Origin of the sequence: Sinorhizobium kostiense, assembly GCF_017874595.1 — a bacterium.
Taxonomy (GTDB): Bacteria; Pseudomonadota; Alphaproteobacteria; order Rhizobiales; family Rhizobiaceae; genus Sinorhizobium; species Sinorhizobium kostiense.
This window is the reverse complement of the sequence record NZ_JAGILA010000010.1, coordinates 115,343-173,013: the sequence shown is the minus strand read 5'-3', so window position 1 is coordinate 173,013 and position 57,671 is coordinate 115,343. Positions and strand designations below refer to the sequence as shown.

Annotated in this window: 46 protein-coding genes and 14 pseudogenes (2 of these 60 running past the window's edge); 28 read left to right on the top strand and 32 right to left on the bottom strand. The window is 57.7% G+C overall.

The features are described 5' to 3' along the window. From J2Z31_RS26990 to J2Z31_RS30080, 3 genes are all read left to right on the top strand, one after another. Nucleotides 1-306, top strand: partial view of a M81 family metallopeptidase gene (locus tag J2Z31_RS26990; RefSeq protein ID WP_209606466.1) — the end only. 1,176 nt of this gene lie to the left of the window's left edge; only the last 306 of its 1,482 coding nucleotides appear in the window; its start codon lies beyond the left edge, outside the window; its stop codon occupies nt 304-306. A 45-nt stretch (nt 307-351) separates the two neighbouring features. Continuing rightward, complete coding sequence (locus J2Z31_RS30085; protein ID WP_209606464.1) at nt 352-705, top strand: ATP-binding cassette domain-containing protein; 354 nt, start codon at nt 352-354, stop codon at nt 703-705. A gap of 119 nt (nt 706-824) precedes the next feature. Next, nucleotides 825-965 (top strand): ATP-binding cassette domain-containing protein, encoded by a 141-nt coding sequence (locus tag J2Z31_RS30080; protein WP_209606461.1) that lies wholly within the window; start codon nt 825-827, stop codon nt 963-965. A 138-nt stretch (nt 966-1,103) separates the two neighbouring features. Here J2Z31_RS30080 and J2Z31_RS26975 read toward each other — a convergent pair. The 5 genes and pseudogenes from J2Z31_RS26975 to J2Z31_RS26960 all read right to left on the bottom strand — a co-directional run. Next, nucleotides 1,104-1,768, bottom strand: a pseudogene (locus tag J2Z31_RS26975) (transposase); the annotation flags it as partial. A 167-nt stretch (nt 1,769-1,935) separates the two neighbouring features. Then, a pseudogene (locus J2Z31_RS30140) lies at nt 1,936-2,142 on the bottom strand (transposase zinc-binding domain-containing protein); the annotation flags it as partial. An 8-nt stretch (nt 2,143-2,150) separates the two neighbouring features. Next, nucleotides 2,151-2,905, bottom strand: a pseudogene (locus J2Z31_RS30075) (tyrosine-type recombinase/integrase); the annotation flags it as partial. 376 nt (nt 2,906-3,281) lie between these two features. Then, a complete protein-coding gene (locus tag J2Z31_RS26965; RefSeq protein WP_209606545.1) occupies nt 3,282-4,229 on the bottom strand; it encodes a MurR/RpiR family transcriptional regulator in 948 nt (315 codons plus the stop codon). Between the two features lie 224 nt (nt 4,230-4,453). Further along, a complete protein-coding gene (locus J2Z31_RS26960) occupies nt 4,454-5,302 on the bottom strand; it encodes a BKACE family enzyme (protein ID WP_209606455.1) in 849 nt (282 codons plus the stop codon). Between the two features lie 393 nt (nt 5,303-5,695). Between J2Z31_RS26960 and J2Z31_RS26955 the strand changes: the two genes are divergently transcribed. The 14 genes and pseudogenes from J2Z31_RS26955 to J2Z31_RS26885 all read left to right on the top strand — a co-directional run. Further along, nucleotides 5,696-7,054, top strand: a complete 1,359-nt coding sequence (locus tag J2Z31_RS26955; protein WP_209606453.1) for an aspartate aminotransferase family protein — start codon at nt 5,696-5,698, stop codon at nt 7,052-7,054. A 230-nt stretch (nt 7,055-7,284) separates the two neighbouring features. Next, nucleotides 7,285-7,894, top strand: a pseudogene (locus J2Z31_RS26950) (CoA transferase subunit A). Between the two features lie 15 nt (nt 7,895-7,909). Beyond that, nucleotides 7,910-8,530 (top strand): 3-oxoacid CoA-transferase subunit B, encoded by a 621-nt coding sequence (locus J2Z31_RS26945; RefSeq protein ID WP_209606451.1) that lies wholly within the window; start codon nt 7,910-7,912, stop codon nt 8,528-8,530. A gap of 55 nt (nt 8,531-8,585) precedes the next feature. Then, nucleotides 8,586-9,076: pseudogene (locus tag J2Z31_RS26940) on the top strand (thiolase family protein); the annotation flags it as partial. 31 nt (nt 9,077-9,107) lie between these two features. Continuing rightward, nucleotides 9,108-9,595 (top strand): annotated as a pseudogene (locus J2Z31_RS26935) (UPF0262 family protein). 215 nt (nt 9,596-9,810) lie between these two features. After that, nucleotides 9,811-11,150: pseudogene (locus J2Z31_RS26930) on the top strand (Glu/Leu/Phe/Val family dehydrogenase). Between the two features lie 336 nt (nt 11,151-11,486). Next, a complete protein-coding gene (locus J2Z31_RS30070; protein ID WP_408022067.1) occupies nt 11,487-12,095 on the top strand; it encodes a response regulator transcription factor in 609 nt (202 codons plus the stop codon). A 1,145-nt stretch (nt 12,096-13,240) separates the two neighbouring features. Continuing rightward, nucleotides 13,241-14,338 (top strand): serine hydrolase domain-containing protein, encoded by a 1,098-nt coding sequence (locus J2Z31_RS26915; protein ID WP_209606447.1) that lies wholly within the window; start codon nt 13,241-13,243, stop codon nt 14,336-14,338. A gap of 104 nt (nt 14,339-14,442) precedes the next feature. Then, on the top strand, nt 14,443-16,044 hold the full coding sequence (locus J2Z31_RS26910) for an ABC transporter substrate-binding protein (RefSeq protein ID WP_209606445.1): 1,602 nt from the start codon (nt 14,443-14,445) through the stop codon (nt 16,042-16,044). A 3-nt stretch (nt 16,045-16,047) separates the two neighbouring features. Continuing rightward, nucleotides 16,048-16,989, top strand: coding sequence for an ABC transporter permease (locus J2Z31_RS26905; RefSeq protein ID WP_209606443.1), 942 nt, complete (start codon nt 16,048-16,050; stop codon nt 16,987-16,989). A 1-nt stretch (nt 16,990) separates the two neighbouring features. Then, the gene (locus J2Z31_RS26900; protein ID WP_209606441.1) at nt 16,991-17,872 is read left to right on the top strand and encodes an ABC transporter permease; all 882 of its coding nucleotides are present in this window, start codon (nt 16,991-16,993) and stop codon (nt 17,870-17,872) included. 1 nt (nt 17,873) lies between these two features. Then, nucleotides 17,874-18,881 carry an ABC transporter ATP-binding protein gene (locus tag J2Z31_RS26895; protein ID WP_209606439.1) on the top strand — a complete coding sequence of 336 codons (1,008 nt, stop codon included), beginning with the start codon at nt 17,874-17,876 and terminating at the stop codon, nt 18,879-18,881. Next, nucleotides 18,878-19,954, top strand: coding sequence for an ABC transporter ATP-binding protein (locus J2Z31_RS26890; protein WP_234939700.1), 1,077 nt, complete (start codon nt 18,878-18,880; stop codon nt 19,952-19,954). Before J2Z31_RS26895 ends, J2Z31_RS26890 begins: the two co-directional genes overlap by 4 nt. 196 nt (nt 19,955-20,150) lie before the next feature. Next, nucleotides 20,151-20,567 (top strand): annotated as a pseudogene (locus J2Z31_RS26885) (ATP-binding protein); the annotation flags it as partial. Here the strand turns inward: J2Z31_RS26885 and J2Z31_RS26880 are convergent. Beyond that, nucleotides 20,563-20,736, bottom strand: a complete 174-nt coding sequence (locus J2Z31_RS26880; protein ID WP_234939714.1) for an IS3 family transposase — start codon at nt 20,734-20,736, stop codon at nt 20,563-20,565. The pseudogene J2Z31_RS26885 and the gene J2Z31_RS26880 sit on opposite strands and share 5 nt — an antisense overlap. A gap of 127 nt (nt 20,737-20,863) precedes the next feature. Then, on the bottom strand, nt 20,864-21,133 hold the full coding sequence (locus tag J2Z31_RS26875) for a hypothetical protein (protein ID WP_328243658.1): 270 nt from the start codon (nt 21,131-21,133) through the stop codon (nt 20,864-20,866). 475 nt (nt 21,134-21,608) lie between these two features. Here J2Z31_RS26875 and J2Z31_RS26870 point away from each other — a divergent pair, with 475 nt between their 5' ends. Both J2Z31_RS26870 and J2Z31_RS26865 read left to right on the top strand, forming a co-directional pair. Continuing rightward, nucleotides 21,609-22,607 carry a D-alanine--D-alanine ligase family protein gene (locus J2Z31_RS26870; RefSeq protein WP_209606434.1) on the top strand — a complete coding sequence of 333 codons (999 nt, stop codon included), beginning with the start codon at nt 21,609-21,611 and terminating at the stop codon, nt 22,605-22,607. A gap of 399 nt (nt 22,608-23,006) precedes the next feature. Next, the gene (locus J2Z31_RS26865) at nt 23,007-23,219 is read left to right on the top strand and encodes a hypothetical protein (RefSeq protein ID WP_209606432.1); all 213 of its coding nucleotides are present in this window, start codon (nt 23,007-23,009) and stop codon (nt 23,217-23,219) included. 431 nt (nt 23,220-23,650) lie between these two features. On the opposite strand, the gene panD is transcribed toward J2Z31_RS26865, so the two are convergent. The 3 genes and pseudogenes from panD to J2Z31_RS26850 form a co-directional block, all read right to left on the bottom strand. After that, nucleotides 23,651-24,079 carry an aspartate 1-decarboxylase gene (gene panD / locus J2Z31_RS26860; RefSeq protein WP_209606430.1) on the bottom strand — a complete coding sequence of 143 codons (429 nt, stop codon included), beginning with the start codon at nt 24,077-24,079 and terminating at the stop codon, nt 23,651-23,653. Nucleotides 24,080-24,620: 541 nt separating this feature from the next. Next, nucleotides 24,621-24,908, bottom strand: a pseudogene (locus J2Z31_RS26855) (transposase); the annotation flags it as partial. Nucleotides 24,909-25,110: 202 nt separating this feature from the next. After that, nucleotides 25,111-25,761: an MFS transporter gene (locus J2Z31_RS26850; RefSeq protein ID WP_234939699.1), complete on the bottom strand. Its 651-nt coding sequence runs from the start codon at nt 25,759-25,761 to the stop codon at nt 25,111-25,113. 80 nt (nt 25,762-25,841) lie between these two features. Between J2Z31_RS26850 and J2Z31_RS26845 the strand changes: the two are divergent. Further along, nucleotides 25,842-26,447, top strand: a pseudogene (locus tag J2Z31_RS26845) (IS110 family RNA-guided transposase); the annotation flags it as partial. Between the two features lie 31 nt (nt 26,448-26,478). Here the strand turns inward: J2Z31_RS26845 and J2Z31_RS26840 are convergent. The 4 genes and pseudogenes from J2Z31_RS26840 to J2Z31_RS26825 all read right to left on the bottom strand — a co-directional run bounded on the left by J2Z31_RS26840 (nt 26,479) and on the right by J2Z31_RS26825 (nt 29,408). Beyond that, nucleotides 26,479-27,063 (bottom strand): plasmid pRiA4b ORF-3 family protein, encoded by a 585-nt coding sequence (locus J2Z31_RS26840; protein WP_209606428.1) that lies wholly within the window; start codon nt 27,061-27,063, stop codon nt 26,479-26,481. A 2-nt stretch (nt 27,064-27,065) separates the two neighbouring features. Further along, nucleotides 27,066-28,698 (bottom strand): annotated as a pseudogene (gene tnpC / locus J2Z31_RS26835) (IS66 family transposase). A gap of 78 nt (nt 28,699-28,776) precedes the next feature. Continuing rightward, nucleotides 28,777-29,124 (bottom strand): IS66 family insertion sequence element accessory protein TnpB, encoded by a 348-nt coding sequence (gene tnpB / locus J2Z31_RS26830; RefSeq protein WP_209606424.1) that lies wholly within the window; start codon nt 29,122-29,124, stop codon nt 28,777-28,779. Next, the gene (locus J2Z31_RS26825; RefSeq protein WP_209606422.1) at nt 29,121-29,408 is read right to left on the bottom strand and encodes a transposase; all 288 of its coding nucleotides are present in this window, start codon (nt 29,406-29,408) and stop codon (nt 29,121-29,123) included. Before J2Z31_RS26825 ends, tnpB begins: the two co-directional genes overlap by 4 nt. 157 nt (nt 29,409-29,565) lie before the next feature. Here J2Z31_RS26825 and J2Z31_RS26820 point away from each other — a divergent pair. Beyond that, nucleotides 29,566-29,684, top strand: a pseudogene (locus tag J2Z31_RS26820) (IS110 family transposase); the annotation flags it as partial. 385 nt (nt 29,685-30,069) lie between these two features. Here J2Z31_RS26820 and J2Z31_RS26810 read toward each other — a convergent pair. Then, nucleotides 30,070-30,576 (bottom strand): EAL domain-containing protein, encoded by a 507-nt coding sequence (locus J2Z31_RS26810; RefSeq protein WP_209606417.1) that lies wholly within the window; start codon nt 30,574-30,576, stop codon nt 30,070-30,072. Nucleotides 30,577-32,444: 1,868 nt separating this feature from the next. Here J2Z31_RS26810 and J2Z31_RS26805 point away from each other — a divergent pair. Next, nucleotides 32,445-33,578 carry an MFS transporter gene (locus tag J2Z31_RS26805; protein ID WP_209606415.1) on the top strand — a complete coding sequence of 378 codons (1,134 nt, stop codon included), beginning with the start codon at nt 32,445-32,447 and terminating at the stop codon, nt 33,576-33,578. 604 nt (nt 33,579-34,182) lie between these two features. Here J2Z31_RS26805 and J2Z31_RS26800 read toward each other — a convergent pair. Both J2Z31_RS26800 and J2Z31_RS29885 read right to left on the bottom strand, forming a co-directional pair. Then, on the bottom strand, nt 34,183-34,977 hold the full coding sequence (locus tag J2Z31_RS26800) for a calcium-binding protein (protein WP_209606414.1): 795 nt from the start codon (nt 34,975-34,977) through the stop codon (nt 34,183-34,185). Between the two features lie 786 nt (nt 34,978-35,763). Then, nucleotides 35,764-36,054: a hypothetical protein gene (locus J2Z31_RS29885; RefSeq protein WP_328243657.1), complete on the bottom strand. Its 291-nt coding sequence runs from the start codon at nt 36,052-36,054 to the stop codon at nt 35,764-35,766. A gap of 1,020 nt (nt 36,055-37,074) precedes the next feature. Between J2Z31_RS29885 and J2Z31_RS26795 the strand changes: the two genes are divergently transcribed. Continuing rightward, nucleotides 37,075-38,265, top strand: coding sequence for a Gfo/Idh/MocA family protein (locus J2Z31_RS26795; protein WP_209606413.1), 1,191 nt, complete (start codon nt 37,075-37,077; stop codon nt 38,263-38,265). A gap of 231 nt (nt 38,266-38,496) precedes the next feature. Here the strand turns inward: J2Z31_RS26795 and J2Z31_RS26790 are convergent, their stop codons facing one another. Continuing rightward, entirely contained in the window at nt 38,497-38,946 is a 450-nt protein-coding gene (locus J2Z31_RS26790) for a DUF3846 domain-containing protein (RefSeq protein WP_209606412.1), read from the bottom strand. Between the two features lie 472 nt (nt 38,947-39,418). Here J2Z31_RS26790 and J2Z31_RS26785 point away from each other — a divergent pair, with 472 nt between their 5' ends. From J2Z31_RS26785 to J2Z31_RS26770, 4 genes and pseudogenes are all read left to right on the top strand, one after another. Next, nucleotides 39,419-39,892: a DUF2867 domain-containing protein gene (locus J2Z31_RS26785; RefSeq protein ID WP_209606411.1), complete on the top strand. Its 474-nt coding sequence runs from the start codon at nt 39,419-39,421 to the stop codon at nt 39,890-39,892. Between the two features lie 687 nt (nt 39,893-40,579). After that, nucleotides 40,580-41,686: a histidinol-phosphate transaminase gene (gene hisC / locus J2Z31_RS26780; protein ID WP_209606409.1), complete on the top strand. Its 1,107-nt coding sequence runs from the start codon at nt 40,580-40,582 to the stop codon at nt 41,684-41,686. A gap of 421 nt (nt 41,687-42,107) precedes the next feature. Then, nucleotides 42,108-43,130, top strand: coding sequence for an LLM class flavin-dependent oxidoreductase (locus tag J2Z31_RS26775; protein WP_209606407.1), 1,023 nt, complete (start codon nt 42,108-42,110; stop codon nt 43,128-43,130). Nucleotides 43,131-43,524: 394 nt separating this feature from the next. After that, nucleotides 43,525-44,008: pseudogene (locus J2Z31_RS26770) on the top strand (MucR family transcriptional regulator). A gap of 24 nt (nt 44,009-44,032) precedes the next feature. Here J2Z31_RS26770 and J2Z31_RS26765 read toward each other — a convergent pair. The 14 genes and pseudogenes from J2Z31_RS26765 to J2Z31_RS26700 all read right to left on the bottom strand — a co-directional run bounded on the left by J2Z31_RS26765 (nt 44,033) and on the right by J2Z31_RS26700 (nt 56,006). Further along, nucleotides 44,033-44,987: pseudogene (locus tag J2Z31_RS26765) on the bottom strand (AbrB family transcriptional regulator). 103 nt (nt 44,988-45,090) lie between these two features. Next, complete coding sequence (locus tag J2Z31_RS26760) at nt 45,091-45,405, bottom strand: hypothetical protein (RefSeq protein ID WP_209606402.1); 315 nt, start codon at nt 45,403-45,405, stop codon at nt 45,091-45,093. A 304-nt stretch (nt 45,406-45,709) separates the two neighbouring features. Next, complete coding sequence (gene nifT / locus J2Z31_RS26755) at nt 45,710-45,940, bottom strand: putative nitrogen fixation protein NifT (protein ID WP_209606401.1); 231 nt, start codon at nt 45,938-45,940, stop codon at nt 45,710-45,712. Beyond that, nucleotides 45,937-46,263: a nitrogen fixation protein NifZ gene (locus J2Z31_RS26750; RefSeq protein ID WP_209606399.1), complete on the bottom strand. Its 327-nt coding sequence runs from the start codon at nt 46,261-46,263 to the stop codon at nt 45,937-45,939. The genes nifT and J2Z31_RS26750 overlap by 4 nt, the downstream gene beginning before the upstream one ends. Before the next feature lie 76 nt (nt 46,264-46,339). Continuing rightward, nucleotides 46,340-46,534, bottom strand: a complete 195-nt coding sequence (locus J2Z31_RS26745; protein ID WP_209606397.1) for a 4Fe-4S binding protein — start codon at nt 46,532-46,534, stop codon at nt 46,340-46,342. Nucleotides 46,535-46,568: 34 nt separating this feature from the next. Further along, nucleotides 46,569-48,050 (bottom strand): nitrogenase cofactor biosynthesis protein NifB, encoded by a 1,482-nt coding sequence (gene nifB, locus J2Z31_RS26740; RefSeq protein WP_209606395.1) that lies wholly within the window; start codon nt 48,048-48,050, stop codon nt 46,569-46,571. Nucleotides 48,051-48,272: 222 nt separating this feature from the next. Next, entirely contained in the window at nt 48,273-49,934 is a 1,662-nt protein-coding gene (gene nifA, locus J2Z31_RS26735; protein ID WP_408022065.1) for a nif-specific transcriptional activator NifA, read from the bottom strand. A 161-nt stretch (nt 49,935-50,095) separates the two neighbouring features. Beyond that, nucleotides 50,096-50,389 carry a ferredoxin family protein gene (locus tag J2Z31_RS26730; RefSeq protein WP_071020096.1) on the bottom strand — a complete coding sequence of 98 codons (294 nt, stop codon included), beginning with the start codon at nt 50,387-50,389 and terminating at the stop codon, nt 50,096-50,098. 13 nt (nt 50,390-50,402) lie between these two features. Next, complete coding sequence (locus J2Z31_RS26725) at nt 50,403-51,710, bottom strand: FAD-binding protein (protein WP_209606393.1); 1,308 nt, start codon at nt 51,708-51,710, stop codon at nt 50,403-50,405. 10 nt (nt 51,711-51,720) lie between these two features. After that, complete coding sequence (locus tag J2Z31_RS26720) at nt 51,721-52,830, bottom strand: electron transfer flavoprotein subunit alpha/FixB family protein (RefSeq protein ID WP_209606391.1); 1,110 nt, start codon at nt 52,828-52,830, stop codon at nt 51,721-51,723. 17 nt (nt 52,831-52,847) lie between these two features. Next, nucleotides 52,848-53,699 carry an electron transfer flavoprotein subunit beta/FixA family protein gene (locus tag J2Z31_RS26715; RefSeq protein ID WP_209606389.1) on the bottom strand — a complete coding sequence of 284 codons (852 nt, stop codon included), beginning with the start codon at nt 53,697-53,699 and terminating at the stop codon, nt 52,848-52,850. Nucleotides 53,700-53,880: 181 nt separating this feature from the next. Next, entirely contained in the window at nt 53,881-54,264 is a 384-nt protein-coding gene (gene nifW, locus J2Z31_RS26710; RefSeq protein WP_209606387.1) for a nitrogenase stabilizing/protective protein NifW, read from the bottom strand. 127 nt (nt 54,265-54,391) lie between these two features. Then, complete coding sequence (gene nifS, locus J2Z31_RS26705) at nt 54,392-55,567, bottom strand: cysteine desulfurase NifS (RefSeq protein ID WP_209606386.1); 1,176 nt, start codon at nt 55,565-55,567, stop codon at nt 54,392-54,394. 118 nt (nt 55,568-55,685) lie between these two features. Further along, entirely contained in the window at nt 55,686-56,006 is a 321-nt protein-coding gene (locus J2Z31_RS26700; protein ID WP_209606384.1) for an iron-sulfur cluster assembly accessory protein, read from the bottom strand. Nucleotides 56,007-56,787: 781 nt separating this feature from the next. Here J2Z31_RS26700 and J2Z31_RS26695 point away from each other — a divergent pair. Further along, nucleotides 56,788-57,671: the 5' portion of a DMT family transporter gene (locus J2Z31_RS26695; protein WP_209606382.1), read on the top strand. 55 nt of this gene lie beyond the right edge of the window; the window shows 884 of its 939 coding nt (coding positions 1-884); it begins with the start codon at nt 56,788-56,790; its stop codon lies off the right edge, out of view.

Sequence of the window (57,671 nt, the reverse complement as noted above, 5' to 3'; positions counted from 1 at the left end):
GGGCGCGGAGCCAAAGTGGACCTCGGCCTGGCTGCCGTGCTTGATGTAGGAGGTATCGTCGTCAGTGTTACTACCAATCCCGAAACCGCCATTGATGAGGATCCGTTTGTCCAATTTGGTATGCGGCCGCAGGATTTCGCCATCATTGTGCTGCGCTCGAAGACGCATTTCCGAGCGGTCTATGAATCTCTGGCAGAGGAGATAGTCATCGTCGACACCCCCGACTGGGGGCCAGCGGACCTCACGACACTGCCGTACCAGCACGCACCGACCGCCACCTCCTATCCATTCGTTGACTGTGCCTAATATGCAACAACGACTTCTTTCTGTTCGCGAACCTCTCGGTCTCGCTTGCCGGACGCCGGGGAGGATCTATTCCAGTTCTTGACCGGCGTTAGCTTCGATGTGACCCCAGGCGAGGTTCTCGGGATTGTGGGTGAGTCGGGCTGCGGGACGAGTCTGACTGTCCTATCGGTCATGAGGCTATTGCCAGAGGCAGCGGTGGTGACGGAGGGGCAAATCCTGCACACGATCGAAGGTATGGTGCCGACCCCCGGAGATTGGCCAGCGGGATGCCGGAACCCTCGCTGCCCTTACGTGACAGCTGCATGTACGCGGGCAGTGCCCGAGCTGACAGCATATTCGCCAAGCCACAGTGTGGCCTGCGTCCAATATGAAGGTCCCCGGTCCCAAGCCTCGAGGTGAAACAATGATTGCTCAAGCCCCTCTGTTGACCGTCGCTGCCTCCTCCGAGGCCCGCTTCTCGAGGTGAAAGGTCTGGTAAAGCGATTCCCGATTCCCAAAAGCGGGATATTCTCTCGGGTATGGCGTTCGTCCATGCCGTCGACAATATCTCTTTCGACATTCGTAGAGGAGAAACACTCGGACTCGTCGGGGAATCCGGTTGCGGGAAATCAACGACCTCACGGCTTCTCGTTCGCTGCTCGACCCGACGGCAGGGGTAATCCGCCTTAATGGAGAGGAAATCGCGGGTCTGTCCGGAAGCGCGCTGAGGGCAAGGCGACGGGATTTTCAGATCATCTTCCAGGACCCTTATAGCTCGCTTAATCCTCGGATGCGGGTGAAGGAGCTCCTGGGCGAGCCGATGGCCATCTGGATGGAGCGAAACCCGCATAAAGCGGCGACCTGCCTTCGATTTTCGAAATGTCGGAACAGGCCTTCCGAACCCAGGATCACCGCAAACTCCGGACCGATTCCCTTGATGCCCGCCAGTAGGGCCAAGGGCGCGAGGGTGTCTGTCGTCGCCGAGGCTTACCAAGGCATCTCTCTCAACTTCCACAGCCTTGATCTGTTCGAGCAGCAACTCGAGACGGTCAAGTTCGCGGCAACTCTGCGCCCTGATATGCAGAAAATGCGGCCATCTCCCGTCTGAAGCTCTTCCAGGCGCTTGCGGCGGACACGATGCAGGGGTTCGTAGCCTTAAATGCCTTGGTTCAAGAGCAGTCCTTTGATGCGGTTGACGTGGAGAACCCGCTCGGCGACCAGCGCTTTACGCTCTCGGCAAATCCGGCGGCGATCCTCTTCTTCAGGCGTTGGCACCCTGGCCATCGAGCAAACCCGCGGCTCTCCACGTTTGTATGCCATCAACGTGCGGATCAGCGCCTTGCCATCAATTCGATCAGTCTTTGCCCGTCGGTGTCGGCGCGACACCGCAATCGACGCGGCGTCGACAACGTGACTCTCGATCCAGTCTTCACGATCGAGAAACCCGGTGGATCCAGAACCCGTCAAGCCCTGCTTCCCGGATGAATGCTCAGTTCCAACGAAACGAAAATTACGCCAGGATCGACACGGACAGCGGTCGGCGTCTCAGGTTGGACGGATAGATTCTCCAAGGTCATCTCCTGTTGAGCGAGTGCTTCAATGCAGCCTCACCCTGCCAGAGCGGCGGCCGCTGTTCACTCCACATGGGATCTTCGGGCAGTGGCGATTGCGGCAGGAATTATATGCGGGTCGTACCGCAATCGTCGCAGGCACCGACGTGGCCCCCAGCCCGGGCGTCTGGCAGGCTTCGATCGCCCATGACGCGTCGTTCGCCGCGGCCAAGATGACTGGCGTTCTCTCGCCTGTAGGGGGCCCCTTGTCGCCGAAAGACATCGTAACTTCGAAGGCGGAGCGCAACCGATTACAGGCGGCGTAACGTCCAGCCGCAACCGGTCAAGCGGACTTGCCGTGGAGCGGATCGTCCTGCTGGAAACTTGAGTATGTGTGCCCGTGCTCGACAGATGAGCGTGAGCAGGATTTGGATGATCCGGATATTGCTGCCATTCTCCAGCAGGTGGGTGGCGAAGGAATGCCGCAACGTATGCATGGTGGCGCTTTGAAAGACCGTCGCGGCAACCGCTGACCGACAGGCGGAATTCAACACTGTCGGTTCGATCGGCTTGTCAGGATCACGCCCTGGAAAGAGGAATGTCCATGGCCGCGCCAGACGCCACCACTAGCTGCGCAGGATCCCGAGCAGTTCTGCGAATAGCATGACGTACCGGGCTTTGCCGCCATTGCCATGGTGGACATGGATCACCATCCGGGAACTGTCGATATCCTCCCGCAGACTTCTCCAACCCTGACGCCGGCAGCATAGGCCTTAAGTGGCGGGTGCGTAGGGGATCCGCTCCGGGATCTCGTTCTGACCGAGCGTCACGCGGTAGAAGAACTGAAGAGCGCAGACGTTCTGATTTCAACGCCGTCCAGGATATCCCCGTTGAGACAAGGTGAACCTAGAAGCTGTGAACATCGTCAAGATCAAACCGATCGGGCGATCGGCCGAAATAGCGGCTGAACCTCCGCACAGCGTTGATATAGGATCGTTGGTTGCCGGAGAGAGATTGCGGACCGTCATCTCCTCGATCATCCGGCGGCGAAGAGGGCTGATGTCGCCCATTGGACCTCCTGACCGAAAGGTGGGGAAGCCCCCTCATCCTCTCAGTCAGGAGGCTCTCATCAAAGCTCGCCCAATTGCCGCGACTAGCGGCTTAGTTCAATCATTCGATTCCGGAATCCAATCCGCGCTCTAAGGCGCAAGTTCTTTATTGGTGATTGGTGGTGACCATGGCGGCGGCGCGCACATCTGCGCGAATGTTCACTACTATCGGGATCTGCAGCTGCAGAACGGTTCCCGCGCCGAATCTCACAGATTTTCCGCTGTACGGTTCAATCAGAAGCAGAGAGTACTGTGACGGTAGACCGCGGGATTTCTGGGCCATTTAAGTAAAGGGCTTCATCACGTTACTCGGAAAGGTCACGCATCAGATCAGTGGTTATTTCTTGCACCCTTTGCCATTTGCATTCCGCTTTGTAGGCGCAGCTGGCGGGGACGAGCCGACTTTGCGAGACGGCTTTGATTGCAAGTGTGCATTGAGATCCGAAAGATGAGCATCAAACCGGAGAAGGGCCTCACGAGCGGCGTCCGCGTTCCGACCGGCGATAAGCGCGCCGAGCACTTCGGCTACCGCGAATGCCGGCGCCATCGTGTGGAAAAATGAGGGGCTTTTTGTCTGAACAAGGACAAAGTCATCAGCAAAGCGGGTGAGCGGAGCGACCTCACTGTCGGTAATAGCGACAACTGGAATCCCGTGGCGGTGCGCGTACTCAGCGATCTCAACAGTGACCCGAGTATAGGGAAATACACTTGCCGCAACGAGCACGTCGTCGCTGTGGGCGCGGGCCAACATATCCGGACCAGTTCCGCCGATCGCGTCGAGCAGCACCGATGTCTTCCCGATCATGGACAATATATAGTGCAGATGCCATGCTACTGTATGGCTCGACCTCAAGCCAATGGAAAAGACGTGACGCGCAGTCGCAAGGCGTGTTGCGATCGACACCATTGCATCCAGTTGTGGCGAGTCCGCCAAGTGGCCGATTTCTGCCGCTTGCGCTCGAAGAATTTCCCGAGCAAGACCGTGGTCTCCTTTGCGTTTCTGGTTGATCGCCTGTGCGTCGGCCTTCCCAGCAAATCCAACATCCCCACTGCGCACAGCCTCGGCATATATTTGGCGCAGCTCATCGTAACCTGAAAGGCCGAGATGTTTTGCAAGCCGAATCATGGTGGCCGGTTGAACCCCGGCGAGTCGCGCTTGGTCACGCATGGACAGCAGCGCGACGTCATGGGGTTGATCGATTATGTAACGCGCCGCCAGTTGAAATTGCTCCGACATCTTGTCGAAGCTCTGAATGAGTCGCTCAGAAAAAGGTCCATCAGCCATAATGAGTACGTAGTGCATTCTTGGAGCATATGCAACAGATGTTACATCGTGAGCAGACTGCACATCTCTGGCGCTTTACGTTGGTCGTCCGGTGAGCCTCAGGCCCATCAAATTAAAGATTTGCCTCCCGCCCACTATCACTTTTCAAGTTGACCGGACGCTCGGCGACAGATTCAACCTTTGACCTGCCGCTGAGCAAACTTTGGGGCGATATCCAGGAATATTCAACCGAGTTGCCAAGCGCGGCGCAACTCGTCGGCGTTGGCTCGGCGCAGGCCCAGCTCCATTAGTATCTTCGATACACCTGCCACCAATTCGGCGTTGGATTTGGCAAATTCGCCACCCGGCAACTGACGATTATTCTCAAAGCCGACCCGAACATGGCCGCCCAGAAGAGCCGCAGCAGTAACGCATGCAGCTTCGCGCGCACCAAAAGCGCAAACGCTCCAATGAGCGAAATGGGACATGGGTCCATTGATGAAGGGCAATAAGTCTACAGGATTTGATTTTTGCACGGCAGAGTAACGTCCAAGCACAAAAAGAACTGGAACTTGGCTCCACGGAACGAGGCCGCGGCGGCAATATTCGGCCAAGCGAAACGCCTCTTCCGCGTCGTATAGTATTATCTGCGGTACGATTGCCTCAACCTTGAGCCAAGACAGGAACGACGAAAACTCGGTTTCGTGTGCCTCTGTTGGAACGAATTCGCGCAGCGCAAGCGATACGGCCTCTGGCCGAGTTTCCTTTACCACCGCAATCTGTTCCTGAGGACGGTAGCAACCGAGCGACTCGCTTGTGATCTGGATAACCATGTCATGGCCAACCTCCCCGCGTATAGCATCAATGACCTCTCGATACGAGGAGGCGTCTAGAAGATGCCGGCCCCCTCGATCACGCACGTGAACGTGAATAAGGGACGCTCCTGCATCGAGACAATCTCGCGCAGTTCGCGCTAGTTCAGCCGGCCCAAGCGGCAAAGATAGGTGATCAGCTTTAGTTAGCCTCCCACCGTTAGGTGCGACCGAAATCGTTGTCGCGCAATTGCAATCCTCATCTCTGCCCCTCTGTTGCATCAGCTCTCAACTCCCGCAAAACCCTATCCACGCAACCCCACTGATTGCATGCGCTTCGGCCACTATGATCGCCAAAGATGCTACATTTAGTGCACTGTAGCAATAATCGTTCATTCGAAGCGCCTGGACTTTCCGGAGCGGTGCTGCCTTTCGGTAACTACTCTGAGCCCTAGGCGCGTACCGAGCCGGCGATCATCAGAGATACTACCGAGCCGGAGCTTTCCAGATGAAATCGTGATCCACCAACAGCACTAGACGGCCTGGCCGTTAGAACCACGCGATTCACGTAGCCATAGAGTGAAACATATGTTGCAAAGCGGGCCAATTTTGTTATTGTCCTCTTAGGAGGGGCTTGGCCCTTGATCCAAACTCCGCGCTTGTTACGAGACTATCATGAGCAAGATTTTACACCGCTCGATCTATGCAAAACTACCAATAGCTGTTGGAGGTCGTGGGATTGAGTTATTTGACGCTGATGGGAAGGCTTACATTGACGCATCGGGGGGTGCCGCTGTGTCATGCATTGGCCACGGTCATCCGGATGTGCTCGCCGCATTGCACGCTCAACTCGATAAGCTCGCTTATGCGCACACGGGCTTTTTTACGACGGAGGTTGCTGAGCGCCTCGCGGATCGGCTTGTCGCCGACTCGCCTGATGGGATCGACTACGTCTATTTCGTCAGCGGAGGCTCGGAAGCAATAGAGGCGGCGTTGAAAATGGCGCGCCAATATTTTGTGGAAAGGGGCGAAAGCCGCCGGAGGCATGTTATTGCGCGACGTCAAAGTTACCACGGCAATACTTTGGGGGCGCTTGCCGTTGGGGGCAATGAATGGCGCCGCGCCAAATTTAAGCCGCTCCTGATCGAGACGCACCACATTGCGCCATGCTATGCATATCGGGATCGCTCGGATGCAGAGAGTGAGCTTGAGTATGGTGACCGCGTTGCCTATGAACTTGAAGCCAAAATTCTTGAGCTCGGCCCGCACGGAGTGATCGCATTCGTCGCCGAAACCGTCGTTGGTGCAACGGCCGGGGCAGTGCCGCCGGTGAAAGGGTATTTCAGGAAGGTCCGCGAGATCTGCGACCGCTACGGCGTTCTCCTAATCCTCGATGAGGTTATGTGCGGCATGGGCCGCACGGGAACTCTGCACGCTTTTGAACAAGAAGGCATTGTGCCTGACATTATGTCAGTCGCGAAAGGACTTGGCGGAGGGTATCAGCCAATCGGTGCCGTTCTGTTCGGACGTCACATCTACAACGCCTTTTCCTCCGGATCAGGATTTTTTCAGCACGGCCATACGTATATGGGACATCCTATGGCAGCCGCGGCCGCCCTTGCAGTACAGAACGTCATACGCGAGGAGCGCCTTCTTGATAACGTGATGCGGATGGGCGAACTGCTGAACCGCCGGCTTCGGGAGCGGTTTGACAGCCATAATCATGTTGGTGACGTCCGTGGACGCGGCCTCTTCCGCGCCATTGAGATCGTTGCCGAGCGCTCAAATAAAGCCCCCTTTGACCCGGCACAAAAACTGAATGCTGTCGTCAAGCGAGAAGCATTGGCACGTGGTCTGATGGTTTATCCGATGGGAGGCACGATCGACGGAGCTCGAGGCGATCATGTACTGCTTGCGCCGCCATTCACAGTCAATGCCGGCCAGGTGGACACCATCGTTGAGCGGCTGGGCGACGCTTTGGACGCTGCTCTCTCCAAGAGCGGCAGCCCAATCAACGTGGATCTCTTACAATGAAAACCGGCCTTCGCCTAGTATACCAGCTCAACAAATTGATCGTTGTTGCAGGATATTCACAACAATCCTGCTGGATTTTTTGAGATAATGTTGAAGTTACCCGAAAATCACCGACGTATATAAGCTATCCGGCGAAGTAGACGTGATTAACGGGTTCTGCCGAGGGGAGTAGATGAGGAGAGTTTTTTAATGATGCAGCTCAAGCGCTGGATGGATTGCTTCTTAACGGCATGTTCATCGCTGGGGGAGGCTTTGGCCTTTGCGGCATCCCGGAGCTCTTGATCGATGCAATCCGTGAGGCCGGAACCAAGGACCTGACGATTGACTCAAACAATTGCGGCGTCGATGACTTCGGTCTCGGCGTGCTGCTGAAGACGAAGCAGATCAAAGATCTCATCCTATGTCGGCGACAAGGCGGAATTCATGCGGCAATATCTGAGTGGCGAACTGGAACTCGAATTCAACCCGCAAGGAACGCTCGCCGAGCGCATGCGGGCGGGGCGCCGGAATCGCCGGCTTCTATACGAAGACAGGCGTGGGCACAGTGGTTGCCGAGGGCAAGGAGCACAAGACCTTCAACGGCGAGATATACATGCTCGAGACCGGCATCGTCGCTGACCTCTCGCTCGTCAAGGCCTGGAAGGCCGACACTTCCGGTAATCTCGTCTTCCGTAAGACGGCCCGCAACTCAACCCGCCGGCCGCCACCTGCGGAAAGATCTGAGTCGCGGAGGTGGAGGAGATCATGCCGGCCGGCAGCCTCGATCCCGACCAGATCCACCTGATCCAGGGCGAGCACGAGAAACGCATCGAACAGCGCACGACGCGTGCGGCGGCTTGAAGGCAGGGAGACAAGATGGTCTGGGACAGGAACCAGATGGCAGCACGGGCTGCCCGAGAACTACAAGACGGCACCTACGTCAATCTCGGCATCGGCATCCCGACGCTGGTCGCCGATTACATTCCGGAGGGCGTCCATGTGACGCTGCAGTCGGAGAACGGCCTGCTTGGCATCGGTCCGTTTCCGACTGAAGACAAGATTGACGCCGATCTGATCAATGCCGGCAAGCAGACGGTGACGGCACTGCCGCATTCGGCCTTGTTCGACTCGGCGCAGAGCTTCGCGATGATCCGCGGCGGAAAGATCGCCTTAGCGATCCTCGGCGCCATGGAAGTCGCTGAGAACGGTGACCTCGCCAACCCTGGCAAGCTTGTCGAGGGCATGGGCGGCGCCGTGGATCTGGTTGCAGGTGTCAAGCGCGTCGTCGTCGTCATGGACCACACCAACAAGGCGGGCGAATCCAAGGTGCTGAAGACCTGTACCCTTCCGCTTAACGGCAAAGGCGTTGTTGACCGGATCATCACCAACCTTGGCGTTCTCGACGTCGCCGACGGAGGTCTGAAGCTCGTGGAACTCGCGGATGGCGTGACGGATAGCGAGCTGCGTGCGGCGACAGACGCTACGGTCATCAACTGATCCGGAGCTTGTCGGACGGAAATCGGCGACCGGATCATCAAACAGCGGAGGAGCCATGAGCACCCCATCCATCGTTATTGCCAGCGCCGCGCGTACCACGGTTGGTACCTTCAACGGTGCTTTCGCCAACACGCAGGCGCATGAACTCGGTGCTGCGGTCGTCAAGGGCGTGCTTGATCGCGCCAGTATCGATGCAAGAGAAGTCGACGAGGTTATCCTGGGCCAGGCTCTGGCGCGGCCCGTGAGGGCCAGAACCCGGCGCGCCAGCCGGCGATGAAGGCCGGCATCCAGCAAGAAGCGACTGCCTCGGACGTCAACCAGCTCCGCGGCTTTGGCCTGCGGGCCGTCGCGCTCGGCCTGCAGCAGATCGTCACTGGCGATGCGAAGATCATCGTCGCCGGCGGTCAGGAGTCCATGTCCATGGCGCCGCACTGCGCCCACCGGCGCAACGGCACCAAGATGGGCGACACGAAGAAGATGATCGACACGATGATCAAGGATGGCCTGGACGGGCGCCACATGGGGATCACCGCCGTGGGCATCGCAATGTACGTGGAAGCCATTTGAGGGGTGTGCCATGAGCCGCGCCGAGTTCCGTCTCTGCGATGTCGCGCTCGACTGCTCGTTCAAAACCCGCGACCAACGAGTTGAGCGCGAACAGGCGCTAGCGGTTCTCGACCTCCTCGAGACGAGTACCTTCGAGCCCGCGGGCCATGACGGCGGCCCGTATCGCCTCAAGATCTCGATGGCCGCCGGCCGGTTGGCATTTCATATCGCCGACGATAAGGGAGTGCATGTCGTCAGCCACTATCTTTCGCTCGCGCCTTTCCGAAGGCTGCTCAAGGAGTACACCCGAATTTGCGAAAGCTACTACGAGGCCATGTGCCGCTCCCGACCCGAGCGACTGCAGGCGATCGACATGGGGCGACGTGGCATTCACGATGAGGCTGCCGAGCTACTCAGAGAGCGTCTCTCCGCCAAAGTCCACATTGAGCGCGTCGATTGTTCACGCTGATTTACGCGCTGCTCGCTCGCAATGCCGCCCATCAGATCCTTTTGAATTGAACAGCTATGCGATCAACGCCCACAAGCGGGGGGTTGGTCAGCGTCCATCAGAAATCGTAGGAGGAAGCACGACGTGAATGCAACATCACAGCGTCGGAGTCAGGCCGGCAAGACACACCATCTCGACGCAGCACTCCTCAAGCGGTTACAGGTGCGTGATGCAAACGAATTCAGCTGGCTTCCTTGAAAGCGTGGATCAAAACTTCCGCCATGCCATGTCGTTCCTTGATCTGCCGGAGGGGGTGGCAGAACGGATCATCCAGTGCAACTCGACCTACGCGGTCCGCTTCGGTGTTCGACTGCGCGGGCGCACGCACAGCTTCATCGGCTGGCGATCGGTACACAGCGAGCACCGCGAACCCGTGAAGGGCGTTCGCTATGCGTCAAATGCTGACGCAGATGAGGTCGAGGCGCTTGCCGCGCGGATGACCCTCAAATGCTCGCTTGTTGACGGGCCGTTCGGTGGCTCCAATGGGGCACTCAAGATCGACCCGCGAGAATGGACCCCGCAGGAACTCGAGCGCATCACCCGCCGCTTTACGCAGGAGTTGAACAAGCGCGGCCTGATCGGGCCAGGCGTCAACATGCCGGCTCCCGATATCGGCACGGGTGAGCGGGAAATGGCCTGGACGATGGACGAGTTCCGCCGCGCCAATCCTACCGACGTTATCAATTCGCATGCTTGTGCCACCGGTAAGCCGCTGTCGAAAGGCGGGATCGCCGGGCGAACGGAGGCGACGGGCAGGGGCGTTCAATTCGCCAACCAGAGCTTCCTTCGGGACACCCGCACGCCGAGCTTGGATGGCCGGCGCAATCTCAAAGGCGCCTCCACCGTTGTACAGCGGTTCGGCAATGTCGGCTATCACGCCGCCAAGTTCTTGTCCGAAGAGGATGGCGCACGCGTGACCGTTCTTGCTGAATGTAACGGGTATGTCGCCAATCCGGAAGGTCTCTCCATTGAGGCGCTCAAACAGCATCAGATCCGAACAGGCAGCATGGGCGCCAAGTCCTTTGCCGGCGATAGGTATGGCGTCGAACAGCCCTGCAACGTTCTGATCCCAGCGGCGATGGAAAATGCTATTCATGCTGAAAACGCGGAGCGCATCAAGGCACATCTCGTCGGCGGAGCCGCTAACGGTCCTGTCACCTTCGAAGCGGACAAGATCCTTCGCTCCCGCGGCGTGACCATTCTTCCCGATCTTTATGTGAATGCCGGCGGTGTCATCGTCAGTTACTTCGAGTGGGTGAAGAATCTGACGCACATCCCTTCGGGCTCATGGAGCGGCTGCGGCGGGAACGGCGCAACCACATGATCGCTACGGCCCTTGAGCGGATGACAGGCAAGAAGTTCCCCGCAGACATGCGCGACGAATTCCTCGAAGGCGGCGCCGAAATCAACCTCGTTCATTCCGGTCTGGAAGACGTCATGCGCAGCACCTAGTCGCGCATTGCCGACCTGATGGAACAGCAACCTAGACTCGGTGACTACAGAGCCGCCGCCTATGTCGCGTCTATCCGGCAGGTCGCTGACGCTTATGAGGCGATCGGGACATGACAGCCTTTCGGTTTGTACAATATGGGAAAGAGGGGGCGTGGCGAATAACATCGGGGGATATCGCACCATCTTCGATGGGAGCCGACTTTACGGCCATCACAGTCGAGTGCAGAGAACATGTGTCTGTAGACAAAGTGGCTTCAGCGCCACGGCGGGTTCAAAAGGGATACTACCACTCGCAGGTTGCCCAATGCGAGAGAGGCATCGTCCCGCAGCAGCTAGTATCGATCGCAGGTAACCTAGCCCCAATGGATATACTAGTTATTGAAGACGACCCGTTGATGGCCGAAACATTTCGCCTAACATGGGCCGGTCGCCTCCGATCGCCTTCGGTTTCTGTCGACCTACAAGCAGGCTGCACGCATCGTACACAGTACTGAGATCGACTACTTTGACGGGATAGTTATTGAGGTAAATCTGTCAGATGGTAACGGAATCGAAATACTGCAAGCAATTCGTTGTAACACGAATGTCCCGCTTATTCTAATTTCCGGGGCGGGGGACGGTGACAGTCGTGCCGATGCAATTGACCTCGGAGCAGACGATTACATCATGAAGCCGTTACATGTTCGGGAATTGCACGCCCGAATGAGGAGGCTCGTGACGCAAAGATCTGAACGGTCGGTACAGCAACGAAGGGATTTGGTCCCTTTGGGTCACGTAATCTGCGACCTCCAAAGAAGAGTAATGGCATGTAGTGGGAGTGAACTGCGGATAACGGATGCGGAAGCGCGGATTATTGAAGCGCTTTACAAAAATAGAAACCGAGTTTGCTCAAAGTCTTTCCTGTACAAGAACGTGTTCTTTCGCCAATTCGATCCCCATGACAAGACTCTTGATGTTTATGTCAGCCGCTTGCGGAAAAAACTAAAGCACCTAAGCGAGGAAAGTGGGGACTGCATTCAAACTGTTCGTGGTTCTGGATACCGTTACACCGAATTGTGACCGTTGTCCTTCCTTCGGAGCGCTCTCGAACAGCGAGCCTGGGGCGATCAGAGAACGACAGTCTCTCTGACAACGGGACTTTGTCTCACAAAGAAAAGGCGAGACCGCGCCAACGGCCCCGCCCTCTCGATTGGTCTGGTTGGCTCGCGACGCCGTCAGACTGATCGGCCTTGCGGAGTTTTACCAAGTCAACAGAGCGTTGGAATTTACTCCTAGAGGCAGTTTCATCAACCAGTCGCGGGAGTAAGTGCAATGAAAAGGCCCATTGGAACGACGGCTCGAACAGGAGAAATTTGCCCCGAGAGTGGAAACTGGGAGGTCGTCGGCTCGCCGACAACCACCGCTCCAATCGCGAAAGGTAACCGTATGCCCCCCTACGGCGGTAAGGCTGTTACCTGGAGACTCATCAGATATGCCTAATGAGTGAACGGAGCCCCTGCGAACACATCGCAGGGGCCAACCTGACACCGTCCCGGACGAGCGCACAGGAGATCCCGATGCAGGTCAAGAAGGCCCCAGGTTCTCTCCCTGCTCGGGCAGCCTAGAAGCGGTCCAGTATGGGGCACATCGCTGCCGTCGAGGGGGGTGTCCACCCCATCATTAGAGGGGCACAGATGTACGGTAGGAAGATCAAAGGGCGAACGAGAATGGGCATGATTGCAAGCTACCCGGGCGCCAACTCAGACAGCAAAATTTCTGTACCCCAGAGAATTGAGAGATTTCAGTCGCCGTCAATGCGAAGAATCCGAGAGATTACGTCGCCTTCAGCAGCAAGGGCGTCTACGGCTAGCGTGCGAAGTTGCGCCGACGATCGCCATCCGTAGCCGCGTCAGGATTGCCGAGCGTTCTCAAGCGGCTGCCCCTCACAGCAGGTCAATCGCAAAGCCGCCCACGATCGTCCCGCTGAAAACGTTTCGAAGGATACGTACGTCCATACAGGTCCTCCTCTAGCTGAGACATCAGCATTAAGTGGCACCCCAGATTTTTTCCACGCCCCAAGCTTGACCAAGACCCGCAATTAAAGGGCCAAGTGGCGGATTGACACAAATGGTTCATTAAAATAAATGTAGAACAATTGATGCGCTAGAGCTGGCGGAGAATGGTGGAAGCGGATTGCCCCTGCTTCGACAATTGTGGAGAGCATAATGAGCTTTGAAGCCATCCTGTACGAATCGAGTGAACGCTTCTCGCCTGCGTGGCCCGAAAGCGTGGGCATGTCGCCGCAATCCCTTGGGGACGCCGTCGAAACTGCTCGGGTCTGGGTGGACGAGGGCCGCATCGTTGGTGCGGTGATTCTGGTGATCCGCCGGAATCGGATCGTGTTGCACGAGGCGGTCGGCTGGAGCGACCGAGAGCGCCAGATTCCGATGAAAACCGACACAATCTTCATGATGCGCTCGATGACAAAGCCGCTCCTCGGCACGGCCATCCTGATGTTGCAGGAAGAGGGGCGGCTGACGCTCCAGGACAGCGTGTCCAAATATCTCCCGGCATTTGATAACGAGCGTTCGCGCGACATTACGATATACCAACTTCTCACCCACACCTCTGGAATCACCGGCTCGATCGTCGAGAATAACGGCTCCCGGTACGCCTCACTGCGGGAGGCAGTTGACGAAGTCGGTCGAAGAGGGCCTGAACGTCCGCCGGGCACGCGATATGAATATAGTGATCCGGGCTCGAGCACTCTTGGGGCGGTTGTCGCCGAGATCTCCGGAGTGCCTGTCGAAGACTTCATCAGGACCCGAATTTTGGAGCCGCTCGCGATGGGCGACTCGTTTTTAGACTTCAAGCTGCAGCCGGGCGATCCACGTGCAGGACGTGTGGCAGCAAGCTACTGCAGGGAGAACGGCGAGACCGGCCCCTGGACGAAGTCCTGGGATAACACGCAACCGGAGGAAGTCCCGTTTTTCCGCGCATCCGGCGGCCTTTTCGCCTCGGGAATCGATTATGCGAAGTTCTTGTCCTGTATGCTGGACGGTGGGCGCTTTGGTGAACGCCGCTTGCTGTCGGAGGAGACCGTCCGACTCGCCACGAGCCCAGGCTTGGTTTCGAAAGAATACGGTCTCCAGTGGCAAGTATTCGGCGATAATGTTTTTGGGCATGGCGGATTTCAAGGCACTTTATCCTGGGTTGACAAGGCAAATGACCTGATCGGCCTCTACTTGACCCAGTCGGAATCGACGGGGAACGCGACGCGCCCAGAGTTTAAGAAGCTGGTGGAGAGCGCAATCGTGAAATAGGCGAGCTAGTGCGCTCGAAAGGCATGGCCCTTAGGGGGCGATCCCGCCGACAAAGTTAGCTACGAAACTACTCAAAAGAAACTACTCAAACAGGGAGGAAACACATGATAATTTCTCGACGCGATCTCATCAAGCTGAGTGTATACGCCGGAGCCGCCTTGTCGGCTTCGTCTATCCTGCGCGCTCAGGCGGCTTCAGAAGACACGCGGGTGGTCCGCGTGGTGCTGGACCAACTCCCCTCGGGCTTCGACTCTCACAACACGACAAGCGCCAACACTGGAAATCATGCTCTAGCCATATATGACATGCTCTTTGCATTCGACTCCCAGCGCGTGCCGCGCCCGCAAATGATCGGAAACTGGGGGGTGTCCGAGGACAGGATGACCTATACATTCGCGCTTCGGGACGGCTTGGGCTTCCACGACGGAACCCCAGTCACCGCAGCAGACTGCGTGGCTTCGATTCGACGTTGGGGCGCGGCGTCCTCGGCTGGAAAACTGCTCATGGAAAGGACCAAGGACGTTTCGAAGAGGGATGACAAAACCTTTACGATCGTATTGAGGGAACCATTTGAGCTTCTGATCGAAGCGCTGGCCTCACCATCACAGATTCTAGCTGTAATGCGGGAGAAGGATGCGAATCTTCCCCCAACGGAGCAAGTAACTGCCAATATCGGATCGGGGCCGTTCAAGTTTAATCAAGATCTCGCCAAGCCTGGTGCGAGCTTCACATACGACCGCAATGAACGATACGTGCCCCGCAAAGAGGCGCCCGACGGACTGGCAGGGGGGAAGGTCGTAAAAGTCGATCGAGTCATCTGGGATAATATTTCCGATCAACAGACGGGTATTGCCGCGCTGCAGGCGGGTGAGATTGATCTGCTGCTTACCTGTCCCCCCGACTTCTATTCAACAATCGAGGGCGATCCCAACCTTGAGCTCCAGCTTGTGATCACGGGGGGGCAATGCATGTTCGCGCGAGTAAACTTCCTCCAGCCGCCGTTCGACAACGTCAAGGCTCGTCAGGCGCTTTTGCACTTGGTTGACCAGGAGGCGTTCATGACAGTCATTGCTCCCGATCCAAGATACCGCCACCCCATTACGTCGATGTTCGGCAATGGCTCGCCATACTCAAATGATGAAAACATGGGATGGTATAAGAAGGGCGGCGACCCAGAGAAAGCCAAGCAGCTCTTCAAAGAGTCCGGATACGCAGGCGAGAGGATGGTCATTCTCGACTCTACTGACTGGGCACAGGGCGACGTTGCCGCCCAGCTATTAGCGTCTGAGTTGAAGAAAATCGGCGTCAATGCCGAACTGGCCCCGAGCGACTGGGCTGGCATTACCGCGCGCCGAGCGAACAAGGGCCCCGTTGACGAGGGTGGCTGGAACATTCACATATCGAGTTGGCCAAATGGCGCTCTCTCCGATCCGATGGGGACCGCTCTCCTCCAAGCGAACGGCGAAAATGCTTGGTACGGCTGGCCGAAGAATGAGGAATATGAGGCTCTTCGGGCCCAATGGGCGGTTGTTGAAACGCTGGAGGAACGCAAGGCTCTGGCCCGTAGGATGCAACATCTTTGGTGGGATTTTGTCGGAGCGGTTTTCCTGGGTCAAGCGGTCTCGCCCTCTGCGCGCCAGAAGACGCTCACCGGCGTCATAAGCACTGATGGGTTGGTTCCGCTGTGGAACATGGAAAAAGTCTGAGCGATGGCTGGTTACGTCTTCCGCAGGCTGGTTTCGGCCATCGCCGTCATGGCGATGGTCGGAATTTTCGTTTTCCTTCTGCTCCGGCTGGCGCCCGGCGACCCGGCCGCGATCATCGCTGGCCAGTCGGCGACGGAGGAGATGATTGCCGCTATTCGCGAGCAATTGGGGCTGAACGATCCAATGCCGGTTCAGTTCATTCGTTGGGTGCGCGACATGCTCGGCGGCGATTTCGGCACCTCGATCTTTGCCGGACGGCCGGTTCTTGAACTCTTGTCGCAACGGCTTGAACCGACTGTGTCACTGGCAATCCTGACAATGATACTTGCGGTAACAGTCGGCGTCTCCTTCGGGGTCCTCGCAGCATGGCGAGCTGGAGGTTTCGTCGATCGGATTCTTACTGCATTTTCGGCACTAGGATGTTCCGTTCCGGTCTTCGTCATCGGCTTCTTCCTGATCTACTTTTTCGCCGTACGAACACACTGGCTGCCGGTCCAGGGATATGTGCCGATCGGCAATGGCATCGCACTCTGGTTTGTGCACCTGATCCTGCCCACCGTTGCCTTGGGCCTCGGCTTCATTGCCTTCATCGCCCGGGTCACGCGGGCCAGCATGCTGGAAGTTCTGTCGGAAGACTATATGCGAACGGCAGCTGCTAAGGGCGCATCGTCCTATGCAATGCTTTTCCACCATGCTTTGAAGAATGCCGGCGTACCGATCCTCACCGTCGTTGGCATAAGCTTCGCCTATCTGATCGGCGGCGTCGTTATCACGGAAACGGTGTTCAACATACCCGGTATTGGTCGTCTGGTCGTCGACGCAATCAACAACCGCGACTATCCCATCATTCAAAGCGTGCTCATCCTGACTTCGGGACTGTACGTCCTCATCAACCTCACGGTCGATCTAACCTATATGCTGATCGACCCGCGCATCCGGTACTGATATGACGCTCCCCGCCGCAACACTTGAAATAACGCCGACGGCCCCGCTGGAATTTTCCGGCCTTGCCCGCCTCGCAAGGCGGCATCCGCTGGTTCTTATCGGCGGTGGCCTGTTGGCGCTTCTGATCGTTCTGGCGCTCTCGGCCCCGCTTTACGCCGGCGATCCAGGGAACATGGATCCGTTCAAACGACTAAAGCCACCTTCGGGCGAAATGTGGTTCGGGAGCGACCATCTGGGTCGCGATGTGTTTGCCCGAACAATTTTCGGAGCGCGGATATCCCTGATGGTCGGGTTGGCATCGGCTGCTTGCGCCGCTCTTGTCGGACTCCTGATCGGCATTCTCGCCGGTTACAACCGCACCTTCGACAGTGTTATGATGCGGGTGATGGACGGTTTGATGTCGATCCCGACGATCCTGTTAGCCATTGCCCTTATCTCTTTGACCGGCCCCGGGATCGGTATTCTTATCGTGGCCATAGCGATCCCTGAAACGCCCGCGGTCGCGCGCTTGGTTCGTTCAGTAGTCCTCAGCGTGCGAGAACGTCCGTACGTGGAGGCCGCCCTCTGCGGCGGTGCGAGGCTTCACAAGGTGCTGTGGCGGCATATTCTCCCGAGCACTATTCCGGCGCTCATGGTCCAGAGTGCCATAGTCTGTGCCAGCGCGATTATTACGGAGGCGGCGCTCAGTTTCCTCGGCGCAGGTGTTCCACCCGAGATCCCCAGCTGGGGCAACATGATTGCCAGTTCGCGGCTGTATCTTGCCATGGCTCCACTGACGATCTTTGGCCCCGGGATATGTCTCGCCGTCACGGTGCTTGCGGTGAACCTTCTGGGGGATGGTCTGCGTGATATGTTCGATCCCCGCGCGAAGCGGAGGCGCTGACATGCAAATGCATAAAACGATAAGGCATGACGTACTTCTAGACGTTCGAAGCCTTGAAACGCATTTTTACGGGGAAGAGAGCGTCACTCGCGCGTTGGGTGGTATCAGTTTCCAGATAATGAAGGGCGAAACCGTCGGTGTCGTCGGGGAGTCCGGGTGCGGCAAGAGCGTTACCGCTCTTTCCATTCTTCGCCTACTGCCGAAGCTGACAGCCAGAACTGTAGGCGGCGAGGTCCGGTTCCACGGACAAGACCTTTTGAAGTTGTCCGAGCAGGAGATGCGAAAGATCCGCGGCGGAAAGATCGCCATGATCTTCCAGGATCCGATGACGAGCCTAAACCCGGTTTACACGGTTGGCCACCAGATTGCCGAAGCGGTACAGATTCATACGGGCGTTTCCCGCTCAAGTGCGTTGACGAAGGCTGAGGAGATGCTCCGTTTCGTCCGCATCGCAGACCCCGAGCGCCGTGTGAGCAACTATCCCTATGAAATGTCGGGCGGCATGCGCCAACGCGTCATGATCGCGATGGCCCTTGCCTGCTCGCCGGAAGTGTTGATCGCCGACGAGCCGACAACCGCACTCGACGTCACTATCCAGGCGCAGATCCTGCGGCTGATCGTCGATCTGAAGGAGCGCACCGGTACGGCCGTGATGTTCATTACCCATGACCTTGGCGTCGTGGCCGAGACATGCCAACGCGTTATCGTTATGTATGCCGGCCGGATCATCGAGCAAGCTTCCGTGATGGATCTGTTCGCGCGACCCATGCACCCGTACACTCAGGCCCTCATGCGCTCCGTACCTGATCGGCGGCGGGGCCGACAGAGCCGTCTGCCCGAAATTCCTGGAATTGTACCTAATCTCCGTGACCCGATTATCGGGTGCAGCTTTGCACCTCGCTGCCCGTTCGCAATCGACATTTGCCGCGAAAAGACGCCTGTGCTGCGAGAAATCGAATCGGGTCACACCGCGGCATGCTGGCGCTCAGAGGAGATTGTATGCGCATGAGCGGTCCCTTGCTAAAAGTCGAAAATCTGACCAAGCATTATCCCATTGGTGCGGGATTCCTGAAGAAGACCACCCCGGTGGTGCGGGCGGTGGAGGACGTGTCCTTCTCTGTCGAAGCGGGCGAGACATTATGCATCGTCGGCGAATCCGGCTGTGGAAAGTCCACCGTCGCCCGCCTGTTGATGCGGCTCGTGGATCCGACGGGTGGACGCGTCATGATCGATGGCACCGATATAGCAGGCCTTAAGAAGCACGAGCTTCGCGCGTATCGCCGTCTAATGCAGATGGTGTTTCAAGATCCCTACTCGTCGCTGAACCCGCGTCTTACCGCAGGACAGATCATCACCGAACCCGTCGAGAATTATGAGCGTCTCAGCCGCAAGCAACGTGAAGCCCTTGCCGCGGACCTTCTCCATAAGGTGGGAATGTCGCCCGAGATGATGCACAGGCTGCCGTCGGAGTTATCGGGTGGCCAACGCCAGCGGCTCGGTATTGCGCGGGCACTAGCGCTTAAGCCGTCAATTATCATCGCCGACGAGGCCGTTTCTGCCCTGGATGTCTCCGTGCAGGCACAGATTCTGAATCTGCTTATGGATCTTCAGCAACAATTGCGCATCGCCTTCGTCTTCATTTCGCATGACCTCGCTGTTGTGGAGCATCTGGGCCATCGTGTCGCGGTCATGTATTTGGGGCGGATCGTGGAACTGGCCACATGCGAGGCCCTCTTCGCGAAGCCGGTCCACCCCTACACCGAAGCGCTGATCGCGGCGGCACCTGTACCGGATCCCACGGGCGTTCGATTCGAGGCGCCCGTCGCGGGCGAGGTGCCAAGCCCGATCAACCCGCCGAGCGGGTGCACGTTTCATCCCCGTTGCCCACTCGCGGTCGAGCGTTGTCGAATCGAAGTTCCACCCTTGGTACCGATGACAGACGGCCGCGTCGTGGCCTGCCATGTACGGGCCCCTGCATCAGGCATGCAGGCGCAATCGGCTGCTGCGCGAGATTGTCCAACAGCTCGTCTGGCACGGGCTAATGAGCCTATTCGAGCATCGGAGAAACCAAACATTTCTTAGTCAGACCCGTAATCGTGAAAAGTGAGAGATCCTATGGATATTGGCGAGTCTGGTCACTCTGCGATCCCGCGGGGTGGTTACTTCGATACGGTCGATTCGATCAAAACAAGCGTTGCGGGCAGTTTCACGATAGCGGCAGTCGGCGACCTTCTTTAGGCGCGGCCTGAAACAAAAGAACCAACATCTTAGACGTTCCGTTCCGATCCTGTCGCAACTCCTCAAGGCCGAGAAGGCCGAACGGGAGGTCCGGTCGGTTGCTTACCAGCTCAAAGCCGCCCGCTTTCCGGCCTACCGGGACTTGAACGGCTTCGATTTTGCCAGCAGCGAGATCAATGAGGCGCTCGTGCGCCAGCTCCATCGCTGCGACTTCATCGGCGAGGCCAACAACATCGTGCTGGTCGGTGGTCCCAGCACGGGCAAAACCCACATCGCCACCGCCGTCGGTGTGCAGGCCATCGAGCATCACCACAAGCGGGTCCGCTTCTTCTCCACCGTCGAGTTCGTCAACGCCCTCGAACAGGAGAAGGTGCAAGGGCGTTCCGGGCAGATCGCCAATCGTCCCGTTCATTCCGATCTCGTGATTCTCGACGAGCTCGGTTACCTGCCGTTCAGCGGTTGGGACCGCTCGGGATGATGTCCTTTGCCAGGTTCGGGAAGATCGGGCCGTCGTGGTCGCTATCGATCGTGGCAATGAACCGTCGCCTGAACTTCGGCCGCAGGTCGTGTTCGCGCATGAGGCGGTGAATCTTCTTGTGGTTCATCACAATGCCCTGCTGCCGCAGGGCCGCACCGACGCGGCGATAGCCGTAGGACTCGAACTCATCGCAGATCGCGACATCGCTTCGACGATCGCGGTGTCGCCGGGCGGCCTTTCTGGGCGGTCATAATAAGTGGAACGCGCGATTCCCATTAGCCGGCATCCTTTCGCGATGGAGATGCCGCGGGGCCGTTTATAACGGATATAGTTCCGCTTTTCGGCGGCGGTGCGTTTTTCAGAGCCCCCTTTAGGAACTCCAACTCGAGCGCCTGCTTGCCGACCAGCCGCTCCAGCGCCGCGATCCGGGCCTCGTACTCCTGGATCAGATCGACGGCCTGCGCATCGTCGTCCGCCTTCTTCGTACTTCTGAACCCAGATGCGGTTCCATGTTTTTCAGATTTACCATGGCCGGTTGACGACATCTGTGTTCAGAACCAGACGACCCAGGCACTAGCGTAACGCTGGCAACGGCGAAACGCCTGACTTTGCGCTCCTGCTCGCAAATACGTTTGGTGGCATGCCAATTGCAGGTGCGCTGCCAGGATGCCCGTTTCGACCATAGGCGTCGCGCTGTCTTCAGCCAAGGAGTTCACATGATACTCGCTCAAACGACAAAGCCCAGCCCGACAGACCCTTCGACTGGCGCGTGAAGCGGTGCTACGCACCACCTTCGGCAAGGCGGACGGTGTGCCGTTCCAGCAGCGTGGCATACCGGCAGCTAAGCTGGATGTGTGGTGCCGAAGGTGCTGAGGACGCTGCTCGTCCGTGCTGCAAGGCTGGGCCCTAATACTAACGAGCTTGTCGCGTAAGTGCCAATCTGGTGATCGGGGTGCCGAGACCAAATCCGAACGAATGAACGTGAACGTGCCATCGGGCAGATTTTTAAAGGAGTAGCTCATGCGGGTAGCCATAGCGTGGAACCATGAACATGCGGGCGTGATCAATAGGTTCGGTCGGTCTTGTGCGCTGGACGACGACCACGGGACAATTCAAAGGGTGATGGCGGCACTGCAAGAGGGCGGCCACGAAACGCTGCTATGTGAAGGCGACATAGGACTGCTCCCCACGCTCGAGCAGTTCATGCCACCCGATCCACAAGCCCGCCCCTCCGGAATGGTCTTCAACATGGCATACGGAATTCAGGGCGAATACCCTTACACCCACATTCCGGCAATGCTCGAGATGGCCGGTGTCCCATATACCGGATCAAGCCCGCTCGGGCATGGGCTGGCGCATGACAAGGTTATCACCAAGCGGCTCATCCGCGATCGCGGCCTGCCGACGCCGAACTTTCGCGTGATGCGTCGCGGCACCGAAAGCACCGGCGACCTGCGATTCCCGGTGGTGGTGAAGCCGCGTAAAGAATCCACCAGCCGCGGATTGCAGCTCGTGCATGAGCCCGCTCGATTGAGGCAGGCCGTGGAAGTGATCGTCACGCAGTATTCGCAGGATGCGCTCGTGGAAGAATACATCGAGGGGCGGGAAGTCTCCGTTGCGCTGCTTGGAGACGAAGAGCTCGAGCTGTTGCCTTTGGTGGAGCAGGAGTTCGGGGACCGAGAAACGCGCCTTATGACTTGGGAAGACAAGATGCACATGGCGGTCGCGGCGCCACAGAAGATTTGCCCGGCGCAAATCGGGAGCAGACTTGCGACTATGCTGCGGGATATGTCGGTTGCGACCTTCCGTGCCTGCCAGTGTCGGGACTTTGGCCGGGTCGACTTCCGAATCGATCGCACCGGCCAGCCCTTTGTCCTGGAGGCCAACTCAATGCCCTCATTCGATATGCGCGACTCTTATATGCTGTCCGCGACGACCGCCGGATACAGCTTCTCGAGCTTGGTCAATCACATCCTCAATGTCGCCCACACACGCTATTTCGGAAAGGGCATCCCCTAGGCCGAACACGTCGAATTGCAGGCTCCGGAAAGGTCGCTGACACGCATTCCAGTGGATCGCGGACAGCGATATCACTGCGATTACGGTCAGGCCCTAACTCGCTTTACGGTGCAGGCCGCCGAGTTCACCGTTTCTCGCGGTGCGAAACGCTAATCGCATTAACCGACAGCGAACTGTCTCCCATCGCTAACCTTTCCAAGATTGCAATCAGCGTTTAGACCGAAACGCCTGCGTTCTTCACACCATGGCTCCGGCATTCGCGGCAGTGGAATGTCTCGTGGAACTGATCGCGGTCAGACGAAGAGCCGCGCGCTTCAAGCTTTAGCGGCGAGCGAAACACATCTTGCAGAATTCGACACATATGTCCTGCAGAAAACGCGCAAGCGTAAGAGGTGATCAATGGCGCCAGTGCTGTTTCTCAAAGTTCGCTTAGCTCATGTGTACATCGCCGCAAATCGGACGCTGCTGCCCGCTGCCTTTCACCGGCGGCTCGCCCGCGACGAGGAAGAACCATCCTCGCTCAGCACATTTACAAAACAAGGGCGTCCACTGTGGTCAGCTTCTCTTGTGTCGAACGGCGTGGCGAATGACGAGCATTGCCACGTCGCATGAAATGGTGGCTCGCGTCCAGTCATCGACCACACTATCGGATATGATCTTGTCCTCGCAGCGTGAACGCTCGCGGACATGTAGTCGGGCCAACCGCTGATGTTATGCGTATCCGCCGTCCTGCATTCCTCACTAACCGGGGGGGGTCACACCCTCGATGCTGTTCTATGGGTCTCCAGATACCCGCCAGACGTAACGCCCTAAAAGACCGCAGATTCCGACCATCAGAATCTGATCCGCTGGTCTATATAGGACGTCCGGCGCATCGCTACCAGGCTTGCCCAGCGCCGCATTCAACCCCGCATACGTCATCGCATGGTCATGCTGGAGACGCCATCAGGCGGCCGTCGACGTCATCTGAAATATGAATGCAACTGTGATGTTAGGCTGATTTCGGTGAGCTTTCAGCTATTGAAGCCGACTTGTTTACTTCTTTAGAGGTTGTCACCAGGAGAGCCTTTGCGAACCGCGAATGTCATTCTTCCATCATCTTTGACTCCAGCATCGTAAAACATGCGGTCGCGGACAGAATTGTCCCGATTGAACGTCAGCACTCGCGTTTTGATTTCCGTGATCCGGTGTTTCTCAATGTATGCTGAGGAGCAAACGATTAATTCATCTCCAATCTGGCATGTGCGAGCAGCAGCTCCGTTCAGCACACAGCAACGAGAACCCCTCTCACCATAAATGACATACGTGCTAAGTCGCGCCCCTGAAGCCTTATTCCAGATGTCGACGTACTCCAGCGGGAGAATACCCGCCTCATCGCAGTGATCTGGATCCAAAGTTATTGAGCCGTGGTAGTTTAGATCCGCATCTGTTACGGTGATGCCATGAAGCTTGGCGGCGACGACTTTTCTCATCTGGAGGCTCCTTTTTCGCGGTTGGGGATTTCCAGGCCGGCGAGGGACCGCAGCGGCTTTAGTCGCATGGACGGGATTGATCGATGTGCAGCGTTCAGAATAGATCGGTAATTGTGACAGAGATCGCGGCCACCGTACGCCAGCAGGTGGAGACCTTGAGGCGCATGTTGCCCCGCAATGAGGCGAAAGGCATGCCCGGCCTCGCCGATGGCAGCGTTACTGCAGAATTTAATCTGAAGCAGACCTGACATGTTGCTTGCCTCGTTTCATCGTGCGATGTTGCCCGCGACATGAACGCCTGTCGGCAGTTCACTCGACTTCGAAGTGGTTGAACGCAAACCTCATGCCAATTTCGCTGATCCAAACGAAGAATGAAATTCTGTAGGCTTTTCAACTGCGTAGGCTGGAAGTCGGACAAGAGATTGCTCAACAAGGCCGTGTCGCGGGCGCGACAAACCGACTATGTCGGTAATGGGCCTACCCATTCGGCCCCTGTTTCGACTTCTTCATTCTAGAAGCCTGACTCGAAAAGACCTCAGCGCTATCCGTATCTTGCGAGCCGCCGTGTGAGCATGCGGATGTGGGCGATAGTGATCCATGCCTCAGCGGATGCGATCGTTTTCTCCCAATCCTGGCCAGTCTACAGCAGCGACCGAGCGTTCCGCTCCACCAGCCACCGGCGGCGCGGTAGGATGGTGAAGCCCTCGATCTTGTCGGAACGCTTGACTATTTCCATCGTCCATCGGCCGATCTTCTCCGGTCTCCCTTTCAACTTGTCGCCCGCATAGCCGCCATCGGCGAATACATGCCGAAGTCAGGGCCAGCGGTGATGGCCCTTGCGCCATTTGATCAATGCTCTTGGAGATGGAGCCGGACGAAAACCTATGAGGCTCAGCCAATCACGAAGCCGGTTATACCTCAACAGTTATGACCATCAATGCCGATCAAGCCACCTGTTGCAATCGGCCTCTCGATATCGCGATCGCTACCTTCCGGCCGCGGGGCTGCATCGGGAGGGATGGAGACGGTTGCTATGGCTGCAACGACAGAGGCGCTGCCAGCCAAACGAATGTGGCTAACAAGGATTGCGTGACTGCTGTCCCCGCAATGGCTGAGCCCAGCGGGAAGCCTGCGATGTTCAGGCCTATCGAAATGGACATGACGCGGCCAAGCTGTTGCGGATCGGTGCGCCGTTGGCGCAACGTCAGCAGCGCGACAGTGATTGGGCCGGACATCGCGCCGGCGAGCATCAGGCCGATTGCCAGACCGCAGATACCGAACTCCGCCGCAAGCGGCCATGCTGCAAAGCCTGTGATGAGCATTCCGGCGGCCATGACACGTCTCTCGCGTCCAGTGGTGCGCACATGCCCAGCGACGAGCGCACCCACACCTCCGGCAATACCCGTCGCAGCCCACAAAAGCCCCGTTACTGAACTGCCGACCGCCGTGGCGTAGCGATCAGCCACGAACACCGGAACCGCCACGTAGAGGGCGCCCCACGTGATCTCATACAGTGAGCAGGAGAAGGCTAGGCCGCGGAGCGTCGGCTGCCGCGATACCAGCTGAATGCCTTCGATCGCTTGGCGCAGGAAAGATGTCTGTGTGGAAGCCAACCCCGGCAAGTATTGCACGCGAGACAAGCAGATTGCCGCACCTGCATAGCCTGCGGCGATCATGGCCATCGCAGCTTCCGGCCCAAGCCAAGTTACGACCACGCCCGCCATCGCCGGCCCAACGACATCGACGGTGGTATAGATCACCTTGGGCGAGGGAGATTGGTAAATTTGGCCACACTGTTAGATTGATCCCGCCGGCCTAGAAGCCGTTCGTGAAGCGACAAAGAACGACGTGGCCGACCCCGCCCGAGGCAATTTGTGAGGCTGCCTAGCGTCCGACGATGCGTTTCATCGCTATAAAGAGTGAGAATGCTCAGGCAAGCGCCGTTGTGTTTCGGGCTCGGGACTTGCTGGTGCGACAGCGAACGCAAGTTATCAACGCGCTCCGCAGTCACCTCGCCGAATACGGCTTCGTCACCGCTCAGGGTCCATCGCATGTTGCCGGGCTCATCGGATGCGTGACGGATGATAAGAACACTCTGCCGGACGCAGCTCGTCTTGCGCTCGCCATGTCGGTCGATACCCTGCGATCTCTAGAGGACCGAATCAGGCGGCTCGACCACGAGGTCGCACGTCGCGCCCGGGAAGACGCGGACGCTCGGCGGCTTGCGACGATCCCAGGTGTAGGGCCGATAACAGCGACGGCATTGATAGCTTTGGCTCCAGCGGCGTCGACCTTCAAAAAAGGACGTGATTTTGCCGCCTGGCTCGGCCTGACGCCACTTCAGCGATCTACTGGCGGAAAACGTAAGCATCCGGCGAAGACCGCAGCCTGAAGGACTTTCAGATTTTTCGGCGTGATTTGCGGGCCCACTTTGCGGCCAGATCATCGACGGCTTTGTTGAGCTCGGCGAAGTTGGCCTTATCCGGATCGTAATCCTCGCCGCCCCACCATTCGACGAGCTCGGCGTGCCGCTCGTGGGTCGGATCGGCGAGAGCCTCGCGGAACTCCTGGCAGCCCCATGGCCCGCCGATGTCCTCGGGAGGGCAGCGTCCGGTTGCTTCGAGGAGCATTGGCTCTGCAAGGCCGATGACGGGGAAGGTGCGCTCGATCTTGATACTGTGCGTCCAGCCGTCGCCGAAGTCGTAAAGGTACTTGAACGATCTCGCGCCGATATCTTCGATTGCCGCAAGCAGCGAGATCTTGCGCGCATCGAGCGGGCCATCTCCCCAGTCCTGATCAGCCGGACCAAAGCCGACGTCGCGGATGCGGAATTCGTAAAGGTGGCTGTTGCTCCAGCCCATCGCCGCCTGCAGCACCTCATGAAGGCGATGGAGCTTGATGCGGAACGGCACCACAACGCGCCGCATCACCGTCGGTTCCACATGGTCGAGGGTGACCTTCAGGCGTACCAGGGAAGCCGGCATCTTTAGGCTGCCAGCATCTGCGCCGCCGGCGACGCGGTCTTCCAGTTCCAGGGCAAGAGCTCATCGATCCGATGCGCGGGATAACCGGCAATGCGGTGAAGCACGTCGGCGAGCCAGGCTTGCGGATCGACGTCGTTCATTTTGGCCGAGACAATCAAGCTGTACATGGCGGCGGCGCGCTGGCCACCGCGGTCCGACCCGGCGAACAACCACGATTTCCTGCCCAACGCTATGCCGCGCAGGGCGCGTTCGGCGGCATTGTTCGAGAGACAGACACGCCCATCGTCGAGGAAGAGGGTGAAGGCAGACCAGCGGTTCAGCAGGTAATCGAAGGCCTTGGCGAGATCATCGTTGCGAGACAGCTTGGCACGTTGAGCCTTCATCCACGCTTCCAGGCCCAGGGCCAAGGGTTTGCTGCGCTCCTGACGAACGGCCTTGCGGATCTCTGCGCTTTGACCGTTGATCTCGCGCTCGATGTCGAACAGGGCATCGATCCGTTGCACCATGTCCAGCGCGATCGGCGATATGACGGCCGGCTTCTTGCCCTGCGCTCTTCGGCGCGCATTCGCCTCGACGTCGGCCATCGCAAAAAAGGGCCGCCTCGCATGGACCCAGCAGGCTGCTTCCGTTATCGGGCCTGGCCGTCGATCCGGAAGATAGAGTTTGGTGTAGCCGGTATAGGCGTCCGCCTGCAGAATGCCGCTATAGCCGGCGAGATGCGCCTGCGGGTGCTCGCCCGCGCGATCACGGGAATAGTAGAACATCGCCGACGGTGCGGCTGTGCCGCCGAACGGCCGATCGTCGCGCACATAGACCCAACTTCGGGCGATATCGGTCTTCCCTGCCGCCAGGACCGGAACCGTCGTGTCGTCGCCGTGCAACCGCTCTGCCGCAAATGTATGGGCTTCGATCCGTTTGAGGATCGGATCGAGTACGGTGCTATCGGCCACCGTCGACAGGCTGAGCGGAACGCCTTCGCGTTCGAAGCGCTCGACCTGACGGTTGAGCGGCAGATGCTGGCCGAACTTGTCGAACAGGATCATCGCCAGAAGATTGGGGCCGGCCCATCCGCGCGGGATGGCGTGGAAGGGGGGCGGAGCCTGGCTGATCTTTTCGCAATCGCGGCAGGTGAACTTCTCGCGCACCGTCTGGGTCACCTTCCATTGGCGCGGAACGACCTCGAGGGTCTCGGTGATGTCCTCACCCAGCTTGCGCAGCCGGTCGCCGCCACAGCACTGGCAGCTCATGGGACCGGGCACGACGACGCGTTCGCGCGGAAGATGCTCGGGGAAAGCCTTCTTCACCGGCCGGCTGCGGGTAAAGCCGGCGACAGTGACGGTGGCCGCCACCGCCAATTCGGCAGCGAGCTCGTCCTCGGTCGCCGCCATCTCCAACTCTGCCAGTTGGAACTCCATCTGGTCGATCAGCCGGGCACGACGCTCCGCCTTCGGGCCATAAAGCTGCCGCTCGAGCTTTTCGATGCGCAACTTTTGTCGGGCAATGACGGCAAGATCGTCGGACGCCTTGGCCTTGGCAACGGCAAGTTCAGCCTCAGGCGCCCTTGGCGCGTGCCGCGATGAGCTCTGCCCGTAGGGCAGCAACATCGTCGGGAAGCAAATCAGGGCTGTTTTCCATGTCCGAAGTGAATCACAGAAGCCCTGATTTGCCTAGTCTTTCAAAGGGCTTATCCCGGAATATTCGTCCGCGAACAGCTCACCCGGCGCTGGTCGGACGCCAGGTCTGCTGCGGGTTTCGCCAATCGATCCCTTCCAGCAGATAGGACATCTGACCGGCGGTCAGCGCGATCGCGCCACTCTCTATCGCCGGCCAGATGAAGCGGCCGCGCTCGAGCCGTTTCGCATACAGCGATAGGCCGATCCCATCATGCCAGAGGGCTTTTATCAGTCGGCCGCTACGCCCCCGAAAGACGAAGACGTCGCCCTTAAACGGATCGCGGCCGAGGCCCTCCTGCACCAGCAGCGCCAGACCCTGCATGCCCTTGCGCATGTCGCAGTGACCGCTCGCGATCCACACCCGCACCCCGGAACTGATCGGGATCATTTGAGCGCTCGCATAATTGCGGCTGCCAGGTCGCATGGCGCTGCTGAGCCAATTCTCACCTTCACGCCGTTCGGGAAGTCCACGGTCATGGCCAGTTCCACCGCATCACTGCTGGCAGAGCCAACAAGCTTGGCTTGGACAAAGGCGGGCTCGGCCTGCTGGACCAAAGCTTGCCGCCGCCATGTGTAGAGCAGGCCGGTCGAAACCTCGAAGCGGCGCGCAACTTCGGAAACCACCGCGCCCGGCGCGAAGGCCTCCGCCAGTATCTGCGCGCGATCTTCCAATGACCATCGCCGACGCCGCTCTGGCCCCGTCAGCAAAACTGCATGTCCCATGAATTGCTCAGTGCGCTCTTAAGTCCACTCTTAAGAGCGCAGACTCACGGGAGACGCGGAACTTCGCAAGACGGTCCCGTCCGGAGGGATACCGGAAAACAGAAACTTGCTCGTCCGTAAGCCACGTATGCTTGTCATCGTCGCCCGTGCCAACAAGTTGGCGCGCATCGTTTGGGCGCTGTTGGCGAAAGGCGGGTCTATGGAGCTCCAGTAGCGGCCGGATAAACCGACCGCACACCACGAAGCTGCCAAGTCACGGGAGCAAATGATCGTGCGCACACCCCTGAATAGCAGCCTACGCCGTAAAGTCAGGACGAGGTTGTCAGGCCGACAGCCTCGTGAAGCCGGGAGCCTCCAACACATTCGCGGTTGTGCTGTCCATAACGGCGTGATGTGCCAATCCCCCAAAGACCGGCCACAGCGGAGGCTCTGACAGGAGATATCCCTGGACACGGGTGGCACCAGCCGCTCTGGCGAGAGTAAGCTGCTCGTAAGTCTCAATCCCTTCCACTACGATTGTGGGTGCCACGCAGGAGGCCAACCCTGCCACATGGTACAACAAGCGGTCAGCACTCAGACGAGTGTTCGACTGTGCGAAAAAAGCGTCAATCTAAAAAATCGCTTCGGGGGTCCAGAAACCACTCCCGAAGTCGTCAATAGCAACCCTGTAACCTAACTTCCGAAAATCTTGAATCAATTCCGCAGCGCCGAAGCTCGGCGCGCTCTCAGTAATCTCCAAGACCAGTCGCGGTGCAAGCGATCGATTTCGATGGAGTTGATCATAGAGCATCGCCCGGTGTTCCGCGCTGGAGAAGTTCAAGGATGAAACGTTGCATCCGAGCGAGCCTGACGCAGTGTTGGACAACCATTCGAAGGCTAAGCTCAAGATGGAGCGATCCAATTCAGGCGCATATCCTGAGGCCTCTAGGGCGGGAAAAAAATCACCGGTGGTGACCACGGAACCACCGAGTCTTAGAAGTCTCGCCAGACAGTCAGAATATAATACCTCGTGGTGATGATTGACGCAGTTCACTTGCTGCACGGAAAAGCCGATCCGGCCCTGTCGGATTGCTTGGAGTGCAGTGCGAACGATATTGTCCATTTCGTCGAAGTTCATCTTCCCCCCTTAGTATCGCTGCGCGTTCCTGCGCGTAAAACTCGCGAGCGTTGGGCCCCTGCCTGATTTGAAAGCGGCCCATCTTGCCGTGGTAGTGCTCGGTCAACCGGGGCCAGCCTTCCTTAGCCCGACTGGCGTGTGCGGTGATACCAACGAGTGGTGCATTTCGCCACCTGCTCGCGTCAGCCCAATAAAGAACTCTACTGCTGATAAAAAGTTAAAAAGGTAAAACACCACATATAAACTACCGCATGCAACCGCACGCCGGCCAGTGGGTGTCAGTATACGAGCCGTTACTCAGTTGGTGGGATGTGGTAGCAGTGGCGCGCCGAGCTGTTCGTAGATCAATATGGAAGGCGCGGCTCTGAGATTTACATCGTTGGAAAAGTTTGCGACCGAGCCGCGGCGGCGCAGCAGTCGATGCGGCGCTGGGCTCGTGGCTCAGCTTTGCGGCACGGGCTCTCGGCTCGCAGCGCTTCTGGCCGCGCGTGAGTGGCCTTGACTCGAGAAGCAGCGCAAGCCGTTCGCCGCGTCGAGGCCGCTTCTGACTCCCGGCTGCGCCTCGAAAAGCCGCCCCAGAGCAGCAAGAAACCAAACCGGCGGAAAGAGCCTGCCTCGAGTGTGGTTTCGTTCTGTTTGATGACGTTGAAACCAATATGGGCGGCTTGCGCATTCGCACGTGCTAACGACCTATTTCGAGATGACGGGGTTAGGACAACTACCCTTTCTGTCGCCTGTGAAACGTTCTGGCGACCAATCGTCAGTACCTACTCGGCCTGCCGTGGCGCCGAACCGGCAGTCTTGGGGTGGGGAACACGCGACGACTTGTCCCTGAAATTAAGCCAGCTTTACCGCTCTCAATGGACGGAATCGGCTTGGCAGGGTCAAGGTGCTGCTGCGGGTGCACCACATCACCTCTTCCATCTAGGCCGCACGTCCACGTGGGATCGCGAGGGACCGCGATCTGCTCCTGGTAATGTTCGGCACCGTCCGGATGCAGCAGGGGAGGCGGATTCGCCATGGTTTCGAGTTCTTGACACAGTTCCTTCGTCCGATCCACCTCGGCCGCCATAATTGCGTTGATCTCGCCGGCGACCCCACTCCTTCGTATGCTTCCTGACTGTCGCGTATGTGGAGTCGACCTCTGATCCGGTCGAACGCCACCCCACATACCTGAAACGGGCCCGCCGTACTCCTCCACTCTCTCCCGGCCCGGGGTAAGGCAATCTGTCCATGATCTGAGTCAATTCAGCTGTATGTCGCTTTTGCTAGCTTGCGTGCACTTTAGCCACCCCACTACATTGGGAATTGGGAGAGAGTGATGGTTGCTGGCTCAGTGCATCGCATTCAGCTGATAGGGCGGCAAGACGAGTCGGGACCTAGGCCGGATCTCCGAGTGACTTATTCAACGAGCTCAGGATGGCAGATCGAAGTCCTTTCACAACATGCTTATAATTGGGCCCAGAGGCATGCCGATTCATTCCTCTTCGACAACGATGGCAGTCGTATCAGAACCAACCGGACCGGCATTAATATTCTCGTTCATGATGCGAGAACCAACGGGTTGAAAACCGAGTATATCGGACCGCGTCGAGTCCTCACATTTGGATAGCACCCCTTGCGGAACTTCACAGTCGCCAGACGCATATAGCTCGGCGGTAGCGCTTCTGCGCGGAACTTGCTTCCATGCAAACAGCACCAAGAAAGGCCTGTAACGAGTGCAGTTGTCGCCTGCTCCGAAGCGAGGGAACGCTGATGATGGACATTAGTAGTTATCCGAGTCAGCTGCGCGATCTGCACAAGGGGAGCCGGATAAGACCTGACCTAAAATCAACCGGCGTCAGGAGTCATGGGATGTTGGAGAAAAAATGCGCACTTTGCTTACTCCCTGGCGCAGTGTCGCTGCCGGCTTTCTGCTGAACGGGGTCCTTTTGGGGACTTGGGCCTCGCGCGTTCCCGCCGTGATGACTCACTTTGATTTTGACAAGGCGAGTTTCGGGGGGGTGCTGGTGCTTCTAGGGCTCGGCGCATTGTTTTCGTTCCCGATTGCCGGGCGCTTGTCCGATAGCTTGGGTGCCGTGCGGGTCGCCCGAATGATCGCTATCCCGTTCCTGCTTTCGATTGCCTTTTTAGGGCTTGCGCCGACGATACCGCTGCTGGCGATCGCGCTTTTTCTCTTCGGCATGTGTCATGGTTCGATGGACGTAGCTATGAACAGCTGGGCGAGCGAGGTGGAGAAACACATGAGGCGGTCTGTGATGTCGTCGTTTCACGCCATGTGGAGTGTGGGGGCTGTTCTGGGCGCAGCAAGCGGCTATGTTGCCACAGCCTTCCAGGTTCCAGTACACATTCATTTCCTTGTTACTGCCGTGGTGACCGGCGCGACCATTGCCCCTTTCCTTCTGCTCGATTGGCAATCAACTATCCGGACGCATGTGATGGGTGCAGCAGGATTGGCGGTTCCTAACAGCGCTCTTTTGCTTGTGGGCATCATTGCTCTCGCATCGGGATTGGGCGAGGGTACAGCTCTCGACTGGAGCGCGGTATATTTGCATGATGTAGTCGGAACCGCACTGTCGGATGCTACCCTGGGCTACACTGGCTTTTCTGCCGCCATGGTGATCGCGAGACTCAATGCGGATTTTCTGGTCACGCGATTGGGTCCAGCGACTGTTACACGGCTGAGCGGGCTGTCGGCCGTCTTCGGTATTTTACTAATTGTTGGCGGTGACACCTTGCCGTTAGTCGTGGTCGGCTTCGTGCTGATGGGGGTCGGCTACGCAGCCGTCCTACCCTTAGCTTTCAGTCGAGCAGCAGCCGATCGTGTAGTGCCAGCCGGGAAAGGCATCGCGTCCGTCGCAATCTTCGCATATGGCGCAATGACGTTGGGCCCCTTTGTAATTGGAATTCTCGCCGAAGCAACCACAATGCGCGTCTGCTTTCTTATGGTCGGACTATTCGCGGTGGCGGTTGCAGTCTTGGCTCCAGTGCTCGAGCAATAAGACCCTAACTGCATGAGGGGCCTTTGGCGAAGAAATGATCGCCTTGCCGTATCGCATTCGTGATGAGATCTCCGCGTTTTTTTCTTCGCCGGAGCGGCTTTAGCACGCAAATCGGCAGCGCAACCTCTGAAACGAGGGTTATCGGTGCAGCCGGAGACCAGTGGGAACGGCCGCACCTCTGTTCATATCCGATCTTCAAGCGCGTACGCGTTGAAGCTGGATGATCTGGTTACCCCGCAGCACCTTCTCTACCAAGCGACCCGCACGACGACCGTCGAGGGTGGGTGCCGCCTGATGTCTTTTCTGCGAGCTTCCAAAAAACGCTCAGTGGCGCGCCTTCGCGCATACTGGACCGGCTGTCTGCCGCCGGGTTGCCGCGCGTGGGTCCTCATGGGCTACTGAAGGACGAAGTCGCTAACGTGTACCGGGAGCTATTCGGTCCGATCATGGCGCATTCTTACCATCCAGCGATGACAACATGTGGTTTTGGTCGCAGGCGCTGATCGATGGCGCTCAGCACCGTCCGCTCGTATAACGGCAAGTAGCTGGGAGAAAGCGCCCCGCTGGGCGGCGGCGGGGCGCAGTTCCGTACGGGCTTTGCGGATCAGACGAAGGTGAAGTCCCACCCACTCAGGCCGAGGCCGGCAAGATCGGCCAAACTATGCACATTGCCTAGGCGAGCGAACTCATCTGCATGGTTTTCGGAGGTGACATAGGCCAGAACTGCGCTTTTGGTCAGGTCGTCGTGGTAGACAATGATGTCGCCGGTGGTCTCGCCGGCGACCGCATTCGCGGCGCCATCGCCCGAATAAAAACTCTTGTCGGTGACAACCACGACGTCCTCGCCGTGCGCATCCGAGGCCGCACCGCTGTGAAAGGTATCCACCGGGTGGCCAGTCCGCGAACTGGCGTGGTTCACAAAGTTCGCGCTGGAACCGTCGCTATAATAGCCCGCCGCATCGAAGGCGAAAGTATCCTGCGTCGGGTCGAAATCCGAAATGACCGTGTAGCCCGGGTCGGGCCAGCCCGCTGGGTCGCGGATCGGGTTGTGGGATTGGAACACAAAGGTGTCTTGGCCGTCGCCGCCGGTCAGCTGATCTCTGCCGTCACTGGCGAAGAGAACGTCGTCGCCGGGACCGCCGTAAAGCTTGTCATTGTCCTGACCGGCCACGGGCGGTCTTTCGCGGCCATTGTCTCCGTAAAGATAGTCGTTGCCCGCTTCGCCGAAGATATGGTCATTGCCTTCGCCACCAAAGACTCGGTCATTGCCATCGCCGGACGAGATGGAATCGTTACCGCGAGCACCGTCGATCCAGTCATTGCCGGTGGGATCGATAAGCAGATCGTCACCACCACTGCCGAGGAGGCTGTTGTCACTCGGACCACCACGGATTAGCATTGCAGATCCTCCTTATGATTTAACGCCTCAACACCACCTCCCTTACTCCTTTTCAGCCCATTGGAGTAATCGATTGATTCGATGGGGTGCATCCACATTTCGGATGCATCCGGCGTGCTTGACTTCACAGCAGTTTTGAATTTTTGGACCCACGCGGCGCCGACACGGGATCATGCATGCGTTGCCGCGAGCCGGCGACAGCCGTGGCGCCGCGGGGCAAGCCAGATCCTCCGCCTCGCCTCGCGTCTCCTCGGGTGGCCTGGAACGCCCACCGCGGCTAGGTCGAGCAAAATTACGGCTGCGTGACCTTGGAACCCTCCACCATTTGGCAGGAAAGGCGCGCTCGGTGAGGGAAAGCGTAAAGCGATCTCCCGATCATGCATGATTTGGCCGACGTCTACACATAGCTGGCTGAGCGGTGGTCGCTGGACCGCTCTTCGCCTTTTATCGCGGTTAGCGACGACCATGCTGTTGATATGCGCACCGGTCCCGGAATGCTGTCTGGCACCATCGCCACAACCAGGCTGGCACGGGACCTAAGGGCTTTTTAGGCCGCCGCCGCACGACTCTTTGCTAAGCGGTGAGGTTTCGCACGAGTTTCGAGTGTTCCGAGCGAGACGGAGCTGCCATCGCCTAGTCGACAGGACCTTTCAATTCCCAGCGATTTTGCCCCGTGGGTAAGGGCTCACTTGGCGATCCGCCGCCAGGACTGGATCTTGTTGCCGCCTTGAAGCAACGAAATACAGTCGTCACGAGCGGCTTCAGAGGGCAACCGACATAAACAACTCACACATTGCGATCCAGTACAATTTTTAATGATCTGAGGACGTCGGCTGCGTCGATGAGAGCGTCCCTCACTTGTTCCGGAGGCAGATCTCGGGCGCGCTCCGACGATAACCTGAGATCAATAAGAACGTCCCGGGCACTGTGTATTCCTGCAACGCCAGTCTGCCTGCACATGTCGCGGATGGTATCAATTGAGAGGTCTAATAGGCGACTTACCTCATAGTGCGTGAGTTTCTCTATCCCGTTTGCTGCCCTGATCAGCTCTGCAATAAATTCCGTCGTTGAGCTCATGGTCCGATCCTGCAGGCTCATTCTTGAAAAGTGACTGTCTGATAGCAACTGCAGCCCATACACGTCCTGGCGCTTCGCGGAAGGCTCCTCCCGCTAAACGCCAGCTGTAGTCTTTTAACATCAAGGACGAGTGGTCAAATTGGCTATCCGCATGGAACGATCCGCGTTTTGCATAAATTATGCCATGTGTTCAACCGCGTCGACCGGCCTTGCCGGGAAGGTGTTGAGGTATCGGAGTTCCGTCATCCGGCAAATGGGCATGAGTACGTCAGAATGAACACAACAATGGCGATGGTCCGCAGCAGTGGCCAGTCTGCTTTGTCCCTGCAAGGCCTGAATACAGGTAGAAAAGGAAGTGCCCGACGATCCAATGCGATACTTCGGAGCCTGTCGCATTGCCATATGCCTGCGCGAGCATGATAGGGCGCACGACCGCAGCAGACCGGCGCCTTTGAATAGTCGACGCGGGCGCCACCTGTGACCATACCGGCGGGAGAGGGGCCTACATAGAAGTGCCGGCAACGGCATGTTCCCCGTCCAATTCCATGCCCTTGTTTCGCCACACGCCGCGCGATGCACCTGCCGCAACCTCGTCCGGAAGCCTTTCGATCGTGGCGTCGCCACGATGGCTTTCAGCCGCCCAGCTTGACCGCGTTCGACATGCGCTATGTCGGATCTCCGGCGATGTCGGACATGCGACATGCGGGAATGGAGCTAGCTCGTTGTTTAGAAACGATCTTCTCCTTTGGCACGGTGCGTGCTTCCAAGTCTGCAAACTCGCAAGCACTTGAGCAGGAGCAAATGAAGATCAAACCTCCCAACCCAAGAAGCGCCCTCCTGGCGCGAACACGACACGAACCGGACCGCCGAGATGATCGACGCGGCACCAGGCCAGCATCAAGGAAGCAATCAGTAACTAGGCGGCACTCTTGTGGAGGGTAGTTATGAGCGCGTCCCGTGTGGCGCAGGACGCATGTCGCTGCTGATTTCGTAGAAGAATGAATCACTTGGAGAAACTAGATGACCTCTGTCGGGAAATGCGGTTTGCGAAATCCACTCCTCGGTCGGCGACTGCGACTGGGATTCGTCGGGGGCGGAAGAGGCGGACTTGTCGGGCAATGGCATTTCGCTGGGGCGAGGTTGTCGAACCACTGGCAAGTCGTTGCTGGAGCTCTATCATCAGACCCGGATAACGCACACATTTCAGCCCTGGAATGGATGATTGCCCCCGACCGCTCGTATGCTGACTGGAACGAAATGGCAGAAGCAGAAGCTGAGCGCGACGACGGTATAGAAGCAGTCTCAATCGTGACGCCAAACTGGACACACCATCGGATCGCGGCGGCCTTTCTCAAGGCTGGTATTGACGTAATACTGGACAAGCCCATGACCACGACGGTTTCCGATGCTCGAGAACTCGTGGAGCTTCAAAGAGCTACGGATCGCGTGCTGGTCATGACTTACCCATATGCGCATCACGCGATGGTTCGTCAGGCTAAGCACATGATCCGAAACGGGGCCGTTGGAACCATCCGGCAGGCACACGTGGAATATGCTCAGGAGTGGGCAACAAGTCCAGTTCCCGATCGTGGCAAGGGTGCGATTTGGCGACAGGATCCCGAGAAGGTCGGCCGCACATCAACGACCGGCGATATCGGTACGCATGCCTACCATCTCCTGCATACAATCACTGGGCAGGATATCGCCAGCGTCAGGGCTGAGTTTCACAACTGTGGAGCTCCGAAGCCGATGGAAGACACGGCCTATATCAATTTCCGATTGGAGAACGGTGCCCCCGGCATTCTTTGGGTGACGCAGGCTGCGCCGGGCCAATATTGCGGTCTGCGTATTCGTGTGTGGGGCGACAAGGGTGGGCTAGACTGGGATCAGGAAAAACCGGAGGTGTTGCGTTATGTACCCTCAGGGGAGCAGGAGCAAATCTTCCTCCGGGGCCATGGCAATGGAATCCTACCCGAGGCGGAGCGCCTGATACATCTTCCGCGGGGGCACGGCGAGGCTGCCGTGGATGCATGGGCAAACCTCTATGCCGAAGCTGGCGTCGCGATCGCCGCGCGGCGCGCGGGGTACGCCCTCCCGGAAGGTAGCGTCGAGCTGTCCGGAGTAGAAGATGGGCTTAAAGGCATGCTGTTCATCGATGCTTGTGCCGACAGCCATGAATCAGGTGGATCCTGGGTTTCGATAAAACAGTGAATTCGTTGCAGGTCCGTGTCATCCGCGTCCTCGCTGTGCCGGCCACTGCGGATGATTTCAAAGTAAAGCGAAGCTTAGATCCTGCTCTTGTATGCCGTGGGAACTCGTAAAGAGATGGAACTTGTCGCCTCCAAACGAATCGTTCCTGGAAATTCAAACCTGATTGTTTCGACGCGTACTTCTGGGCGAACGTCTCTGGGATGACACTGCTATTTTCCGGGATCGCGTATCTCAGGCGCTTCCATGTACGGGCATAGGGGAGCGCCTCTCAATTCGTACTTTTAAATCCGCCAAGCTGCCTGCAGGGATAAGGCCCTTCGATTGCACATTATCATCTGTGACAAAAACCGGATCGATCACCGGTCGGCAGCACCGGAAATGTGCAGCAGCGGCGCCAATATCTATCGATGGAGAATGATATGACTCGCTTCCGTCAGTTCCCGCAAGAACGATTTTCCCGCCAAGAGGCTGTGGGTACCGGTCACAAATTGTGAAGGCTGTCAGCCCCTCCCGCAGTCCTTCCTCATCTACGAATAGCCAGTGCGACTCGTCAAAGCGGACCATTTGAGTAAGCTTGCAACCGAGCAAGTCACTGATCGGCTTAAAGCTGATGGCGTCGAAAAGCTCAACAACTCGAAAGAGCGCAGTTTCCGGATCCAATAGGTAAACTACATTCTGCATCTTACTCCTTCCCGTGGTGAAGCGGTCTCACGCCCGTCAACCGATCGAGCTGCGATTGGTGCACGTCAGGGCTTGGCTATCGCATCCCGCGAGATAAGCAAAATCGATTGTTTTAATCGCACGCATTCGCGCTATGGATGCGCCACGAGTTCCGCGCCGCTCAGCGAAGGCGGACTTGAGCCCTGGCGCCTCAGATAGGTGCCCCGCGACTCATCATGTTTGATTTGACCGCAGCCGCTGCTAAGGCTGCGTACTGCTTTTCACGACACAGCACCTTGAAACCGGCGCCGGACGTACAGACCACGATTGCTGTCGCTGTTTCCGTCCGCATCAGACCTGTGCGACAAATGGCCCTGAACTGCGGCGAGCGGTCCGCTATCTTGCACCGCTTTCCTGCGCGATTATGTGGTAGGTCTAACGCACAGTAGCGACCCTGATCGGCGGAACCGGTAAGGGCGAAAGGTGAGCGCTCATGAGACCACGAAGGGCCGCCGTAAGACTGCCGAATTCTTGGCTCCCAGGAGCAGATTGGGCTGATCGCTACGAAGTCCTGGTCTTGGCTGAACGGATAACAGCGGCTGAGGCGGCGTGGCGAGTTCTTGGAAATGCACCCCGCTGGGTGCGAAGCCTTCTCATATTTCGGAACCGCCTCGTGCCTTTGTTCGGTTTGAACGCAACAGCGGATACGAGGCATTCCGACCTGGTCGCCAGCCTCCCGCTAATGCACAGCGACGACCGCCAGACAGTATTCGGCTATGATGACCGCCACCTGCTTTTTCGCCTGGTCGTGGAGGTCGGTGAAGGGCCGGCTGATGGCCAGATTGTCGGCATGACCACCCTGGTGCGCTGCAGGAGTTTCATCGGCTGGCTCTATCTTGCCGCTGCGATTCCCTTCCATAAGGCGATTATCCCGTCCTTGCTGATGGCGGTTGAACGATCCGGCTAAAAAACTTCACGGAGAAGTGGATACCCGACGCCGGACGAACATCGCCCATTTAGAAGCAGGCCTCAGAAACTTCCGCCTTGCCCAGCCGCCCTGCCCAGCCAGCCGCAGCGCCTCCATACGCTGTCCTTCTTGCTAGTCTAAAATGCGAAAATGCATCGGCCGGCCGCTCTACCAGCGCATCATGAAAACGACCCTGGCCATTCTGGTTCGTGGAAAAGCTCAATAAGATCCAAAAAGCCGAAACCTGATTCAATTCGTCCACGCGGCTTTTGCGATTTTGGTGATCACAAGCCACCGCAAAGCGGCGTAGCGACCGCAAGGCATGGCGAACGTCGGAGGCACGCGCCACGTCGCTGCAGGGGGGCCAGAAGCACTGCCATGAGATCGTGTCCCCGTGGGTGCACCACAAGTCAGCCAGTCACGCCACCCAAAAGCCTCGCTGTCGGCGTTTGAGACCATAAGTCCCAGACCGCGCTCGGCCCAGGCGCGCTCAAGAAGGGCCACGGCCGGTTTCGAGCTCAACATATGAGTAATCGCAGTCCTAGTCGTTCATCTCTGTATCCGTGACATCAATAGCTGCGATGAAATCAATCGATTTTACTAAGCGATAGGACTGTAATAGAGAAACTCCATCAGGTTAAGGCCAGTAAAAGCACGACTGCCCTCTGCGACTGAAAGGGAGAAAATATGTCTGATGCAAAATTGCAAAGCGTACTTTCGTCTCTTTCGGCAGTGCACAGACAGCTGAATTCGCTTCCCTCCAGTCCGGCACCAGATGCCGGATGTGTCAAGCTAAACACAAATGAGAATCCATTTGCATTGCCAGCAGCGGTAATGCAAAGCGCTCTTGCTGCTCTCGAGCGACAGTATCTGTACCCAGAGGATGACAACACCAGCTTGAGGGAAGCCGCTGCGGCGTCATATAATCTTTCCACGGATCAGGTGATCGCCGGTAACGGATCGTCCGAACTTCTTTCGCTCATATATAGGGCATTCCTTGATCCGGGTGACAGTGTCGCGATGTTGGCCCCTGGCTTTGCATACAACCACAAGCTCGCGCTTTTGCAAGGTGCCCGATTGCTTGAAATCAAATGGGGCGAAACTTGCTTGTTGCCGATACGCGAATTGCTTTTCGGTCCTGCAAAGGAGGCCAAGTTCGTTTTGCTGGCTAATCCCAACAACCCGACCGGTACATTTGTGCCAATTGCGCATATTGAAAGCCTCGTTGCACAATCTGACCGGTTGATCGTACTGGATGAAGCCTATGTGGACTTCGCGCCCGACAACGCTCTGCGTCTGATTAACCGCTATTCGAACCTTCTAGTCTTAAGAACGTTTTCGAAGAGCTATGCGGCGGCCGGGATTCGCGTTGGCTTCGGCCTCGGTCATCCTGAGGTTATAGGCAGGCTGCGCAACATGCAGAACATGTTCAACATGAATGTGATCGGTCATGCGGTTGGCGTCAGTATCCTTGCCCACCGCACCGCCTACGCTGAAAACCACAGACACATTAAGTATGAGAGAGTGCGTGTGAACTTCGCGCTGTCCCAACTTGGGTTCTCTGTAACGCCCTCGCATACGAACTTCTTGCTGGTCCGTGTGCCGGCAGGACGAGACGGCACTTGGTGGCAAACCTGCTTGAAACAGAAAAAGATACTGGTGGCCGTCCTTCCTGATGAAGGTTTGGAAGATTGCATTCGCGTCAGCATCGGGACAAAACCACAAATGGACGCGTTTCTTGCAGCTGTCGAGGACATTTTGGGAGCTGAGACGTCTCGAAGATCGGCCGTATAGCAGCTTCAGGCTTTGCTCTCTTACGCGTGCAAAGACCCTGACACGGACAGAGAGCAGCGACTGCAAGAATGATCTCCTCACAGAGTTGACCAGCCTACCCACTCCCGCGGGGATCAAGCCAAGCTGCATAGCCGGCCGCTTGCACGAATCCACGTCAAGGCGTCCCTCCATTCAGACTGCAAAACCTGAACAAGACCGCTGGAGCCAGGAGGTGTTCGTCGGCAGGAGTGCTGAAGAGGTGTTGAGCAATAGCCGATCATGCAAGGACGTGTGCCCGTAATGCCGTCAGCTTCAAAGATCTGGCTTCCGACGGCGCCACCCAAAAGCAGCGGGTCGTGATGTCCGGCCAAGAAAGGCCCCAAGTCTTATTTCTCTTGGATCAAGGTCCGGGGGCTCCCGGGACAAAGTCGGAGACGGTAGAATGAGAAAAGCCCTTCCTTCAAAGCTAGCTTTCGGCATATTCGACCATTTGGACGAGGACGGTAGCGCCATTGCACGGCAATACGCAGACCGCCTCAGCCTAGCGGAAGCGTGTGATCGGCTCGGCTTTTATGCTTACCACCTAGCGGAGCACCATTGTTCGCCGCATGGGAGAGGCCCATCGCCGAATGTGTTCTTGTCGAGCGTCGCGCAGCGCACCCGCCAACTTCGTCTTGGCCCCCTTGTCATGCTGCTTAGCCTCTGCCATCCGCTGCGCGCGTTTGAGGAGATCTGCATGCTTGACCATTTGAGCGGCGGTAGAGCCGAGTTAGGCATAGGGCGCGGCTCTCTTCCGGTCGAGCTAGGTTACTTCGGGATAGATGCGGATGCGGTGCAAGGACGTTATCTCGAAGCCAGTGAAATCCTGATGCAGGCGATGAGGGGCAGCACTCTTTCCTACCGTGGCCACCATTTTGAGGTAAACAACGTCCCCTTGACCTTGGAGCCTCATCAACGTCCGCACCCGCCGACTTGGATCGCCACTACCCGACCCGAGTCCGCGCGCTGGGCCGCTGCAAACGGCGCAAATATCGCGTGTGTGGGACCCGCTTCGATTGTTCGCAAGATTACTGACGCTTTCCGCTCCGAGGAAGGACACAACATTGACGCGAACAACCAAGCGTCATTTCTTGGCTTGCTTCGCATGATTGTGGTCGGGCAGTCTGCAAACCATGCATATGCGCTCGCGGCTCCTGCTTTCGAACGATGGCTTAAAAGTTTCAAATTCCTGTACGAGCTCAATGCGATCCCAGTTCCACCAAATCTGCCCCTGACCTTCGATGCAGCGATCGAAAGCGAATTGTGCGTGGTGGGAACGGCGGCTGTTGTCCGGCGGACTCTGCTTGATCAACTGGACGAGGCGGGCGCCAACTATCTCCTTTGTCAGGTCGCGTTTGGGGATTTGCCTTTGGATGCTTCGCTGTACACCGCAATGACTATTCAATCGGAATTAATGGTTGGCTGAGTGCCATGGTGCTCGACGAAGTCAAGAATTTCGCTGCCCGCCGAGTGCTGCGGCAGTGAGCTGGATTGGACCAAGGCAACTGCAACTCTCGCATCCTTGGTTGAATGGGTGAGATCAAAACGGATCCCCGAACGCCGCATTAACGAGCGAATTTGACCACACCGAAGGTGTCGCAAGAAGGGGGCTTATCTGAACGAAAACAGCGCGGATGTGATAGAGACTGTACCGCGACCTGGAGCGAAATCCAGGTAACGGAACGGATTGCCGGGTCTGAACACCTCAGCCTCACTCCTCTCTGTCGCATTGTTTGCGCTATCCATGAACGTGCTAATCCGAGTTCCCTCGGGCTGGTGCGTTACCTTCGGCCGGGCACCAATTTGACGGGAGAAGAGCAATGACGAGACCGCGCTCGGAGGCCGATGAGCAAAATCTCGAGCTTACCGGCCGCATTGTCGCGGCTTATCTGATCCGCAATGTCGTTTCGATTGGCGATCTACCATGTGTGATCGAGCAAACTTATGCGGCGCTGAGGGGTGCCTCTCGAACATTGCAAGCCACGCAGCAGCCTGTCGTCCAAGAACGGCGGCGCCCCGCAGTGCCGGTCAGGAAGGCGGTTACGGAAGATTTCATTATCTGCCTGGAAGACGGCAAAAAGTTCAAATTGTTGCGACGGCACCTGATGACGAAATACGGGGCTGACGCCCGAACAATATCGCCGGAAATGGAGACTCCCGGCTGATTACCCGATGGCCGCTCCGAGCTATGCCCGTGAGCGCTCCAAGTCTGCTCGCGCGTCAGGATTGGGGAGGACGCGGGCGAAGGTACCACCCATCCTCCGCACGGCACGCCCATTTGAGATACCACGTGAGGCTACATAGCGATAGCAGGCAATGCTAGAGTCTTTAGCGCTTCATCCAACGAAACACGGCCGCCGCTCCTCCTATTACAAGAAAGAGACGGACGATCTGATGGACGACGACGAACGGGATTTCGACCCCGAGCGACAAAGCAATGAGGCTCACTTCTGCGACACTTCCCGGCGAGTAGGCGAGTATGAGAGCGGTGAACCGGTCTCCTGTGAGAAAGGAGAGAAAGCCCGCGAAGGCGAGCGTCACGGACAGAAGCAGGATTGTGGAACCGAACGACAGGCCGATGACTGCCATGATCTTTCTCGGCGACGCCATTGCGAAACGGCAGCCGATCGTCGCTCCGATGAGGATCTGCGCCGCGGCGCGTGCGGCAGTCGGCAGCTCGAAATGCGTCAAGCCCGTAACATGCATGATGGCACTTGCCGACATGGGACCAAGCAGATACCGCGCTGGCAGGCGCAGCAATATTCCGGCAGCCACGCCAAACAAAACAGCCACGGAGAACCACAGAACGTCATTAGTGTGGACGCTTGAGAGCGGAATGAAAGCGGCCCCCCCGGAAAGATCCGGCGCAACTCCGGTGACGCTCCGAATCAGGAACGGCAAGGCAAGTGTCACCAAGATGATCCGGGCGGCCTGGGCGAGCGCGATCATCTTCTCGTCGCCGCCACGTTCCAGGCCGAGTGTCGCCATGCCGACGAGACCTCCCGGCATTGCCGAGAAGTAGGCTGTGGGGTGGTCGAATCCGGCGCCGGAAGTAGATGTAGACCAGTGCGCCCTCGGCCGCTATGAACACCGCCAGACCACCGAGCGACAACAGCCATGAACCGGCATGCTCGAACATCGCAGGCGAGAACGACGTTCCGAGCATGGCACCGATCGCAGCGGTCGTTGGCGCTCGAGCGAAGGGTGGAATCGCCACCGGCAACCTGAACAGCGCACCCAAGCCTGTCGCGATGATCGCGCCGTTGAGCCAGGCGAGCGGCATATCGAAATGCCGCATCAACCAGCCGCCAAGCGCGCCCAGCGCGAGTGTCCCGGCAAACTTGGCAATTGGCGCACCCTTCTTAAGCATCATCGGCCATAGGTCGTCACAGTCTCGGATTGCCTGACGTTGGTGCGCGACCAAAACGCGCGTCAATTGCATTGCCGAGCGGCTTGATGAAGCGGTGCGGCCGCCGCATCGTTTGGAACAAGCCAGACGGCCCCGATCTTTGCGATCGCTTGGCGTAGGCAACCATCACGTTATCTTCGCAATCACGCTTGTGCAGGTCGATTGGAGCGCCAAGGCCGAAGACGGTGATGCCCTTGATCATGCTGGTCGAAACTTCGCGTGTGCCAATCGGCGCGCCGATCGCAGACTTCAGTTCCCCAGTGCGCAGGATACCTGCCTTTGCAGCAGTCATGGTGGGCTCCTTCCTTAGCGGGGCTCGGGCGCCGCGCAACTCCCGCGGGGCCGATTGCGCCGAGGTGATGTTCGGCGCCCTTCGACCGGCAGAGGCGCTGCGGCGGGTGGTTATGCTTGCGAATGGCGCACCGACGGCGAGGGGGAACGGATGCTCCAAGGCAAGATGGCCACAAGCCGCCAAGGAGATCGGAGGCAACAGCGCTGTCGAACCGTTCAAGACCGCAGCTTCATCCGCGCCGGGTCAAGACGTGTTCGTCATGGCTGTTCCGAACGATAACACGCGCGGAAGGCAGTGTTTGTATTCATGATGTTTCCTCTTGCGCGGCATCATTTACGATCTTCTTTGCCTCGACGGTGACGGGTAGGCGGGTGTCTTCCGGAAGGTCGGGCAGTAAGAGCCGCCAGCCATTTCTGAGCACCACAAAACCGCCCCAGAGGCCTTCGTTCTCAACCTTGACGATGGGCTCTTCGAGATCCTTCTTGGGAACATACGCTGACAAGGCGCTGCCGCTTCTGCGGATCGTTACCTTCATCTGGCTTTTCCTTCGTTGACACCCCTGGCGCATTCAGTCGTTTTCCGGGTTGAGGTCTCCTTGAGGCTCCTCAGTTCACGCGTACGCATTCCAACGACGATGCCGCGATCAATCCATTCGACGGCATAGATGTAGAACTGCTGGAGAAAGGTGCCTACATCGCGCACAAAGCCCGCGTCGCCTTTCCTGACGAGGCGTTCTCCGATCTCCTTCCCGGGATAGGTGCCGTCATTTCTTATGTGGCGTGTGGCACAAACTCTCTCACCCGGCATAAATCGTGGAGGATTGTGGATTTCGACCTCCTCTTCGCGTCCAGAATCCATCGACATTCCTTCCACTGTTGGGGTTGCCAGGAAAAACCAAGGCCTGTCGCGCACGCGGCCCGGATTCGAACCGGACTTAAGCCGGTACGCAGGTCTTCGGCATCGGACATACAAAGGCGCATTGCTGTAACTCGAAAACTCCCTCGCATTCGGTGCACTTGTCAGGATTGATCACGTAGTTCTCGCCCTTGAACTCGATGGCGCCGGAAGGGCATTCGAACTCGCAAGCGCCGCATTGGGTGCATTGGGATGCGATGATTTTGAAGGCCATCAATTAACTCCTGATTGGGTCTGGATAGGCGAGCTCAAGCCGTTGCCTGCGATAGGTCGTCGCCAAACTCAGTGGCATAAAGAGCGCTGATCGCGGTTTCGATGTAATCATAGCCAAAGGCCTCGGTTGCCCGGATCCCAGCTTCCATGAGCTTATTCTTGGGGCAATCTCCGATCCTAGCGCACAGCACGATGTCTATGCCTCCGAGTGCAGCGATGATGCCAACGAGGTTCGCATCCTCGCCCCAGCCGCCATGGCAATACGGCTCGACTTTGCGGTGTCCCACGAACTTAATCCCTGTTTGCGATGCCTCATAAATCTGGAACTCCTTCGCATGACCGAAGTGTTCGTTGATGCGTCCGCCACCCTTGGTCGCAACAGCCACTTGAAGCGTCCCCTGCGCGCTCACTGATCCAAGAGTTGTGATCGCCTGGTTCTTGGCCGCTACATGGTCATCGCGTATGCGTGCGACCACCTCCCGATAGGCATGACGCTTGCCACCGTTGTAGGCAACTTCGAGCGGGATCTGGTCGAGCGTGAACTCCTGGCCACGATCAGTGCCGAGCAGGCCGACTGCATCTGCGCGGCACTGTCGACAGTGACGCATCAGCTTAGCCCCGCCTTCGAGACGATCCTGAAGCTCCTTCAGTTCGAACGCGTTTGGGCCGCGCTGTCCGGTCAGGCCAAACCATGTGCCGTGTGCAGGGTCTGAAATCAGCGGCATGACGTTGTGCAGAAACGCACCGCGCTCGGTGACCCATTTGTTGACTTCGATCAGGTGCTGGTCATTAACGCCCGGGATCATCACCGAATTTATCTTCGTGAGGATGCCGCGTTCGGTCAGCATCTCAAGTCCCAACATCTGCTGCTCATGCAGGATTTTCGCAGCATCCACGCCGGTGTAGCGGCGATGACCATAAAAGATCCACGGATAGATCTTCTCGCCGACTGCGGGGTCAACCATGTTGATGGTGATTGTCACGTGACTGACGTTCATTTCCGCCAACTCATCGACATGCTCCGGCAGGGCAAGTCCGTTGGTGGAAATGCATAGCTTGATGTCGGGGATCTCCCGAGCGACACGTTCGAAAGTCGCCCTTGTCTTGTTCCAGTCGTAACAAGCATCGCCCGGACCTGCGATGCCGAGAACGGAAAGCTGCGGCACTTCGTTGGCGACCGCAATCACCTTGCGTAGCGCCTGGTCCGCTGTCAGCTTTTCCGACACGACGCCAGGCCGACTTTCGTTGGCGCAGTCATATTTGCGATTGCAGTAATTGCATTGGATGTTACACGCTGGCGCTACTGCGACGTGCATACGCGCGAAATAGTGGTGCGCTTCCTCTGAAAAGCAAGGGTGATCCTTGATCTTCTCCCAGATGGCCGAGTCCATGTCGGCTGGTCTTGAGGGAAAGCCGCAGGAGGAGGATGCGCAGCCACCGGATTTCGCGGTTGTCAGCAACTGCCCAGAGGATGTCGTGTTGGTCAGGCTTTCAAGCGAAATTATCGGTGTACTCATCGAACAGCTCCATTGGTGAGTAAGGTCGTTGTCCGAAAAGCAAGCGCTGTGCCAACCAAATAAAATCGTCAATTCAAAGGCTTGTAGTTTCGTGTTCGATTTAGGCCAATAGTTCTGAGGCAGTTTTGTCGAAGTCGCGACAAAGTTGCCGAATTGAATCAATAGACCCGCGCGCCTGAGGAAGGGGGGTGGCCACGCCCACCGTAAGTGGGCTCATTGACCTTAGATTTTCTTCACCTTTATACCATGCCGGCGCAAAGCATAGCCGACTTGCCGCGGTGTGAGGCCGAGGATCCGAGCTGCCTTCGCCTGAACCCAGCCGGCCTTCTCCATCGCACTGATCAGCAGCTCGCGGTCCGTTACATTTTGTGTCACCGTTACGCTGCCAGGCCCGCTGGGGTAACCGAAGCTGATCGGCGATTCGACCGATAAACTTCTACTCATGGCCAGCCCATTGAACGTATGCCCGTCATGCGGACGGTCGGCGCCCGTCCAGAGCATTGAAGATGCGCACTGACCATTCTGGCAGGAGAAATCTGATGGAACGATTGTCCCCGAGCGCGCGAGAGTGGCGGTCCTGCGGACGCAGTTTTCGAGCTCTCGGACGTTCCCGGGAAAGTAGCACTTTGACAAAAGATCGAGTGCAGCCGGCGTGAATGCGAGATCGCGATTGTTTTCCTTGTTGAATTGGTCGAGGAAAACCCTAGCAAGGCGTGGAATATCTCCCTTTCGCTCCCGCAGAGGCGGCAAAAATATGGGCACCACATTGATTCGGTAATAGAGGTCGGCCCTGAACTCCCCATCCGCGACTGCCGTCTCCAGGTTTTTGTTGGTGGCGCATATGAGTCGAACATCCACTTTGAGTGTTTTTGTGCCGCCGACCCGCTCGAGCTCACCTTCCTGCAAGACGCGCAACAGTTTCGCTTGAAAGGCCGGCGAAATCTCGCCGATCTCATCGAGCAGCAACGTTCCGCCATCCGCCAGTTCGAAACGGCCTGCGCGCTGAGAGATGGCTCCTGTAAAGGCGCCCTTTTCATGTCCAAACAGTTCCGATTCCAGGACGCTTCCAGACAGTGCAGCGCAGTTCAACTTCACGAAGGGCTTCTTTCTGCGAGATGAAAGCTCATGGATCGCTCTTGCAAAGAATTCCTTGCCAGTGCCGCTTTCGCCCCTGAGAAGCACCGCAGAATTGGTTCTTGCAACGACTTCGACAATTTCAACCACCTCCTTTAACGCAGGGCTTTCCCCGACAATCCAATCGATTTTTGCTGGCCGCTGTCGCGCAGGTTCGGGTGGTTCCTTGTCGCCTGAATTCTTCTTGCGTGCTCCTTCCTCGTCCATGATGGGCTGATCATCGCGGCTCTGGTGGCGATCCAGTCGAATCGCCTGCGCGACAAGGTTGGCGACCAGGGACAGGAAGCGCACCTCTTGCTCAAGAGTGCCGCCATCGTTGGCGCGGTCGATCCATAACGTTCCGAGCGTTTCTTGATCAACCTTCATCGGGACACCAATGAAGGTGACTTGGCCAGTGCCGCTCATTAAGCTTTGAAGCTCATCCTGAAACAGGTCCGACTTGCAAGCGTCCGGGAAGGCTAGCGGCGCGCCTTTTGCGACGATTCTGTCTATTGCAGCCTTCGCCGGAAGGTAGCGAGCCCCTGATGATGCATGCTCAAACCCAAACGTTGCAGCTGTCTCGAGCGCTCCATCCGCGTTCAGAGCGACAATTGCTCCGCGCCGCATTGGCAGAAGTGCGGGGAGGGTGTTCATCACATTGGCAAGTTTGATCTCAAGGCTGGCTGAAGTGATCAAGGCCTTCGAGATCCGGTAGAGACCGCTGCACCCCAGGTCCCGTTTGTGCATGGTTGTAGCGGATGGTTCAGGCATAACTCATCGAGCCCATTCTTGCGGGGAAACACCCTAAGCGTCATACGGGACGGCTTATGGTTCCCAACGAGAAAATGCCGCCATGCTAATGTGATAAAGTGCTTACGTTTGCACTTGAGAATTCCATGAACCTACCCGTCTTGCTACACAAAAGACGGCATTCACCCAAATTTGAAGAGCACACCAAATCCACCTCGCGGATAGCTCCAATCAATGTCACCGCTCTCTTCGCACAGGACTCTACATGTACCGCATTCCATGCATCCGTCCGCAGTAATCTCTACTTGGCCGTCTTCATTCACCTCATAGCAATTCGCTGGGCAGACAAGGGTCAGCGCGAGCAGGTTTGAGCTCGGAGACTGATGCTGCCGCACCTTGATGTGCGGACGCCCTGCGTCCACCAGGTAGCGGTTCTGGTAAAGCTTGTCCTCGATGCGAACGAGTGAAGTTGTCATACCACTTCTCCCTTTAGCGCCAAGCCAGTGCCAAGCGGACTGCGTCGCTGACCAGTCCCCATCTCGAACGCGCCTTAACAAAAGCGGCCGTGGTCGCTCTTTCCTTCTCGATCTTGGGTGTACCATCGACGCGAACGAAATTTTGCGCCGCCTGCGACAGCAGCTGAGGGTAGGTCATGAAAAAATTCCGTGAATTCGTATGGATTAGGGCGGGCATATCCTTGTATTTTCTAAGGTCTTTCACGACGAAGGATTTGTCAAGCATGGCCTTGTAAAGGGAGAGGTTCTCGCTGGTCATCGGGCGCCCTCGGCTTTTGACCATGGCGATCGCTTCGCCGGCGATGCGACCCGACGTCATCGCGAGGTTTGAGCCCTCTCGATGCACGGCGTTGTTGAGCTGCGCCGCGTCGCCGACCACAACCCAGCCGTTCCCAAAGAGCTGCGGAATTGCCTTGAATCCGCCCTCCGGAATGAGGTGCGCCGCATATTCCTTAATCTCCGAGCCTGCAAGTAGCGGCCTGATTGAGGGATGGCCCTTGAAGGCCTCAAGCAGAGCGTATGGTCTCTCCATGGTCGCTGCGAAATCGGATACAAGGCAGCCGATGCCGAGCGAGATCGATTCCTTGTTGGTATAGAGGAATCCCAATCCGGCCATTCCGCGCGAGATTGTCCCTGCCGCTTCAATAACGCAGCCTTGATTGCCGCTAAGGCCGAAGCGCTCAGCGATGACCTCTTCCGGCAGGAAATGCATTTCCTTGACAGCGAGTGCCACGGCTTCGGGTTTCGGCAGCTTGCGAAATCCTGCTCTCGTGCCGAGCAGGCCGTTCACTCCTTCGGCGAGAACAACCGCTTCCGCATGGATGATACCGCCCTCTCGATCGGTGTGGACGCCTATCACCTTTCCGTCACCATCGAGAGCCAGCTCCGTCGCCGTCGTCTCGCACAAAACTATCGCGCCAGCCGCGCGCACTTTCCGTGAAAACCACTTGTCGAACTGGGCTCGGATAATCGTGTAACGGTTTGGCGCCGGCTCATTGAAGTCGTCGGACCGATAGTGCATTCCGGTGTGTGACGTGTCGTCCATTACCCAAAATCGCTGCTCGACCAGGTGCCGCTCAAGAGGTGCGTCATCGCGGAAATCTGGAATGATCGTCTCCAGCATATTGGCGTAGAGGATGGCGCCTTGGACGTTCTTGGAGCCCGGGTACTCTCCGCGCTCCAACTGCAACACCTTTAGGCCGCGGCTTGCCATCGTGTAAGCGGCTGCGTTTCCAGACATACCGGCACCGACGACAATGGCGTCGAACTTTTCCACAGTCATAGCCCTTACCTCAGTTCACGAGTCTCATATGATTGCGCGGTGCCAACCGTTTGATGAAAACTTCCGTCAACGCTGGCAGAAAACTGATCGCATCGGCGACAACACCGACATTGGCGAAGTCGAAGATTGGCGCGTTCGGATCGGTGTTGATGGCGACTATGAGATCAGCTCCCTCGACGCCAACGCGATGCTGCACTGCACCTGATATTCCAGCCGCTATATAGAGCCGCGGCCTGATCGTCTTGCCGGTTTGGCCGATCTGCCGATCGGCCGCTAGCCATCCTTTTTGCACTAGCGGTCGAGAACAGCCATAATCGCCGCCGATCGTGTGCGCGAGGTTCTTCAGCAGCTGCAGGTTCTCAGCAGCGCCGAGTCCAAGTCCCCCTGCAACTACCACATCCGCATAGGCGAGGTTGGCGTTCTCCGACTGGCCGTCGGATAGGAAATCGACCACCTTCGTGACGATCTCATCTTCCCACATCCGCAGGTTATGCCGGATTACTCGCCCGATCGGCTTGTTTGACCGCTGCGGCATGCGCATGACCCTTGGTCGCACAGTTGCCATCTGGGGACGGCAGTTGAGGGTGTAGATCGTGCAGAGCAACGAGCCACCGAATGTGGGCCGGGTGGCTGCGAGCGAACCGTCCGCATCCACATCAAGTCCAGTGCAGTCGGCTGTGAGTCCGGTCAGCAGTGTCGTCGCCACGGAACCCGCGAGGTCTCTTCCCAGTGTCGTCGCGCCGAGAAGCAGAATCTCGGGTTTATATTTATTGACGAGATCTGTCAGTGCTTTGGTAAAAGGCTCGTTCCTATAGTCGGTGAGCAGCGGCTTCTCGACGAGATACACCAGGTCCGCATCATAGGCGAAGGCCTCAGCAACGGCGTGCTGGGTAGAGTCTCCCGGCGGCCCGAGAATAACGCCTGCGAGCTGAGCGCCGAGTTGGTCAGCTAGTCTGCGGCCTTCGCCGAGAAGCTCGAATGACACGGGATGGACCTGACCACGCTCTAGCTCCATAAAAACCCAGACGTGCCGGTAGTCCCGGAAATGCTCCGGCAGCTTCTTCTTCGTATCGGCGCGGCCGCCGGCGGGAGGCGATGCTTTACTTTTTTGAGTTCCCATAGTCTGCTCCTATCTGCTCACGCGCTACCAGTAGAGGAGAGCTCGTGTTCCAGCGCCGGCTGGTGGGTGAAAATGGAAGTGACCAGTTCGTCAGCTACGTCGCGCACCGTCTTTTCGGTGGTGTCGATTTGCGCCGCCTTTTCCGCTCGTGGAGTAGGGGCGAAGACCCGCTTAACCACTGTCGGTGAGCCGCGCAGCCCGCATTTGGTGATGTCTTCGATACCGGCTTCCGCCGCATTCCACTTGACGATCTCGCTGCGCGCGGCGCGCAAGGCGTCTTCAAGTGAGCCGCGGCGGATGGAAGCGGTGCCTTCTAGCATCGTGATGAGGCAAGGCAACTCGCTCTTCAGGACCTGCGTGCCGCCTTCCGAGCGACGCTCGACCGTGATTGTGCGCGCGCTGAGCTCAATGGAAGCGATTTTTGCGACATAGGTCAGCTGCACCAAGTTCAGGCGCTTGGCTATTCCAGGGCCGACCTGGGCTGTGTCGCCGTCGATCGTCTGCTTGCCCGTGAAGACGATATCGGGCGTGCCAAAGCTGTTGCCGATCTGCGCTATTGCCTGAGAAAGAGCGAACGAAGTCGCCAACGTGTCGGAGCCGGCAAAGTGACGGTCAGTCAGGAGTACCGCGCGGTCTGCGCCATAAGTGAGCGCCTTGCGCAGTGCGTCCTCTGCCATTGGCGGACCCATGGTGAGCACCGTCACTTCACCGCCATGGTAGTCACGCACTTTGAGAGCCTCTTCGAGAGCAAACAGGTCGTAAGGGTTGATAATGGTCGGCACGCCCTGGCGCATGATCGTGTTCGTCACCGGATGGACGCGTATCTGCGCTGAGTCCGGTACCTGCTTAATACAAACTACGATGTGCATGGGTCTCTTTAGCTCCGATCGCATGTTGTGCATGGCGGTTTTGTCTCTTCAAAGCACCAACCATGCCAACCTCATGATTTTTGGTAACCACTGGATTTCTGAGGGTTGTTCGTTTTCCGAACAATCGAACCTCTGGCAGCTTTGTCGGAAAGGGGACATAATGGTGCGTCGTAAACCAGACTCATTTGTCGCTTCCGAATGACTTCAGGACAGATTTCAACGGTACAAAGGTCTGGCCTGGCGCCGCAGTTCTAGCGGGGTCGCGTTGCTCAAGCACCCTGAACACCCGATGTGAAAGCGGCGAAGAGGTCGCAAAATCGGCGTAGGCGCGCTCGAGCGCATCGCGCGCACGGGCGACGGACGCACGGGCGCTATGATCGGAAATGTCCTCCTCCGCCAGATACTGTCCCATGCGCTTCATGATGTGGAGCCTTGAGACATCGAGCACCTGCGGCTCATAGGAAACGCCAAGGGTCTCGAAGAAATCCTCGGCAGCCGACAAGCTCTTTAGCCGTGCGACAATGTCGGTGACACCACCGGAGAGGGCCTCGCGATCACAAACCATTGCATTCTCCTATAATCCCAAACTACGAGTTGGCCCCGGCTTTTGCAGGACCGTGAACCCGCCGGCAGGCCTTCTCCATTTGTGTCCATACAAAGAATAGATGGACGCGGTCGCTGATTGTTCATCCTCAGCTTTTCGCCCACCAGACAGGAGCCGGATACGAACCCTGCAATTTCTTCACGATTCCGGGTATGACCTGGAGTACCTGATCAACATCCTCCTCGCAGTTGAATCGTGAAAAGGAGAAGCGCACTGCTCCGATTGCTGCAGTGGAAGGTATGTTCATGGCCTCTAGAACATGGCTCTGCATCTGGAAACCGGAGTTACAGGCGGAGCCGGAGGAGCAAGCTACGCCGATGCGGTTGAGCAGCAACTGTATAGCTTCGCCGACAGTCCCACCGAAGGTGACGCTTGTGGTATTTGGTAACCGCGCCAGCGGATCGCCATTGACGGAGGTCTTGGGGATACGCTCAAGAAGTCCTTTCTCCAATCGGTCGCGAAGCGATTTTACTCGTGTGTTTTCTTCATCCATACACTCCAAAGCAAGTTCGGCCGCCTTGCCTAAACCCACTATCCCGGGAGTGTTCTCTGTGCCCGCCCGTCGGTCGCGCTCCTGGTGTCCCCCCTTGAGGAGTGCGTGAAAAGGTACGCCGCTTTTTATGTAGAGGGCACCGACACCCTTGGGCCCATGGAACTTGTGGCCGGAGACCGACAGCATGTCGATCGCAGTCGATTTCAGGTCCATCGGTAGCTTGCCGACCGCCTGCACTGCGTCGGTGTGGAAAATCGCGCCCACTTTCTTGGCCCCCTCAGCAAGGTGAGCCACAGGGAAGATCGTTCCCGTCTCGTTGTTCGCCCACATAATTGACACGATTGCCACACGGTGGGTGAGGGCCATCCGATAGGCGTCAAGGTCAAGCCGGCCATGTTGATCCACCGGAATCCTGTGCACCTTGATCCCACTTGTTTTCTCAAGGTGCGCGCAGAGCGTCAGCACCGCCGGATGTTCGACCGCTGAAGTGATGATCTCTGTTCGCCCAGGCATCACGCCCAGAGCCGAAAGAATCGCCGTATTGTTGCTTTCGGTCCCGCCCGACGTGAAAATGATCTCATGGTCGAACTTGGCACCGATCAGAGCTTGCAGTTGCTGGCGGGCTGTCTTCATCGCTGCGCTAGCAACGTCGCCAAGGTCGTGCATCGACGAAGGGTTGCCGAAGTGATCCGTAAAGAACGGCAGCATCGCCTGGAGGACTTCGGAATCGACGCGTGTCGTTGCGTTGTTGTCGAGATAGACGCGGTTCAAGGATGCCGCCCTCCGCCTAAGAAATGACGCAGCAAGCCCTCTGAGACCTGAGCATTGCAGCGTCTTGCTTGATTCTTCTCGTGATAACCTCGCATTCTGGTTCCCTCTCTTTCGGCGATCAGCCGAAAGACTTCCCGCAGGCGCAGTTCTCACGTGCGTTGGGATTGTCGAAGATGAATCCGGGGGAATTGACAGCCGTGGTGAAATCCACAGTCATGCCGCCGACATGAGGTTGAGAGTCTGGGTCCAGGAATACTTTAACCCCACCCGCCTCAATGACGGTATCGCCGTCGCGTGGTTCGCTTTCCAAACCTAGGTGGTATTTGAAACCCGAGCAGCCGCCCGCTTGCACTTTGATGCGCAACCCATTCACCGGCTCGGAAGCCTGGGAAAGCGCAAACTTTACTGCGGCAATGGCACTGTCGGTGAGCGTTATCATAAGTTCGTTTCTCCTGGTTCCGAGTTGCTTGCGGACGATGCACCTAGTGTGCCAAGAAGAAAACCGCGCCATATCAATGACTTGCTCGAAACGGCTATGTCGTATGTACGACACAGTCGCAGTCGCGACATTGGCAAGTTGATCTAGCCGAGTTCGTTTGAGGCTCTCCGAATGCGCGGGCATCGAGGTCTATTCCCGGTGTTCGCTTAAACAGCGACGCGGTGCCAGTCGGCTCTTGCTCCATCCCTAGTGCAACAACTCCAGCGCTTCTCCATGCTCTCGGCCAGATCACAAGTGGCGAGGTCAAGGTGCACCTCGGCACAAATAGGAAGAGAACAGCCGAACCTGCGGGCGACCAGATATAATGCGGACGTGTCACCTAGTAGTCACGGCCAAAATCAGCCGGCCGTGCGTTCTCTCCGGCAGCAAATCAGGCGCGCGGACGTCAACGGCAGGTGGGTCCGTCCATGGTCGGCACCATCGACGCCATCCGACACTCATGTCGGCTTTGCCGATTTGGTGACACAGCGCTACTTCACCGAATTTTTCCATGTTTATGCCTAAGTAGCTGAAAATCCGCGCGAGTTGAATTGCTGCTGCCGCCAGTTAAAGTGGCATGAACTTTGAAACTTCCGTTGGACGCAGCGGGAGCTGGTGCCGCCAGTCCATCGATGCTTCTGGGTCGCGCAGATCGCGGCAGGCAGGACATCGACCGTGGCCGTTGTCCCTTCGAAGTGACAGGTTCGGGTGTCGACGGGGTTGCCCACGAGTGAGTCCAATCATGCAAGACAAAAGGCCAGGCTATCTTTATGTCCTTTTGGCGGTGATACTATTTGCCGGTCAGGACGGCTTTTCCAGGCTGCTCGCTGAGAAGTATCCGGCAATTATAGTGACAATGATCCGCTTTTGGGCGTTTGCGGCGTTTGTGACGGTTCTTGCTGCATTCTCTCCGGGGGGCCTGCGAGGCGCCTTATTCACGCCGCGACCAATTCTGCAGTTGCTCCGCGGTGTTCTTCTAGCAAGCAACATCGTTGTCATCGTCTACGCTTACACGATTGCTGGGCTAGCGATGAGCCAGGCCATATACCAAGCGACACCACTGATAGTCACCGTTCTGTCGGTACCGTTACTCGGGGAAAAAGTCGGTTGGCGTCGCGGTGTCGCTGTCGTTGTCGGCTTGGCTGGAGTTCTGGTGCTTCTAAACCCGGTGAACGCTCATTTCGGTATCCAGCTCATGCTTCCCCTGGCTGCTAGTCTTTTGTACGCGCTCTATGGGATCGCCACGCGTGCGGTCAGTCACTATGACTCCGCCGTGACAAGTGTCTTATATGCCGGTATCGGAGGAGCTCTGGCGGCAACATCTGTGGGACTGTTCTATTGGACGCCTATACATATGGCGGACTGGCCTGCAATGACGGCATTGAGCGTTTACGGTGCTCTCAGCCACTTTTTTCTCATCAGGGCTTACGGGCTTCTCAACGCAGGCGAGGTCCAGCCCCTCACGTACCTCCAACTCGTCTTGAGCGTGATTGTGGCGTCCGTCTTTTTTGGTGAAACTGTGACGTGGAACATGGCGGCCGGCGCAGCCATCGTAGTCGGAGCTGGTCTGGTTACAGTTTGGCGAGAATACCGTTTGGGAGTGCGAAGAAGCCATTTGGCAACGAT

Excerpts from the sequence above, each read along its gene's own strand:
- J2Z31_RS26870 (WP_209606434.1), top strand. The coding sequence starts at position 21,609 with ATGCGGGTAGCCATAGCGTGGAACCATGAACATGCGGGCGTGATCAAT.
- J2Z31_RS26895 (WP_209606439.1), top strand. The coding sequence starts at position 17,874 with ATGCAAATGCATAAAACGATAAGGCATGACGTACTTCTAGACGTTCGA.
- J2Z31_RS26910 (WP_209606445.1), top strand. The coding sequence starts at position 14,443 with ATGATAATTTCTCGACGCGATCTCATCAAGCTGAGTGTATACGCCGGA.
- J2Z31_RS30080 (WP_209606461.1), top strand. The coding sequence starts at position 825 with ATGGCGTTCGTCCATGCCGTCGACAATATCTCTTTCGACATTCGTAGA.
- J2Z31_RS26945 (WP_209606451.1), top strand. The coding sequence starts at position 7,910 with ATGGTCTGGGACAGGAACCAGATGGCAGCACGGGCTGCCCGAGAACTA.
- nifA (WP_408022065.1), bottom strand. The coding sequence starts at position 49,934 with ATGCCTGAACCATCCGCTACAACCATGCACAAACGGGACCTGGGGTGC.
- J2Z31_RS26750 (WP_209606399.1), bottom strand. The coding sequence starts at position 46,263 with ATGGATTCTGGACGCGAAGAGGAGGTCGAAATCCACAATCCTCCACGA.
- J2Z31_RS26800 (WP_209606414.1), bottom strand. The coding sequence starts at position 34,977 with ATGCTAATCCGTGGTGGTCCGAGTGACAACAGCCTCCTCGGCAGTGGT.
- J2Z31_RS26715 (WP_209606389.1), bottom strand. The coding sequence starts at position 53,699 with ATGCACATCGTAGTTTGTATTAAGCAGGTACCGGACTCAGCGCAGATA.
- J2Z31_RS26745 (WP_209606397.1), bottom strand. The coding sequence starts at position 46,534 with ATGGCCTTCAAAATCATCGCATCCCAATGCACCCAATGCGGCGCTTGC.
- J2Z31_RS26795 (WP_209606413.1), top strand. The coding sequence starts at position 37,075 with ATGACCTCTGTCGGGAAATGCGGTTTGCGAAATCCACTCCTCGGTCGG.
- J2Z31_RS26785 (WP_209606411.1), top strand. The coding sequence starts at position 39,419 with ATGAGACCACGAAGGGCCGCCGTAAGACTGCCGAATTCTTGGCTCCCA.
- J2Z31_RS26965 (WP_209606545.1), bottom strand. The coding sequence starts at position 4,229 with ATGGCTGATGGACCTTTTTCTGAGCGACTCATTCAGAGCTTCGACAAG.
- J2Z31_RS26840 (WP_209606428.1), bottom strand. The coding sequence starts at position 27,063 with ATGCCGGCTTCCCTGGTACGCCTGAAGGTCACCCTCGACCATGTGGAA.
- J2Z31_RS26810 (WP_209606417.1), bottom strand. The coding sequence starts at position 30,576 with ATGAACTTCGACGAAATGGACAATATCGTTCGCACTGCACTCCAAGCA.
- J2Z31_RS26805 (WP_209606415.1), top strand. The coding sequence starts at position 32,445 with ATGCGCACTTTGCTTACTCCCTGGCGCAGTGTCGCTGCCGGCTTTCTG.
- nifB (WP_209606395.1), bottom strand. The coding sequence starts at position 48,050 with ATGAGTACACCGATAATTTCGCTTGAAAGCCTGACCAACACGACATCC.
- hisC (WP_209606409.1), top strand. The coding sequence starts at position 40,580 with ATGTCTGATGCAAAATTGCAAAGCGTACTTTCGTCTCTTTCGGCAGTG.
- J2Z31_RS26725 (WP_209606393.1), bottom strand. The coding sequence starts at position 51,710 with ATGACTGTGGAAAAGTTCGACGCCATTGTCGTCGGTGCCGGTATGTCT.
- J2Z31_RS26915 (WP_209606447.1), top strand. The coding sequence starts at position 13,241 with ATGAGCTTTGAAGCCATCCTGTACGAATCGAGTGAACGCTTCTCGCCT.
- J2Z31_RS26900 (WP_209606441.1), top strand. The coding sequence starts at position 16,991 with ATGACGCTCCCCGCCGCAACACTTGAAATAACGCCGACGGCCCCGCTG.
- J2Z31_RS26955 (WP_209606453.1), top strand. The coding sequence starts at position 5,696 with ATGAGCAAGATTTTACACCGCTCGATCTATGCAAAACTACCAATAGCT.
- J2Z31_RS26850 (WP_234939699.1), bottom strand. The coding sequence starts at position 25,761 with ATGGCCATGATCGCCGCAGGCTATGCAGGTGCGGCAATCTGCTTGTCT.
- J2Z31_RS26775 (WP_209606407.1), top strand. The coding sequence starts at position 42,108 with ATGAGAAAAGCCCTTCCTTCAAAGCTAGCTTTCGGCATATTCGACCAT.
- J2Z31_RS29885 (WP_328243657.1), bottom strand. The coding sequence starts at position 36,054 with ATGAGCTCAACGACGGAATTTATTGCAGAGCTGATCAGGGCAGCAAAC.
- panD (WP_209606430.1), bottom strand. The coding sequence starts at position 24,079 with ATGAGAAAAGTCGTCGCCGCCAAGCTTCATGGCATCACCGTAACAGAT.
- nifT (WP_209606401.1), bottom strand. The coding sequence starts at position 45,940 with ATGAAGGTAACGATCCGCAGAAGCGGCAGCGCCTTGTCAGCGTATGTT.
- J2Z31_RS26890 (WP_234939700.1), top strand. The coding sequence starts at position 18,878 with ATGAGCGGTCCCTTGCTAAAAGTCGAAAATCTGACCAAGCATTATCCC.
- J2Z31_RS26700 (WP_209606384.1), bottom strand. The coding sequence starts at position 56,006 with ATGATAACGCTCACCGACAGTGCCATTGCCGCAGTAAAGTTTGCGCTT.
- J2Z31_RS26905 (WP_209606443.1), top strand. The coding sequence starts at position 16,048 with ATGGCTGGTTACGTCTTCCGCAGGCTGGTTTCGGCCATCGCCGTCATG.
- tnpB (WP_209606424.1), bottom strand. The coding sequence starts at position 29,124 with ATGATCCCGATCAGTTCCGGGGTGCGGGTGTGGATCGCGAGCGGTCAC.
- J2Z31_RS26720 (WP_209606391.1), bottom strand. The coding sequence starts at position 52,830 with ATGGGAACTCAAAAAAGTAAAGCATCGCCTCCCGCCGGCGGCCGCGCC.
- J2Z31_RS26960 (WP_209606455.1), bottom strand. The coding sequence starts at position 5,302 with ATGCAACAGAGGGGCAGAGATGAGGATTGCAATTGCGCGACAACGATT.
- J2Z31_RS26730 (WP_071020096.1), bottom strand. The coding sequence starts at position 50,389 with ATGACAACTTCACTCGTTCGCATCGAGGACAAGCTTTACCAGAACCGC.
- J2Z31_RS26790 (WP_209606412.1), bottom strand. The coding sequence starts at position 38,946 with ATGCAGAATGTAGTTTACCTATTGGATCCGGAAACTGCGCTCTTTCGA.
- nifW (WP_209606387.1), bottom strand. The coding sequence starts at position 54,264 with ATGGTTTGTGATCGCGAGGCCCTCTCCGGTGGTGTCACCGACATTGTC.
- J2Z31_RS26875 (WP_328243658.1), bottom strand. The coding sequence starts at position 21,133 with ATGTCGTCAACCGGCCATGGTAAATCTGAAAAACATGGAACCGCATCT.
- J2Z31_RS26865 (WP_209606432.1), top strand. The coding sequence starts at position 23,007 with ATGGCGCCAGTGCTGTTTCTCAAAGTTCGCTTAGCTCATGTGTACATC.
- J2Z31_RS26760 (WP_209606402.1), bottom strand. The coding sequence starts at position 45,405 with ATGACTGCTGCAAAGGCAGGTATCCTGCGCACTGGGGAACTGAAGTCT.